This window comes from Ruegeria sp. P8 (assembly GCF_056534665.1).
Window position 1 is genome coordinate 109,924 of record NZ_JBQERC010000003.1, and the last position, 55,065, is coordinate 164,988.

Here is a 55,065-nt window from a genome sequence, read left to right on the forward strand (position 1 = left end):
GAGTCGCGCGCGGGGTGCTGAAGTCGTGAAACCGAACTTCGATGCCATTGGCGGTCTCAAACCAGTCGAAGTCCTGGAGATGCCGCGCTACTGTGTCGGCGCCGAAGGACCAGATCAACCCAGCCCCGTTCTGGGTTCTTACCAGCGCCGCGTGACCGTCATGGGCGATTGTCACGTCGATCACCGTGTCTTCAGGGAAATGCCGCAGCCACTGGCGTGGCGCCGTGTCTGGCGTCAGCACGTGCAACCGCGACTTGCCTGTCAGATGCAACAATACCGTAATCCCGGCTATGCCTCCAACGACCAACACCAATAGAATTTCCAGCGGCATTCCATCCTCCTGAGCGCAGAGTGCAAAGGAGGATGGAAACTGTCAAAGGTGGCGTGACGTCAGCTGTGTTGCAAAATCAAGGCTCTGATCGCAGCCATTCGAGAAGCAGGAATACTAGTCGGAGATCGCGTAGGTTACTGGATCTCCCTTTCCCTTCTTGCGTACATCTTTGGCGGTAGCAGCATCAGCGGCTATCCAGAAATCACCCGCCATCGCGGCAATTCCTTCAATTGATTTCATAAAAATATCCTCCGGGTTGAATGCCCGAAGGATATCGCGATTCACTGAACTCGCTGACTATAAGGCTATTTCCTCAGCTTTCTGCGCCAACAAGCGTCGACACGATCGCCTTCGCGCTGTCCGAATTCCATTCGGCGTCGCCGATCAACCGCGCGATTTCCTGACCTTCGGGATTCAGAATGACCGTGATGGGCAATGCGATGATACCGAATTCGCGCGCGGCAGCCGAGCTGAGGTCCTGGTGACGCGGCAGGTTGGATATGCCATTTTCTTCGAAGAACTTCTTGATCCCTGCTGGTGAGTTGCGGCCTGTGGCAAGGGTCAGAACCTGAAACTTGTCCCCCCCGAACTCGTCCTGCAACTCGGCGATCTGAGGCATTTCTTTGCGGCAGGGGGCGCACCAGGTGGCCCAGAAGTTCAGCAGAACATACTTGCCCTCATAATCGGCCAGCGTGCCGACACCCCCGTCATCTTCCAGCTGAAACTCGATCACTTTTGCCGGTTTGGGTTCTTCATGCAGGATAAGGCGCTTCAGACTGCCTTCCCGTAACGGGCCCAGTGTCGCGGCATCGGTTGCCAAAGCGGCATTTGCACCTAGCGCAAGGGCCATATAAAGGGGGATCAAACGAAATAGGCGCATATCAACTCCGGGTTTTCTTACATGACCGATCAATCCTCGAACCAGATGTGGGGCGGCCGCTTTGCCGCCGGTCCAGACGCGATCATGGAGGCGATCAACGCCTCGATCGGGTTCGATCAGCGGATGGCAGCCCAGGACATCGAAGGCTCGCGCGCCCATGCGGCCATGTTGGCTGCTACAGGCGTCATAAGTGATAGTGATGCTGAAGCCATTCGGGAAGGGCTGCTCACCGTTTTGTCAGAAATCCAGAGCGGCACGTTTCAGTTTTCAACTGCGTTGGAAGACATACACATGAATGTCGAGGCGCGGCTGAAAGAGATCATCGGCGAGCCTGCTGGCCGTTTGCACACAGGGCGTTCGCGCAATGATCAGGTGGCGACGGATTTCAAACTGTGGGTCCGGGATCAGCTAGACGCGGCTGAAACTGGTCTGCTGGCTCTGATTCGCGCGCTTTTGGCACAGGCCGAAGCAGGCGCCGATTGGGTCATGCCCGGCTTCACCCACCTGCAAACTGCGCAACCCGTAACATGGGGCCACCACATGATGGCCTATGTCGAGATGTTTGGCCGCGACCTGAGCCGAGTCCGCGACGCGCGTGCCCGAATGAACGAATCCCCGTTGGGGGCCGCCGCACTGGCGGGTACATCTTTCCCCATTGATCGCCATATGACGGCGCAGGCGTTGGGCTTTGATCGCCCCGCCGCCAACTCGCTGGATGCCGTCAGTGACCGCGATTTCGCGCTGGAGTTCCTGTCGACAGCCTCGATCTGCGCTGTGCACCTGTCGCGCTTTGCCGAGGAGCTGGTGATTTGGTCGTCGGCCCAGTTCCGTTTCGTGTCCCTGTCCGACCGGTTTTCGACCGGCTCGTCGATCATGCCGCAGAAAAAGAACCCGGATGCAGCCGAACTGATCCGCGCCAAGGTTGGGCGTATCTATGGGGCCAATACCGCGCTGATGATGGTGATGAAGGGCCTGCCGCTGACCTATTCAAAGGACATGCAGGAGGACAAGGAACAGGTCTTTGACGCCGCCGACAACTGGATGCTGGCACTGGCTGCGATGGAAGGGATGGTCAAGGACATGACCGCCAACCGCGACAGCCTTGCCGCCGCCGCCGGCTCGGGTTTCTCGACCGCTACGGATCTGGCCGACTGGCTGGTGCGGGTGCTGGGCCTGCCGTTCCGGGATGCGCATCACGTCACCGGATCACTGGTGGCCATGGCCGAAGGCAAGGATTGTGATCTGCCCGACCTGACGCTGGATGATATGCAATCGGTCCATGGTGATATCTCGGATGATGTCTACTCTGTCCTTGGCGTCGACAATTCGGTAAACTCGCGGCAGTCCTACGGTGGTACCGCCCCCGATCAGGTGCGGGCCCAGATCGAACGATGGAAGGCAATGGTATGACAACCGCGCTACGTGCGATCCTGATTGCGGTTTCCGGTCTGGTGCTGGCCGGGTGCGGGGCTGATGGCGAGCCTGATCAACCAACTGCCCCTCAACCCACGGTCGGTGCCACCATTGGGGTTGGATCAAGCGGCGCGTATGTTGGCGGGGGTGTCGGCCTAAGCCGCGGACCGCTGGGCATTTATCTTGGATTCTGATCCTTTTGAATGTTGCGCCCATGGTCCCGGCACCTCATGTTGGGTCCACGTATCGATTACCTGTCACACAAAGAAATGGTATTGAAATGAGAATTCTGGGATTGGTTTGTGCTCTTGCTGTTTTGGCGGCTTGCGAGCCTTCGTCAGCGCGACGTCCGGAACCTGCGGCCGAACCAAAACAATCGGGCACCGGCATTTCAATCTCGGGCTATGGCCGAGTTGGTGTTTCAACGCAAAACTAAACCGGGACTAAGGATACAGAATCCATTGATCCGAAGTCCTTTTATGGTCTAAGCGCGCAAGCATGGATCACTTTTTGTACCGCGACGGCGCGCTTTACGCCGAGGATGTCCCCGTCTCCGAAATCGCAGCCGCGGTTGGAACACCGTTCTACGTCTATTCCACGGCTACATTGCTGCGGCATTTCAAGCTGTTCGATGACGCGTTGGACGGCACCGATCATCTGGTCTGCTACGCGATGAAGGCGGCCAGCAATCAGGCGATCCTTAAGACATTGGCCCAAGCAGGTGCGGGGATGGACGTGGTCTCGGGCGGAGAATATCTGCGTGCGAAGGCGGCTGGTGTTCCCGGTGACAAGACCGTGTTCTCAGGTGTGGGGAAAACAGCGGACGAGATACGCATGGCGCTGAGCGGCGGCATTCGCCAGTTCAATGTCGAATCCGAGCCCGAAATGGAAGTGATCAACGCCATTGCGCTTGAGCTTGGCGTGATCGCGCCGATTACCGTCAGGGTGAACCCGGATGTTGATGCCAGGACGCATGCCAAGATTGCCACGGGCAAGTCCGAGAACAAGTTTGGCATTCCGATAGCCCGCGCCTCGGAAGTTTATGCTCACGCCGCCGACCTGCCGGGGCTGGAGGTGATCGGCATCGACGTTCACATCGGCTCGCAACTGACCGAACTTGAACCGTATGAGTTGGCCTACACAAAGTTGGCCGAGTTGACCGAGCGCCTCCGCTCTGAAGGTCACAACATTAGGCGCCTTGACCTGGGCGGTGGTTTGGGCATTCCATACACCCGGTCGAACGACGCACCGCCCTTGCCGATTGAATATGGTGCGCTGGTCAAGAAAACACTGGGCCATCTGGGCTGTGAGATCGAGATTGAGCCGGGCCGCCTGATCGCGGGCAATGCCGGGATCATGGTCAGCAAGGTCATCTATGTGAAATCAGGCGAAGGTCGCGACTTTTTGATCCTTGATGGGGCGATGAATGACCTGATCCGGCCTGCAATGTACGAAGCGTACCACGATATCGTAGCGGTGCAGGAACCGGCGGCTGGCGTGGAACAGCAAGCCTATGACATCGTAGGCCCGGTCTGCGAATCCGGGGATACCTTTGCCAAGCAGCGCAATATGCCACCGTTGAAATCGGGTGATCTGGTCGCATTTCGCAGCGCGGGTGCATACGGTGCGGTGATGTCCAGCGAATACAATACCCGTCCGTTGATCCCTGAAGTTCTGGTGAATGGCGATCAATTTGCAGTCATTCGTGAACGGCCAAGCTTTGACGAAATCATAAACCGCGATACCATACCATCGTGGCTTTGACGCGATAACCGCGCGGGCCCGTCCCGGAGGCCCGTCTTGACCAACAGTACGAACCTGCCCATTCCGCGCCTGTCCCTGTGGCTAACCCATCTTGGCATGGTGGCTGAACAGGTACTGCGCGCGTTCTGGCCTGCGTTCTCGATTGTTCTGGCTTTGCTCGCCGCTCTGATGCTGGGGCTGCAGGATCATCTGCCCGTTGAAATCGTCTGGGGTGCTGGTGCGCTCTCGTTGATCTCTTTTGGTGTAGCATCCGTCCACGGTGTCACGAAATTCAAGCTGCCGTCCCGCGCTGATGCGCTAGCGCGGCTGGATGAGGCTCTGCCCGGTCGACCTATTCAGGCTTTGCTGGATGATCAGGCAATCGGTACCAACGATGGTGACTCGGTTGCCTTGTGGCAGGCGCACAAAGCCCGCATGGCACAGCGTGCGGCCACTGCTGAGGCTGTGAAACCAGATCTTCGGCTTGCGTCGCGTGATCCGTATGCGCTGCGCTATGCCGCTCTGCTGGCATTTGTCGTGGCGCTGATCTTTGGTTCGTTGTGGCGCGTGGGTTCAGTGGCGGACATGGCGCCGGGTACAGCCGTCGCTGGACAGGGCCCAACTTGGGAAGGATGGGTGGAACCCCCCAGATACACAGGTTTGCCGACCTTATATCTTGCTGATCAGACGGGGGCGGCGCTTTCTGTTCCCAAGGGCAGTCGCATCACCTTGCGACTTTACGGTGAGGTCGGTGCACATAGTCTGACCGAAAGCAGTTCTGCCAGCGGAACCGAGGCGGCAACAGACCCGGAACAGGAGTTTGTTGCCGAACGCTCGGGTCAGTTGCGCATTGATGGACCGGCGGGGCGGGACTGGTCGGTGCAGGTCATTGACGACGCGGCTCCGCAGATTGCAGTTTCCGGCACCGCCGAGTCTGAAGCCGGCGGGCAGATGAAGCTGCCATTTTCCGCCAGCGATGATTACGGAGTGGTTTCGGGCTTGGCCCGGATCGAGCTGGATTTGGCGGCGATTGACCGTCGGTACGGACTGGCGGCCGAGCCAGAGCCGCGCGAGGTGATCGAAATTGAATTACCCATGCCGATCACCGGTGATCGGGCAGATTTCACCGAAGACCTGATCGAGGATTTCTCGCAGCATCCGTGGGCGCATTTGCCGGTCAGGATTACCTTGATGGCAACGGATGCAGCGGAGCAGCAAACGTCTTCGGATTCCTATGAGACGGCATTGCCAGCACGGCGCTTCTTTGATCCACTGGCGGCAGCCGTGATTGAGCAAAGGCGCGATCTGCTTTGGTCGCGATCCAATGCGCCTCGTGTCTCGCAATTGCTGAGGGCTGTGTCGCACCGCCCTGAGGATCTGTTTCGTTCTGACACAGCCTATCTGCGTCTGCGGGTTGTTCTGAGGCGATTGGAAACTTTTCATCGATACGGGTTGAAACCCAATCAACAGGAAGAGATTGCACAAGCCCTGTGGGACCTTGCCGTGGTGATCGAGGACGGGACGCTGGCGGATGCATTGGAACGGATGCGCCGCGCGCAGGAACGTCTGACCGAGGCGATGAAGAACGGGGCCAGCGACGAAGAAATAGCGGAGTTGATGCAGGAATTGCGCGAGGCGACGCAGGATTACCTTCAGCAACTACAACGTCTGGCACAGCAAGATGGAGAAGACGGCGAACGTCAGCCCGGCCAGAATAGTGAATCTTTGCAAATGACGCAGGATGACCTGCAGCGCATGATGGACCGCATTCAGGAACTGATGGAACAAGGTCGCATGGCCGAAGCCCAGCAGGCGCTGGAAGAATTCCAGCAGATGATGGAGAACATGCGTGTAACTCAGGGTCAGGGCCAAGGGCAGCAATCCGAAGGCCAGCAGGCCATGGAAGGTCTTGCCGAAACCCTGCGCGAACAGCAGGGTCTTAGCGATCAGGCCTTTCGTGATTTGCAGGAACAATTCAACCCCGGCGCGCAATCAGGTGAAAGCCAAGGGAACGAAGGCCGCAACGGCGGGCAAGGCCGGGGGCAAAGCCACGAAGGACAGGGCGGACAAGGTGAAGGTTCGGATCAGGCTGGAGACGGTGAGCAGGGGCAAGGCTCGCTCGCCGACCGACAGCAAGCGTTGAGAGACGAGTTGGGTCGTCAGCAACAAGGTCTCCCCGGTGTCGGCACACCCGAAGGTGACGCCGCGCGCGAAGCGCTGGATCGGGCCGGGCGTGCCATGGACGAGGCCGAGCAAGCTCTGCGTGGCGATGATCTCGCCGAAGCTATCGACCGTCAATCCGAAGCGATGGAAGCGTTGCGCGAAGGGATGCGGTCGCTGGGTGAAGCCATGGCGCAGGAACAGCAGAACCAACCGGGGCAGGGAACGCAGGACGGCGACATGCAGGCCAACAACCGCGATCCGCTGGGCCGAAACCCAGGCGCTGCCGGTTCGATTTCAACCGATGAAAACCTGTTGCAGGGCGAAGATGTCTATCGCCGGGCGCGAGAGTTGCTGGATGAAATCCGCCGCCGGACCGGTGAAACAGATCGTCCCCAGATCGAGCTGGAATACCTCAAGCGGTTGCTGGAGCGGTTCTAGCCCTTAGTTCTGCGCACCGGATCCTGCCTGAGTTTCGAGCCAGATGCGCGCCTGATCCACCAGCGACACATATGAGCTGAGCAACGGATCGGCCTGCGGTACAGCCTCGCTGATCTGGCGGGCATTCCCGTAGATCAGGTACAGAACCACGCCGATGATCAGCATTAGCGCAAAACCGCGCAAGAACCCACCGGACTTGCGGGGCGCCTGCGCCTCATCTTCTGCCGGGTCCGACCGCATGCTCGAGTTGATGGCATCGACATCCGGCAGTGCATCCTTTTGCCCGGCATCAACGGCGGTTTCCGAAGTTGCAGGGCGTTTGGGCCTGACCTTTGGCTCTGGTGGGGCTTCCAGGCCCAGATCGGGCTGGCTTTCCAGACCACCGCCTTCCTGCGCACGTAACTCCGCTTCTCGTGCGGCTTCTTCTTTCAGGATACTGGCGACTGATGGGGCAACATTTCCTGTAGATGCAGCAGGTTTTTCAACCTCTGGCGCTGATTTATCTGCGGGCTCGGCGTCCTTCTGGGCCTCGACCTCGGTGTCCGATGTATCTGCCTCAACAGGCTTGTCCTCGGGCGCGTTCGGTTCATCCGTCTGCTCGGATGGATGCTTGGCCTGAAACCAGGTCTGATCGCAGTTCGAACACTGCACGTCGCGGCCTTCCTCGGGGATGACCTCGTCAGGAACTTCGTACTGCGCAGTGCAATTCGGACATGTAAGACGCATGCTGCCTCCTCGGCCGGATGAAGGGCCGATAATAGTTTTTTCAGGGATGATATTCCGTTAAGACCCAACAGCAAAGGGCGTTTTCGGTTTCATGGGCCAAGTGTCACCAATTGGACTCGGTAGAGCCATTGAAACCGTCGCCCTGCTCGGGCAAGAAGAGCGGCAAAATATTGGGGGCACGTGTGATCGAGCTGGAAAATGTCAGCTATACCTACGGTGGCGGCGAGTTGCTGAGCGATGTCTCGGTTCAATTGCAGCCGGGGTCGTTCCATTTTCTGACCGGGCCATCGGGGGCGGGAAAGACGACATTGCTCAAGCTGTGTTACGGGGCACTGTTACCAACCTCGGGACGTCTCAGCGTGTTTGATCAGGATATCTCGGCCCTTGATCGGGATCAGCTGGCCGTGCTGCGTCGCCGTGTTGGCGTTGTTCATCAGGATTGCCAGTTCCTTGACCATATGACGCTTGCCGAGAATGTCGCCTTGCCACTGATGGTCTCTGGGCGCGGGGAATCGTCCGGGCAAGACAATCTGACCGAACTGCTCAGCTGGGTGGGGCTTGGTGCACGTCTCGAAGCGCGGCCACCGGAATTGTCCGGCGGTGAACGTCAACGGGCGGCTCTGGCGCGCGCCGTCATCCTGTCGCCCGATGTCATATTGGCTGATGAGCCCACGGGCAATGTCGATTGGGAGATGTCGCAACGTTTGTTGCACCTGCTGGTCGAGCTGAACCGTATGGGAAAGACCGTTCTGATTGCCACCCATGACCTGAGCCTGATCCGCGCGGCAAAAAGTCATGTTCAGGCCCGTGTTTTGCGGATTTCGCAGCGAAAGCTGCATCTGGCGGGGGCAGACCTGTGACTGGGGCTGATATCCGAAACCTGCTGCGCGGCGATACCCGTGCTGACCGCGTTGTTCCGCCAACCGGCTACACCGCGCATCTGACGCTGTTTGTCGCTGGTGCCATGGCATTTCTTGCTGTTTTTGCTTTGGCTTTGTCCCTCGCCTCTGGCCGCATCGCGGATCGGTGGGCCTCGGAACTGGCGGGCGCTGCGACCTTGCGCATCAACGCACCGGCCGAGCAGCTTGCTGCCCAGACAGAAGCGGCATTGACCGTCCTCAGCCAGACGCCAGGTGTCGCCTCCGCCCGTGCGCTTAGCACAGAAGAACAGGCCGCATTGCTGGCGCCTTGGTTCGGGCCGGACCTGCCGCTGGATACTTTGCCAATCCCGCAGCTGATCGAGATTATCGAGGGCGAACCGGGGCTGGATGCGATCGGGCTGCGATTGCGATTGGGGGCCGAGGTGCCCGGCGCGGTTCTGGATGATCACACGCGATGGCGCGAACCGCTGGTCGATGCAGCGATGTCCCTGCGTCGTCTGGGATGGATATCAATCCTGCTGATCGGTGGCGCGACCGCTGCGATGATTACCCTTGCAGCCAACGCCTCACTTGCGGCCAATGCGCAGATTATCGAGGTTCTGCGATTGGTTGGCGCGCAGGATGGTTTCATCGCAGGGGCTTTTGTACGGCGGTTTACCTATCGCGCGTTTTTCGGCGCTTCGGTTGGGACCCTGCTGGGAATGACTGGTGTCTTGCTTTTGCCCGAAGCTTCGGACGCGGGCGGGTTTCTGACCGGAGTTGGATTTCAGGGCAAAGACTGGGTATTGCCGGTTCTTATCCCCGTCCTTGGGGCAGCCGTTGCCTTTGTTGCCACATGGGCCGCGGCCCGACGCAAGTTGAAGGAGCTTTCCTGATGTTGATGGCAATTCAGTGGGTTCGTTCCCTCATCTTCATGATTGTGATCTATGCTTGGATGCTGATCCTTGGCATCGCGTTTCTACCTTATGCGCTGTTTTCCAAAAACGGTGCCCTGAAAGCGTGCAAAACCTACGCCAAAAGCACCATGTGGCTGGCCCGGTGGATGGTTGGTATCCGCTGTGAGGTGCGGGGCAATGCCCCAACGAATGAAGTGGTCATCGGAGCCAAACATCAGTCGTTCCTTGATATCATCATGATTTTCGACGCCATTCCGCACGGCAAGTTTATCATGAAACGCGAGCTGTTGTTCACACCGGTCATTGGCATGTATGCACGACGCCTTGGCTGTATCCCGGTCAATCGCGGCAAGCGCGGTGCGGCTGTGGCAAAAATGGTCAAGGACGTCTCAAAAGAGTTTTCCGAACCCGGTCAGCTGGTGATCTATCCGCAGGGCACGCGTGTGGCACCGGGAGTAAAGAAACCCTACAAGGTTGGTACAGCGGTCCTGTATGAAGGCCTTGGTTTTCCATGCGTTCCGGTTGCGACGAATGCTGGCGTGTTCTGGCCCCGTACAGGCGTGATGCGTAAACCCGGCCTTGCCATTGTAGATTTTCTGGAGCCGATCAAACCAGGTGTTGCCCGCGATGAGTTCCTCGCGCGGTTGGCGGAAGTCATCGAAACACGCTCGAACGAATTGATGCGCGAAGTGGGGTTTGATCCTGATGGAATTCATTGAAAAAATAGAAGATCTCGAGGCGTTGTACGGAACGCCGGGTGCTGCTTCGTTGCGAAAGGTCGTTCGACACTTAACTCCGCTCTATCGCAAGTGGATTGAAGCCGCGCGCCTTTGTGTTCTCAGTACAGTTGGTCCCGAGGGTGTGGACGGAAGCCCACGTGGGGACGACGGTGCTGTTGTGCGCGAATTGAACCCAAAAACACTGGCGCTGCCTGACTGGCGGGGAAACAACCGCCTGGACAGCTTGCGCAACATTGTTCGGGACCCGCGCGTTTCGCTGATGTTCTTTGTGCCGGGTTCTGACAATGTCGTTCGGGTTAACGGAACAGCCCGATTGACCGCAGACGCGGCATTGCGCAACCAGTTCGAAAAGGCTGGCAAGGTTCCGGCGACGGTTATCGTCGTGCAGATTGACGAGATTTACAGTCAGTGCGCGCGTGCACTGATGCGCGCCCGCACTTGGACTTGTGGCGACGAAAGCAAGGACCTTCCGACGATTGGGCAGCTTTTGTCGGAGGCGTCAGAGGGTGAAGAGGGCGGCGCGCAATATGACAAAGACTGGGCTGCACGCGCCGCCAAAACAATGTGGTAGGTAGCGGACGGTTGTTCAGTCAAGCTGCGGCGGCTCCGATTCTGGACACCTTTTTGATCCAGCGATCAACGCTGCCCGGTTTGGGATAGCTTGCGCCTGCAAAGTAAGTGAATCGCGTTGGTTTGAAGCCAACAAACCCGAGGATCTGGCCCCGAACCTGTCGAATAAGCGCTTGCCTGTACATCAGGCGCATGAACCAGCCCGGCGTATCTGAGGTCAGGATAACGCGTGCCGTGCGTCCGGTCAGCATCGGGGCTGGCAGGCCAGCCATCGTCGTGTTTCGGGTGTCGAATGTCCGCCCCGGTATGAACATCCGGTCAATCAATCCCTTGAGTTTTGCAGGCAGCCCGCCCCACCACATAGGTGTGGTCAGGACCAGATGGTCGCTCCATTCGAAGTCCTGCAACACTTGTTCCAGAACCGGTTCAAGCGGCTTGAAGTCGTGATAGTTGCCCTGACCGAAATCAAAATCGAATTGCAGGTCGCTCAGATGGACTATTCGGACATCATGTCCGTTTTTGCGGGCTGCCTCGCCATAGGTTTCTGCGAATGTGCGTGACAAGCTGCTTTCTGCCGGATGTCCATCGAGGATGAGGATTTTCTTGGGGTGCATCGGGGTTCTCCTAAAAATGACCGCGGTCAGTTTATAGAATCAAAAAATGACCGCGGTCAATATTAAATTTGACCACGGTCAAAAAATGTGCGATTGGGCGTTATGCAAAAAACGATCCAGAAACGTACCATCAAGACCCGCGCCAAGCTTCTATCAGCTGCGGAAGAGGTTATCCGACATGGCGGATATGAAGCATTGCGGGTGGATGAAGTTGTAAAGGCCGCGGGTGTTGCCAAGGGGACCTTCTTCGCGCATTTCCGCGACAAGGACGCGCTGATGGAAATCCTGATCGCGGACAAGCTGAATGCTTGCCTGGATCAGGCCCAATCCGGTACCCCACCCAAAACGGTACCAGAGATTATCGCTTCGCTGGAACCGGTCCACGAATTCATGACGTCCGAACGGTACGTGTTCGATCTGTTGATCAGATACTCGGGGGCAACGGCTATCGCAGATATTGGGCCGATTGCCTATTGTTTTGAACGGTATTTCCGGGTCGTGATGATGTGGCTTGAAACAGCAGAGGTACGCAAGGATGTACCATCCGAGCTGTTGGCAGAAGGCGTGCAGGCCTTTGCCATTCAGGCCATGTCCTTACAGTATTGCGCGCTGCATTCAGCGACAACGTTCACAGACAGGCTGGAAACCTATCTGGATGCATGGCTGACCCCGGCAAGCTGATCGCCGCCGGGGTCAGGGGTGTTAGCTGTGGATCGGGCCGTCTCCGCAGGCCAGGGCAGCCTCGCGCACCGCTTCGGAATACGTCGGATGCGCGTGGCAGGTGAGCGCCAGATCCTCGGCGGAAGCACCGAATTCCATCGCCACACAGACCTCGTGGATCAGATCACCCGCGCCCGGGCCGATGATATGGGCACCCAGGATGCGATCGGTTTCCTTGTCGGCCAGAATCTTGACGAACCCGTCAGCCGCAAAATTCGCCTTGGCGCGCCCATTGCCCATGAACATGAACTTGCCGACCTTATAGGCACGACCCTGTTCCTTGAGCGTCGCTTCGGTTTCACCAACATTCGCGACTTCTGGCCAGGTGTAGATCACGCCCGGAATCACGCCATAGTTCACATGACCGTGCTTTCCTGCAACCTGCTCGGCGGCGGCCATGCCTTCGTCTTCGGCCTTGTGTGCCAGCATCGGTCCTTCGGTCACGTCACCGATGGCGTAGATGCCCGGCACGTTGGTCTGCCAGTCCTTGCCCACCTTGATCTGGCCGCGCGGGGTCATCTCGATGCCCAAAGCGTCCAATCCCAGACCATCCGAATAGGGTTTCCGCCCGGTGGCCACCAGCACGGTATCGGCGTCGATCACATGTTCACTGTCGTCTTTGAGCAGCTTGTAGGTAACTTTGGCCTTGGTCTTGGTCGCTTCGGTTTTCTGCACCGCCGCGCCCATGACAAAGGTCAGGCCCTGTTTCTTGAGAATGCGCTGGAAGGTTTTTTGCACCTCAGGGTCCATGCCCGGCGTGATCTCCTTGAGGAACTCGATCACGGTAACTTCAGCGCCCAGGCGGCTGTAAACCGATCCCAGTTCCAGCCCGATCACACCCGCGCCGATCACCACCATTTTCTTCGGGATCTTGCCCAGAGACAGAGCACCGGTTGAGGTCACAACCACCTTCTCATCCACTTCGACACCGGGCAGCGAGGACGGTTCGGAGCCTGACGCAATGATGATGTTCTTGGTTTCATGGATTTCATCGCCGACCTGAACTTTGCCGGCCGCAGGGATCGAGCCCCAGCCTTTCAGCCAGTCGATCTTGTTCTTCTTGAACAGGAACTCGATGCCCTTGGTGTTGCCCTCGATCACCTCATCTTTATAGGCCTGCATCTGTTTCCAATCGACCGAAGGCGCTTTGCCCTTCAGGCCCATCTTGGCAAAGTTATGCTCGGCCTCGTGCAGTTGGTGGCTGGCATGCAGCAGCGCCTTCGAGGGGATGCAGCCCACGTTAAGGCAAGTACCACCCAGTGTTTCGCGCCCTTCGACCACGGCGGTTTTCAAACCCAGTTGAGCGCAGCGGATCGCGCAGACATAGCCGCCGGGTCCGGCGCCGATTACGATGACGTCATAATTTGCCATTACATTCTCCTAAATCGACCGGACGTTCCGGCGCTTCCACGACCCGATTTGGCGGGTCGGAAATAGTCGTTGTCAAACAGGTTCCAGCAGCTTGATCGAGATATGGGCAATTCCGCCCCGCTCGTGATGCATCGCCAATTCTTCGGAACCAAAGAAGGCTTTGGCCTTGTCCAGGTTTGTAACCTCGAACATCGCGATGGCGTGGTCTTTTTGGTTGGGGTCGCGCCAGACATGCAGGTCGCGGATACCCGCGGCCTTGCGCATCGGTTTGTCCTCGCGGAACACTTTCAGCCAGGCGTTGAAATCGGCCACGTCGGCTTGCCAAAGGACATGCGTTGCCATGCTTACAGGTCCATCAGCAGGCGGCGCGGATCTTCCAGCGCCTCTTTCACACGAACGAGGAAGGTAACGGCACCTTTGCCATCGACAATCCGGTGGTCATAAGACAGGGCCAGATACATCATCGGGCGGATCTTGATCTCACCATTGATGACCATCGGGCGGTCCTGGATCTTGTGCATGCCCAGAATACCCGACTGAGGGGGATTCAGGATCGGCGAGGACATTAGCGAGCCATAGACACCACCGTTCGAGATGGTGAAGGTGCCACCCTGCATCTCAGCCATGCTCAGCTTGCCGTCACGGGCGCGCTTGCCCTTTTCGGCGATGGCTTTTTCGATCGCGGCAAAGGACATGCTGTCAGCATCACGGATCACGGGAACGACCAGACCCTGCGGCGTACCAGCGGCAACGCCCATATGCACGAAGTTCTTGTAGACGATGTCGGTTCCATCAATCTCCGCATTGACCTCGGGCACTTCTTTCAGCGCGTGGCAGCAGGCCTTGGTGAAGAAGGACATAAAGCCCAGACGCACACCATGCTTCTTCTCGAACTGGTCTTTGTACTGATTGCGCAGGGCCATGACCTCGGTCATGTCCACCTCGTTGTAGGTGGTCAGGATCGCAGCGGTGTTTTGTGCGTCCTTGAGACGTTTGGCAATGGTTTGGCGCAGGCGGGTCATCCGCACGCGTTCTTCGCGGGCCTCGTCCTCGGCAGCCACAGGGGCGCGTGGGGCTTGGGCCATAGGGGCGGGCGCAGCCGCCGCAGGTACCGGGGCTGAAACTGCTGCGACGGCTTTGGACACGTCTTCCTTCATGATGCGACCGTCGCGGCCTGTTCCGGTGACCTGATCAGCTGACAGTCCGGCTTCGGCCATTGCTTTCTGGGCGGACGGTGCGTTTGCGACGTCTTTTCCGGTGCTTGTTGCTGCGGGCGCCGCCGCTGCTGCCTGGGCCGGCGCGGCTGCTGCACCAGCGGCAGCTCCGGAGATGACAGCCAGCTTGGCAGCCGCATCCACGGTCGATCCTTCTGGAGCAACGATTTCCGCAAGAACACCCGAAGTCGGTGCGGGAACTTCAACCGAGACTTTATCGGTTTCCAATTCGCACAGCATCTCGTCCTGCGCGACGTTGTCGCCAACCTTCTTGAACCAGGTCGAAACGGTTGCCTCCGTCACAGACTCACCAAGTGTCGGAACCATCACGTCAACCGACCCACCTGATGCGGCAGGTGCCGCTGCCGGGGCTGCGGCTGGCGCCGGGGCTGCGCCTTCGCCCGCCGCAATCGTTGCCAGCAAGGCGTCAACACCAACGGTTTCGCCTTCGGCTGCCACGATTTCACCCATTACACCCGCTGCGGGAGAAGGAACCTCGACGGTGACCTTGTCTGTCTCCAGCTCACACAGCATCTCATCCATGGCGACCGCATCACCGGGCTTTTTGAACCAGGTTGCAACTGTGGCTTCGGTGACCGATTCGCCAAGCGTGGGAACACGAACTTCAATCGTCATCGCTTACTTTCCTTCAATGCTCAGCGCTTCGTTAACCAGCGCTTCTTGTTGGGCTTTGTGTTGGCTGGCCAGCCCCGTTGCGGGCGAGGCCGATGTGGCGCGACCGGCATAGGTCGGGCGAGTGTGTTTAGCATCGATACGGGACAGGACCCATTCGATGTTGGGTTCGATAAAGGTCCACGCACCCTGGTTCTTGGGCTCTTCCTGACACCAGACCATCTCGGCATTCTTGAACCGTTCGAGTTCGTTGATCAGTGAATGTGCCGGGAACGGATAGAATTGTTCGATCCGCATCAGGTAGATGTCGTCGATGCCACGCGCATCGCGTTCCTCCAGCAGGTCGAAGTAGACTTTGCCGGAACACATGACGACGCGCTTGATCTTGTCATCGGCCACCAGCTTGGTGTCAGAGTTGCCCTTCTGCGCGTCATCCCACAGCACCCGGTGGAAGCTGGACCCAGTGGTGAAATCATCCGCCGTGCTGACGGCCAGCTTGTGACGCAGCAGTGACTTCGGTGTCACCAGGATCAGTGGCTTCCGGAAGGTCCGGTGCAACTGACGGCGCAGGATGTGGAAATAGTTCGCCGGTGTCGTGCAATTCGCCACGATCCAGTTGTCCTGACCGCACATTTGCAGGAACCGTTCCAGACGCGCTGACGAGTGTTCCGGGCCTTGCCCTTCGAACCCGTGTGGCAGCAATGTGACCAGACCGGACATCCGCAGCCACTTGCTTTCACCCGAGCTGATGAACTGGTCGAACATGATCTGCGCACCGTTGGCAAAGTCGCCGAACTGCGCCTCCCACAGAACCAGAGCGTTCGGTTCTGCCAGCGAATAGCCGTATTCGAAACCCAGCACCGCGTATTCGGACAGCATCGAGTCGATAACATCGTATTGGGATTGCCCGGCACGGATGTTGTTGAGCGGGTAATACCGTTCTTCGGTTTCCTGATGAACAAACCCAGAGTGACGCTGGCTGAACGTGCCCCGCGTTGCATCCTGCCCGGCCAGACGCACGGGATATCCTTCGGTCAGCAACGATCCAAACGCCAGTGCCTCACCCGTGGCCCAGTCAAATCCTGCACCGGTCTCGAACATCTGCTTCTTATGTTCCAGCAACCGCCCAACGGTTTTGTGCATTGCGAAATCGTCAGGAGCTTTGGTCAGCGCGGCTCCGATTTCCGCCAGTGTCTCTGCCGAGATCGCTGTTTCACCCCGGACATAATCATCCTTGTTCTTGTCAAGATGCGACCAGCGCCCATCCAGCCAGTCGGCCTTGTTGGGTTTGTAGTCTTTCCCGGCCTCGAACTCGTCGTTCAGGTGGGCCTGAAAGGCGGCCTTCATATCTTCGATCTCACCCTCGGGGATCAGCCCGTCCTTGACCAGCCGCTCGGTATACAAGGAAAGCGTTGTCTTATGGGTCTTGATCTTCTTGTACATGATCGGGTTGGTGAACATGGGCTCATCGCCCTCGTTATGGCCAAACCGGCGATAACAGAAGATGTCCAGAACCACGTCTTTATGGAACTTCTGGCGGAACTCGGTCGCCACCTTCGCGGCGTGAACCACCGCCTCGGGGTCGTCGCCGTTCACATGGAAGATCGGGGCCTCGACCATCAGTGCGATATCGGTGGGATAGGGGCTCGAGCGGCTGAAATGCGGCGCGGTAGTGAACCCGATCTGGTTGTTGACCACGATGTGCATGGTGCCGCCGGTTCTGTGCCCTTTCAGGCCGGATAGGCCAAAGCCCTCGGCCACAACACCTTGACCGGCAAAGGCCGCGTCACCGTGCAGCAAAATGGCCATGACCCTTGTGCGATCTGTATCGCCCAGTTGGTCCTGCTTGGCGCGGACCTTACCCAGAACCACCGGGTTTACCGCCTCAAGGTGAGAGGGGTTGGCGGTCAGTGACAGGTGCACACTGTTGCCATCGAATTCGCGATCGCTGGAGGCGCCGAGGTGATATTTCACGTCGCCAGAGCCATCCACGTCTTCGGGCTTGAAGCTACCGCCCTGGAATTCGTTGAAAATCGCGCGATAAGGCTTGCCCATCACGTTGGCCAGAATGTTCAGGCGACCCCGGTGCGGCATCCCGATGACGATGTCACTAAGGCCAAGCGCTCCACCGCGCTTGATGATCTGTTCCATCGCCGGGATAAGCGCCTCGCCACCGTCCAGACCGAACCGCTTGGTACCCATGTACTTGACGTGCAGGAACTTCTCGAAACCCTCGGCCTCGACCATTTTGTTCAGGATCGCCTTGCGGCCTTCCTTGGTGAACTGGATTTCCTTGCCATAGCCCTCGATCCGCTCTTTCAGCCAGGCGGCCTCTTCCGGGTTCGAGATATGCATGTATTGCAGCGCAAAGGTGCCGCAGTATGTGCGTTTCACGATTTCAACGATCTGCCGCATCGAAGCGACCTGCAGTCCCAGCACGTTGTCGATAAAGATCGGGCGATCCATGTCGGCATCGGTGAAACCGTAAGTCTTCGGGTCCAGCTCAGGATGGGTGCTGGCAGCGCGCATACCCAGCGGGTCCAGATCCGCGGCCAGATGGCCCCGGATGCGGTAGGCCCGGATCAGCATCAGTGCTCGCAAACTGTCCAGCACGGCGCGTTTGATCTGATCGTCGCTGACCTCAGCCCCTTTTTCAGCCGCCTTGTCCTTGATCTTCTTGCCCGCCGCTTTGGCGTCAATCTCGGCCCATTCACCAGTCAGCGCACCAGTCAGGTCGTCTGCTGGCATCGGCGGCCAGTCGGTGCGCGCCCAGGACGGACCTTCGGCTTCGCGTTGAACATCGGGGGCATCATCGCCCATGGCATCAAAGAACGCGCCCCATGCGGCATCCACCGCACCGGGGTTCTTTGTGTATTGCGCATAAAGCTGCTCCAGATATTCGGCATTATGCCCCTGCATGAAGCTTGAGGCATGAAAGGCGGAATTGGGCGAATGTTCGGTCATAGGGCTACCTCTGTTGGGTTGGGACCGTATTGATTGGTGCCTGGCTGGCTGGGGCGTGTCAGCCACCATAGAACCAGGAGGGGCGACACGACCAGTACCAGTAGTGTCGGAAGAACGATGAGCAACGTGGCGCGGGTAAACAGGATATCCAGCCTGCCACCATGCTGGAAATGAGAGGCCAGGCCGATACCGAAAACGAGCACGGCTCCGGCGCCAAGGATCAACAGGATCGGCAGCAGAGCATACAGCCCGCTGCGACCGGTATCATGCATCCGCCGGAAAGCAACTGCCAGATGGGGAAAGAAGACGATCAGGCTGACGATGCCCTGCACCGGTTGCGAGGACGTGGTCGACACGGATTTCGAGGTTTCGGTTTCCGTCACCGCGACCTGCGTGAAGAACTGCCAGTCGATGATCCCGGCAATGATGTTCCAGATCACGATGAACAGGAAAAAGAACCAGTATTCGGGCCGCGAAGCACGGCCCGAGAAAGTGAAGAACTTGGAGAAGCAGGTGCGTATGGCGTCGGAGAAGGTCATTCTTAGTTCTCTGACTGTTTCGTGACATAAGTTGAGAAAACAGAGGACACATCAATGTCAATGCCCGACACGGCGGAAATGCGCTCGGTGTTCAGGACCGCACCGTTCAGAACCCGTTTTAGGCCGTTTCTTTCATATGATTGCGATCGAAGACGATGCACTGGAGGCAAGGTCGCAGGATCACGTCCTGTGTCCCCAAGCAAACGCTCAAATGTCACTGGCGATTCTTCATTTTTGAGCGCAATCACGCAACTTAGATGGCCGTAGGTGTCATGCACATAACTGTCGATGCGCAAAACGCTTCCGGTTTGAAGTTTAACAAACCAACGATCTTTTTGTTGTGTGCTTTCGACAATCTTTAGATTACGAGTCCCGGCGGCATTCTTGAGTGCAAGTTCCCATGTTCTTGTTATGCGCGGATTGGCAACGTCACCATAGCCAAACTGTTCTGCAAGTAACGTTGCGGCAAAAGACTTTATTGCGCGTTCGTCAAGTTCCGCTGGGACCACCGGAGACCAGCCAATCTCGATTAGGGTATCGGTCACTGTCGCTAGATCAATTGCGGACTGGCAAGCCGCAACGGTATCAGAAGCGAAGCTCGAGCTGTCGGCAACAGCAGGGGCAGTAGTGGCTGCCGAGATGGCAGCCACAAGGCCAAAAAGGATTTTTGTGCCCCAGTTCACAATTTACCCAATCGCTTCCAGCACGGCCTCACCCAGCTGCGCCGGGCTTTCGGCCACGACGATACCGGCCGAGCGCATGGCTTCGATCTTGTCCTCGGCACCGCCTTTGCCACCGGCGACAATCGCGCCCGCGTGGCCCATGCGGCGGCCCGGAGGGGCCGTGCGGCCTGCGATGAAGCCTGCAACCGGCTTCTTGCGGCCTTTCTTGGCCTCATCGGCCAGGAACTGCGCGGCTTCTTCCTCGGCCGAGCCGCCGATCTCGCCAATCATGATGATCGACGTGGTCTCGTCATCTGCCAGGAACCATTCCAGCACGTCGATATGTTCAGTCCCTTTGATCGGGTCGCCGCCAATGCCCACACAGGTGGACTGGCCCAGTCCTACGTCCGTTGTCTGTTTCACGGCTTCATAAGTAAGCGTACCCGAGCGGGAAACGACACCCACGCTCCCGCGTTTGTGAATATGGCCGGGCATGATACCGATCTTGCAGGCGTCAGGCGTGATGACACCGGGGCAGTTCGGGCCAATCAGGCGCGACTTGCTGCCTTCCAGCGCGCGTTTCACCTTCATCATGTCCAGAACCGGGATACCTTCGGTGATGCAGACAATCACTTCCATCTCGGCATCAATCGCTTCGAGGATCGAATCCGCCGCGAATGGGGGCGGTACGTAGATCACCGATGCGTTGGCTTCGGTCACGTGCTTGGCCTCGTGGACCGAGTTGAACACGGGCAGGCCCAAATGCTCCATCCCGCCTTTGCCGGGGGTTACGCCGCCAACCATCTTGGTGCCATAGGCAATGGCCTGTTCGCTGTGGAATGTACCTTGCGAGCCGGTAAAGCCCTGACAGATCACTTTGGTGTTTTCGTCGATGAGGACTGCCATTTTGTCCCTTTCTCTAGGCGGTGTTGGATTGATAGGGTTCTGCCGCTGGAAGAACCTGCGGCGCATAGGTGATTTTCTGAAGCGTGGCGCGACCAAGGGCCAGATCGGCCATCGTGCGCAGGCCGCTGCTGATTTCGGCGATACCGCGCCTGATTTTTTGGCGGACCAGCGGCCAGCCCGTAGGGCGTGCGCGGTGGGCACCCATCTGGATTTCGCCCGGCGCATCGTTGCCTTGCTCGACCATGGCAGGGATCACCTGATAGACATTGACCCGACGCGCCGCGGGCGAGGCTGACGGGTTGAACAACAGGCCATCCAGTGCGATGTCATAAGGCTTTTGCGCCAGAAAATGTTCTGCTGCTTTTCGGGTCAACGCATATGCGGCACCGCCAGGGTGGCGCGAGCGCATCAGGCACAGCTCCCGACCCAGATGGGGTAAACGCTTGCGCCCAAGTGCGAGGTAAAACTTTGTACTGCGCCAGCGTTCGAACCGCACGATATCGGCATCCTCTGGCCACCAGGATGCATCGTTCAACCAATCCGCCAGTTCTGGCGACAGGAAAACATCATCCTCAAGTATCAAAGCCTGCTCCGCGCCAGAGGCGACAACGGCCTCCCACGCTTTGGCGTGACTGAGGGTGCAGGCCATGTCCTTGGTATGGAAATAACCCCAGGGTCCCTCAGACCGGCATTCACGCAGGAATTCCTCACGGGTGGCGGCGTCGCAATCAACAGCGTTGATGCGCGTTGCCGACAGGCCTGCCTTTTGCAGCTCCTGCGCCATCAAACGCGCCCGCCCGGTGGCGCGTTCTAGGCCTATGAGGAAGATAGGGATGGTCATGGGGTTACGATTCCAGTGAGATCAGGCAGCCTGCACCAACAGCGATCCGGTCCGCGAGCCGGTAAAGCCCTGACAGATCACTTTGGTATTTTCGTCGATGAGGACTGCCATTTTAGTGGCTCCTTCGCTTGCTATCTTATCTGTTGAAGTTCGATGGACGAGTATTGCTGTCCAGCGGGTTGTTTCGGAGGTTGCCCGGAGACGATGTAGACATTTCGCCCTGCAATGGGTTTGTCGGCTATCAGCGTAGTTCTCGAAGAGCTTCTGGTCGTCTGATAAGTAGATGAACCATCGATGTGCTTTGCAGCCATCCGCTTTTGTATTTCTTCTACGTCAGTGGAAGTTAGGTTTTTCGACGCTATATAGCAGTAGTCATACTCGACCCTGCCCCTGGTTCCAAAATCAGAAGTTCTGGTTCCGGTGACTGCATAGATCCAATTCGGCTCACTGAAGAACCGAGTTCCTCCCTCGGACGTGTTAGAAATACGTTCAAGGTCTGAGTTCTCCAGCGTTTGAGTTGCTTGAGAAGGATTACCCAAGCTGGCCATGCAGACCGTTTCAAACAGCACACTCGCTTCTTCAATTGCACTGCTTCGTGTTACCGGCGCGTTCGTGCAACCAGCTAAAAGAATTGCGGTTGCCAAGGAGATCTTCTGGAAATTCATTCAATCGGCCTTTGAAAGTGATACTCATCCCGAGGACAGAGGAAGGTTTGCATTTCTGCAAATCTTCCTCCCACTCTGCTCAACCCTTAACCGCCTTCACGATCTTCTCGGCACCGTCTTTCAGGTTGTCCGCCGCGATCACGTCCAGACCCGAATTGTTGATGATCTCTTTGCCTTTCTCGACATTGGTGCCTTCCAGACGCACGACCAGCGGAACTTGCAGCCCGACCTCTTTCACCGCAGCCACCACGCCCTCTGCGATAACATCACAGCGCATGATGCCGCCGAAGATATTGACCAGAATGCCTTTGACCTGCGGGTCCGAGGTGATGATCTTGAACGCCTCGGTCACCTTCTCTTTGGTCGCACCGCCGCCCACGTCGAGGAAGTTGGCAGGCTCGGCCCCATAAAGCTTGATGATGTCCATCGTGGCCATCGCCAGACCGGCACCGTTCACCATGCAACCAATCTCACCGTCCAGTGCGATGTAGTTCAGGTCGTATTTGCTGGCTTCCAGTTCCTTGGGGTCTTCCTCGGTCGTGTCGCGCAGTTCAGCGATATCCGGGTGGCGGTAGACCGCGTTGCCATCAAAGCCAACTTTGGCATCCAGCACTTTCAGGTCGCCGCTGTCGGATACGATCAGCGGGTTGATCTCGAGCATCTCCATGTCCTTCTCGACGAAGGCTTTGTAGAGGATGCCCATAAGCCTGACACATTGCTTGACCTGCGCGCCCTCCAGACCCAGCGAAAACGCGATGCGGCGACCATGGTAGGGTTGGTAGCCGGTGGCCGGGTCAACCGAGAAGGACAGGATTTTCTCGGGCGTCGCGGCGGCGACTTCTTCGATGTCCATACCGCCTTCGGTCGAGCAGACAAACGAGATACGGCTGGTCTGACGATCTACCAGCAGAGCCAGGTACAGTTCACGCTCGATGCCGGAACCGGCTTCGATATAGATGCGGTTGACCTGCTTGCCTGCCGGACCCGTCTGATGGGTGACCAGAGTGCGCCCCAGCATCTTCTTGGCTTCTTCGGCCGCTTCCTCGACCGATTTCGTCAGCCGGACACCGCCTTTTTCACCAGCATCGGCTTCTTTGAACGAGCCTTTGCCGCGGCCACCCGCGTGAATCTGCGCCTTGACGACCCAAAGCGGCCCATCCAGTTCACCGGCTGCGGTTTTGGCTTCCTCGGCGCGCAATACGGCGCGACCATCGGAGACCGGAGCGCCGTAGCTGCGAAGAAGAGCCTTGGCCTGATATTCGTGAATGTTCATCGAAATTGTCCCGTCTGACTGCGTTTAACCGTTATAGGCGTGTCTAGCGGGTAAATTTAAAGGGTTTTTTGACCTGTGACGGGAAATTGCCGAAGATTTTCAACATTTGTGATCACGGGTTTTTAGGGTGTGATCACAAAAACTCGAGTATCATCAATTGATTCGATAATCCTGCACAGTTTTTTGAAATCACATTCGAAAAAAGGGATTTGCGACGTTTGCGCCAACATATGCGGCCGGGTTCCGCGGTGGCAAATGAAAACCGGCCCATAATTGGGCCGGTCTCAAATTCAGATTGTCTGGCAGTTTTACGCCAGTGAACTGTCGATGCCTTTGCATGCCTCGATCAGGCCTTTCACGGCGTTGACCGAATTGTCGAAACCGGCTTGCTCGTCTTCGTTCAGCTTGATGTTTACGATGCGCTCGACGCCACCAGCGCCGATGACTGTCGGCACCCCGACATAAAGGCCGTTAACGCCTAATTCACCGCTGCAGTACGCCGCACAAGGCAGAACACGCTTCTGGTCCTTCAGATAGGCTTCGGCCATTTCGATAGCCGAAGTGGCGGGCGCGTAATAAGCCGACCCGGTTTTCAGCAGGCCTACGATTTCCGCGCCACCATCACGGGTGCGCTGTACGATGGCATCCAGCTTTTCTTGCGAGGTCCAGCCCATTTCAACCAGATCAGGCAGCGGGATACCGGCAACGGTCGAATAACGAACCGACGGCACCATGGTGTCGCCATGTCCGCCCAACACGAACGCGGTTACATCGCGCATCGAGACGTTGAACTCTTCCGACAGGAAATGCGCGAAACGTGCTGAATCCAGCACGCCAGCCATGCCGCAGACTTTGTTGTGCGGCAGGCCCGAGAATTCGCGCAGCGCCCAGACCATGGCGTCCAGCGGGTTGGTGATGCAGATCACGAACGCATCGGGCGCATGCGCTGCGATCCCTTCGCCGACCGACTTCATGACTTTCAGGTTGATGCCCAGCAGGTCATCGCGGCTCATGCCCGGTTTGCGGGCTACGCCTGCGGTCACGATGCAGACATCCGCGCCAGCGATATCGGCATAGTCGCTGGTACCTTTCATCGAAGCGTCAAAGCCTTCGGACGGGCCGGATTCGGCGATGTCGAGCGCCTTGCCCTGTGGCAATCCGTCAGCAATGTCAAACAGGACAACGTCACCCAGTTCTTTGACAGCTGCAAGATGCGCAAGCGTGCCGCCGATGTTCCCCGCGCCGATCAGCGCAATCTTGGGTCTGGCCATTTGGAATATCTCCGGTCGGTTTTGAAATCGCGGCTGTGCTAGTCGCTAAAACGGCATTAGGCAAGAGTTCTGCGACGTGGCATACAACCGCATACCGTTTGCGAGACCCCATATGGTTGCGCTAAAGGGCCTTTGAGACAAGCCAAAACCGGGACCGGTGCATGTTTGAATTAAACCTGATGTTTTTTGCAGTGGCGATCCCGGCGGTGATATTTGCGGGTATCTCAAAGGGCGGTTTCGGCTCGGGCGTGGCTTTTGCGTCATCATCGATTCTGGCCTTGATCCTAACACCCGGGCAGGCCCTTGCCCTGATGCTGCCGATTCTGATGGTGATCGATGTGGCCACTTTGGGCCCTTATTGGAAGCGGTGGAGCTGGAGGGATGCGCGCCTGCTGATCCTGGGTGCTGTACCCGGTGTGGCAATGGGGGCATGGCTTTACCGCTCAACGGATGATGACCTGCTGCGCCTGCTGATCGGCGGCATTTCGGTCGGGTTCGTGATCTGGCACATCGCACAGTCAAAAGGCTGGGTGCGCGGGTTTGCCAGACGGTTGCCACCCTCCGCTGGCCTGTTTGCAGGGCTGGTCGCGGGATTCACCAGCTTCGTCAGCCATGCCGGAGGCCCTCCAGCTGCCGTTTACCTGTTGTCCCAACGGCTGACAAAGACCGAGTTTCAAGCCAGTACGGTATTGGTTTTCTGGGTGATTAATATCGCGAAGTTTGTGCCCTACGCTTATCTGGGCATGTTCACGTGGCAGACGGCATGGGCCGATATGCTGTTAACACCGTTTGCTGTTCTCGGTGCGTGGCTGGGCGTCCGCGCACATTTCATGTTGTCCGAACGCCTGTTCTTTGGAATTGCCTATGTGCTGCTAACCCTCACAGGCAGTAAACTGATCTGGGACGCACTTACATGATCAGGCGTTCGGGGGCAGCGCTTCGGCTACAGCCTCAAAAGCTTGCCCCGAAGCGACGAGGCAGGTGACCCCGTTGGGCAAGGTCACCGTGATGGTCCAACTGCCGCTTTGAGTTGAAGCAAAAAGCTCCATGACTGCGCCTTGCTGGGCCAGACCAAAGCCCCTGCGCGTTTCGCCATAAGTGTCGGTCAACCTTTTCAGCACATCCTCTCGCGGTGCGCAGTTTTGCCCCTGGGCCTGTACCTGTTGTGCCGCCAGAACCATGATCCCAAGTCCCATCGTCATCTTGAACATTGTCTTTCGCATCCCGAATCCTTTCGGTTCTCTCTGCCGGTCAGGGTGCGGCGCAGGGGCCGAAATTCAGTTAAGGCAAAGCACGTTGCGTCCAGTTTGCTGCGGTGCGGCAATTTTTGGCTTGAACTTTCCGGTAAAAAATGCCCCATTCCGCGCAACTTTATTACAATGGGAGTGGTCCATGGATCCTCGTCAGCGCCCCTATCGTTCGGTTCTCTATATCCCCGGGTCCCGGGATCGGGCTTTGGAAAAGGCTCGCACTCTGCCGGTAGATGCAATCATCTTTGATCTGGAAGATGCGGTCGCAGCCGACGAAAAGGACAATGCGCGCGAAACGCTCAGGGCGGCTTTGGGTGCCGGAGGGTACGGGGCGCGGGTCAAGATCGTACGGATCAACGGGTTGGACACTGAATGGGGCCGTGCGGATGCCGAGGCTGTGCGTGATATGGACGCCGACGTGGTCCTGTTGCCTAAGGTGAATTCGGCGGCTGACGTGGATGCGCTGGCAGCAATCACCGGAGATCTGCCGATCTGGGCCATGATGGAAACCCCGCGTGGAATGCTGAACGCGGCAGAAATAGCCGGGCATCCGCTGATGGCTGGATTCGTAATGGGAACAAATGATCTGGCGAAAGAGCTGCAAACCCGCTTCCGCCCAGATCGCCTTCCGATGATGACCTCGTTAGGGCTGTGCTTGCTGGCCGCCAAGGCCGAAGGGCTGATCATCATCGACGGCGTTTACAACGCTTTCAAGGATGTCGAAGGTCTGGCTTTCGAATGTGCGCAAGGCCGCGATATGGGCTTTGATGGTAAAACGCTGATCCACCCGGCCCAGGTCGAAGTGGCAAATACCGCCTTCGCGCCATCGGAGGATGAGATCGATTTAGCTCGCCGCCAGATCTCGGCTTTTGAAGAGACCGAAGCCCTTGGCCAAGGGGTCGCCGTTGTTGATGGCAAGATTGTTGAAAATCTGCACGTTGTAACTGCCCGCGAAATTCTGGCAAAAGCAGAGGCGATATTAGCTTTGCAAGCGGGGTAGGCCAGCATGGGCTTTGTTCTTCTGATCTTGGGTGTGGCGCTGTGGTGGGGGGCGCATCTGTTCAAACGTGTGGCACCTGAACGCCGCGCCGCAATGGGTGACGCGGGTAAAGGCGCTGTTGCCCTGGCTTTGGTCGCGTCGATCCTACTGATGATCTTCGGGTATCGCATGACCGACTTCATCCATGTTTGGGCGCCGCCAACCTTTCTGGTTCACGTCAACAACCTGTTGGTTTTGATCGCGATTTATATGATGAGCCCTGCGGGCACAAAAGGCCGGCTGCTGAACAAGCTGCGCCACCCGATGCTGGGCGGGTTCAAGCTGTGGGCTTTTGCGCACCTGTTGGTGAACGGCGATCTGGCCTCGATCATTCTGTTTGGTGGCCTTCTGGCCTGGGCGGTGGTCGAAGTCATTGTAATCAACAAGTCTGAACCCGAGTGGACCCCGGCAGAGCCTGGCACTTACGGCAAGGATGCGATGTTCTTCGTGGCTTCGATCGTTCTGATGGGAATTATCGGATACATCCACGGGCTGGTTGGCCCATCTCCGTTCGGCTCATAAGGATTTGATTTGATGTCGAAACTTTATCGCTTGCTGACCGAAGAAGACACTTCGGCCTTCTGTCACAAGGTGTCCGACGCCCTGTCAAAGGGATGGGAGCTGTATGGCGACCCGGCTTACGCCTTTGATGCCAACGGCAACGTAATGCGTTGTGCGCAGGCCGTGACCAAAGAGGTCGAGGCCGATTATTCCCCCGACATGAAACTGGGACAGCAGTAATGGCGAAAACTAATCCGGGCCGATTTTTCGAGGACTATTCTGTAGGGCAGGTGTTGCAGCATGCAGTACCTCGCACCGTGACCGAGGGAGAGCGCGGCTTGTATCACGCGCTTTATCCCGCACGTCATGCGCTTTACTCTTCGGATGAATTTGCCCGGGACTGTGGGTTGCCGGAAAGCCCGATTGATGATCTGGCCGCGTTCCACATCGTGTTCGGCAAAACCGTGCCTGACATTTCCTTGAACGCAGTTGCCAATCTTGGCTATGCCGAAGGCCGTTGGCTGAAGCCCGTTTATACTGGCGATACGCTGCGATCCGTATCAGAGGTTATTGGCCTGAAGCAGAATTCCAACGGAAAAACCGGTGTTGTCTGGGTTCGTACACGCGGGCTGAACCAGTTGAACGAGGTGGTTCTTGAATACGTGCGCTGGGTCATGGTGCGCAAGGCAAACGTAGATGCACCCGCGCCCGAGACAGTTGTTCCTGATTTGAAGGCGGCCCTTGATCCGCAGGACCTGATCGTGCCGGAAGGGCTTGATTTTTCAAACTACAATTTTGGCCTTGCGGGCGAGGTGCATCGCTGGGGCGATTATGAGATCGGTGAAACCATCGATCATGTGGACGGTGTCACCGTCGAAGAGGCCGAACATATGCTTGCCACACGTCTGTGGCAGAACACCGCCAAGGTGCATTACGACCTGACGTTCCGTCCGGAAGGCAGGCTCATTTATGGTGGGCATGTAATCTCGATGGCGCGGACTTTGTCCTTCAATGGCCTTGCAAATGCGCAGATGATTGTCGGCTTGAATGGTGGCGCCCATGCTAACCCTTGTTTTGCGGGTGATACGATCAAGGCATGGTCCGAAGTTCTGGACAAAGCGGAAACTGGGGTTCCCGGCATAGGCGCAGTACGATTGCGTCTGGTCGCGACCAAGGGAGGTGATCCGTTCAAGCTGAAGAACGAAGAAGGGCGGTACCTGCCAGACGTTCTGCTGGATCTCGACTATTGGGCATTGATGCCCAAATAAGCGATCTGACGGATATGTGACGCCACGGCTTGCAAGGCGTGATAGGTTTGCACAATGAACCTGCTACGCGCGATATTGGCCAGCGTTATTCTGGCACCGGCGGCTCAGGCCTGCGATCTGGCCTTGGCTTTGGCCGTGGATGTTTCTGGTTCGGTCGATAGCAGCGAATACCGCATCCAGATGGATGGGTTGGCCGCCGGTTTGCGCGACCCGATCGTGTCCGAGGCACTGGTGCGGGGGCAGGCGCGGCTGATGCTGGTGCAATGGACCGGCTCATCGCGCCAGCGGATCACTATTCCCTGGACCCATATCGATAGCTTTGCCACGCTGGATCAGTTTGCAGGCCAGGTTGCTGCCGATCCGCGCATCTGGCGGAATTTTTCGACGGCTATCGGCGAGGCGCTTCAAATGACCCTGAGTTCATTCGATTCGGTTTCCGACTGCCGACGGCATCTGATTGACCTGTCAGGGGACGGTGTGTCCAATGAAGGGATTGAACCGACGCGGGTTCATGCGGCCCTGCGCGCCGAGGGGATCGTTGTCAACGCGCTGGCTATTGAGGAAAGCGAACCGGACCTGACGGCGTATTTCTTTGAGAATGTCATCGTGGGCGAAGGTGCCTTTGTTGTTTCCGCCACCGGGTTCGCGGATTACCCGGAACGAATTCGCCGAAAACTGCTGCGCGAAGTGACGCGGCAAACGGCAGACCTGAAATGACGGTTTGAGAGATTCGTGATCACATCTCTTCGGCCTTGAAAACGCTAACATTGACAGCGCGGAATGTAATATGTGATCACGAGATTATTTTGTGTGATCACATAATTGATTTATCCGTGTAATTGAGCGCAATTTGATGGTTTTTGCACTCGCAGCACGTGACAGTGTCGCAAAAACCAGTAAAACGTTCGGTAGCCAACCGAAAAGGAGCCGCCATGGCCGATGTAAATCGGGGCAATCGCCCACTTTCGCCGCATCTGTCGATTTATCGCCCGCAGTTGACGTCGATCACGTCCATCCTGACGCGCATCACCGGTAACGCCCTTCTGCTCGCAGCTCTGTTGATCGTCTGGTGGTTTCTGGCCGCAGCAACTTCGCCCGAGGCGTTTGCCGTAGCGAATGGGGTAATAACCTCGATGCTTGGAGACCTTGTGATGGCGCTGTCCGTTTGGGGGCTTTGGTATCACACGTTGGCCGGTGTGCGGCATCTGATCTGGGACAATGCGGTTGGTCTGGATATTCCGACGGCGACCAAACTGGGTTGGGCTGTTGTCATCGGATCGGTCGTTTTGACCCTTCTGACCCTTGTCCTCGTCGCGTGATTGGAGGCCTGACATGCGTTATCTGACCGACCGCAAACGCGCCGCTGGACTTGGCTCGGCGAAATCCGGCACTGCCCATTTCTGGGCGATGAAAGTCAGCTCGGTTGCTTTGCTGATCCTTGTGCCGTTGTTTGTATTTACATTTGGTCCGATCCTGGGCCAGCCATTCGAGGTCGTTCTCGACTACTACTCGCGACCTTTCCCTGCCATCGTAGCAGCACTGACGCTGGCGGTTGGCTTCAAACACTTCGCGGACGGTGCGCAGGTGATGCTTGAAGACTATGTTCACGGCACGCTTGAAAAGGTCCTGATCATTCTGTTGACTTGCCTGTCCTACGGCGCAGCAGCGGCTGGTATCTTCGCCATCGCGCGCATTGCCCTCTAATTCCCGGAGCTGAAAGAAATGGCTGCATACGAATACGAAACGCATGAATATGACGTGGTCGTTGTCGGCGCCGGTGGGGCCGGTTTGCGGGCGACGCTGGGTATGGCGGAACAGGGTCTGCGCACGGCCTGTGTGACCAAGGTTTTCCCAACCCGTTCGCACACCGTGGCGGCTCAGGGCGGAATCGCCGCGTCGTTGTCAAACATGGGCCCCGACCATTGGCAGTGGCATATGTACGACACTGTGAAAGGCTCGGATTGGCTGGGCGACACTGATGCGATGGAATACCTCGCGCGGGAAGCGCCCAAGGCTGTTTACGAACTGGAGCACTATGGCGTTCCGTTCAGCCGAACCGAAGAGGGTAAGATCTATCAACGCCCGTTTGGTGGTCACACCACTGAATTCGGCGAAGGCCCGGCGGTACAGCGCACCTGTGCCGCTGCGGACAGGACCGGCCACGCGATCCTTCATACGCTCTATGGCCAGTCGCTGAAGAACAATGCTGAGTTTTATATCGAGTACTTCGCTATCGACCTGATCATGTCCGATGACGGTCAGTGTCAGGGTGTTGTCTGCTGGAAGCTGGACGATGGCACGATGCATGTCTTCAATGCCAAGATAGTTGTGCTGGCGACCGGCGGGTATGGCCGCGCCTATTTCAGCGCGACCTCGGCCCATACCTGCACCGGTGACGGTGGCGGTATGGTGGCCCGCGCGGGCTTGGCGCTGCAGGATATGGAATTCGTCCAGTTCCACCCGACCGGCATCTACGGTTCGGGCTGCCTGATCACCGAAGGTGCGCGTGGTGAGGGTGGTTACCTGACCAACTCGGAAGGTGAACGGTTCATGGAGCGGTATGCGCCCCAGTACAAGGACCTTGCACCGCGCGATTACGTCTCGCGTTCGATGACCTTGGAAATCCGCGAAGGTCGTGGTGTCGGTGCGGAAGGGGATCATATTCACCTGAACCTCAGCCACCTGCCAGCCGAGGCTTTGGCAGAACGTCTTCCCGGCATTTCGGAAAGCGCCAAAATCTTTGCCGGCGTGGATGTCACCAAAGAACCGATCCCGGTTCTGCCAACCGTGCACTACAACATGGGCGGCATCCCCACAAACTATTGGGGTGAAGTTCTGAACCCAACAGCCGAGAACCCGACAGCTGTGGTGCCGGGCCTGATGGCAGTGGGCGAGGCCGGTTGCGCCTCGGTCCACGGCGCGAACCGCTTGGGCTCAAACTCGCTGATTGACCTTGTGGTCTTTGGCCGCGCTGCGGCGATCCGGGCAGGCAAAGTCGTGGATGCGGAAGCTGCGAACCCGGTTCTGAACCAGGCATCGGTCGACAAGGCCTTTGACCGGTTCGACGCGGTGCGCAATGCCAGTGGTTCCATCCCGACCGCCGAGTTGCGGCTTGAGATGCAGAAAACCATGCAAGCGGATGCTGCCGTGTTCCGTACCGCCAAGACCATGGCCGAAGGCGTCGAGAAGATGACGGCAATCGCTGCCAAGATGGACGATCTGAAAGTCACCGACCGGTCGCTGGTTTGGAACAGTGACCTGATGGAAACGCTGGAATTGACCAACCTGATGCCCAACGCGCTGGCCACGATCGTCGGCGCAGAGGCGCGCAAGGAATCCCGTGGTGCCCACGCGCACGAAGATTTCTCTGCGCGTGATGATGAAAATTGGCGTGTTCATACGGTTAGCCGGGTCGAAGGCAACCAGGTCGAGCTTAGCTATCGTCCCGTGATCGTCGATCCGCTGACGACCGAAGACGAAGGTGGCATCAGCCTGAAGAAAATCGCGCCCAAGGCACGTACGTTCTAAAAGGCTCGGACAGCAGGCAATGGTGAGCAAGCGCCAAATACCCACGAAGACCGCAACGGCCATTGGCCAAGGGTCGGTCCGTGTCCGGTGTTTGTCATGACGGTCGAGGTCCTGCAATCCGGTTCAGGCGATCCCAAGATCATCCTGATCGGGCTGAACCGCTGTGCGACGACCTCGTTTCACAGGCTGTTTCAGAAAAGCGGGATACCGTCGGTTCATTGGGAAGATGACCAGGGCCGAAACCTTGCGCACCGCATGTTGACCAACATTGCCATGGGGCGACGACCATTGGACGGGTTCGGAGCGGTGCGGGCCTTCACTGACATCGCCTTTGTCAGTTCGCGCTTCATGTTGGAAGGGGCGCGTTTCTTCCGTGAATTGCATGCAGCTTACCCGAATGCCTATTTCTTGCTGAACACGAGGGACAGGGATGACTGGATTGCTTCGCGCGCCAGCCATTCCGGTGGCGGGTATCTGGATCGGTGCTGCAAAGCCAATGGGCAGAGTGCGGATGAAGTGAAACACGGCTGGGCGCATATGTATGATGTGCACCATGCCGAGGTCGAAGCCTATTTCGACGGCAACCCGCGATTCCTGCGCTTTGATATCGACTGTGATGATCCGCAGTGCGTTGCGGACTGGCTCGCGCCGGATTTTGACGTGAACATCGCCCATTGGGGGCATTATAACCGAGGGGCGTCCCAGCGCGCCCGGACAGGCTGAAAGGCGGCCTTGTGCTGAATGGAGAATTGACATGGTTCAACTGACCCTGCCCAAAAATTCCCGGATTACGACCGGCAAGACCTGGCCCAAGCCGGATGGCGCGACCAATGTGCGCAAGTTCCAGATCTATCGCTGGAACCCGGATGATGGTCAGAACCCCCGTGTCGATACCTACTTTGTCGATATGGACACGTGCGGGCCGATGGTTTTGGACGCGCTGATCAAGATCAAGAACGAAATCGACCCGACCCTGACATTTCGCCGATCATGCCGTGAAGGCATCTGCGGCTCGTGCGCGATGAATATCGACGGGATCAACACGCTGGCCTGTATCTATGGCATGGATGAGATCAAGGGCGACGTGAAAATCTATCCGCTGCCGCATATGCCTGTGGTCAAAGATCTGATCCCTGATCTGACCCATTTTTATGCCCAGCATGCGTCGATCATGCCGTGGCTGGAAACCAAGACCAACCGCCCTGCAAAGGAATGGAAGCAGTCGATCGAAGACCGGAAAAAGCTGGACGGTCTCTATGAGTGTGTGATGTGCGCCAGCTGCTCGACCTCGTGCCCGAGCTATTGGTGGAACGGCGATCGGTATCTTGGCCCCGCTGCTCTGCTGCACGCATACCGCTGGATCATCGACAGCCGGGATGAGGCCACGGGTGAGCGCCTGGACGAGTTGGAAGATCCGTTCAAGCTCTATCGCTGCCACACCATCATGAATTGCGCCAAGACCTGCCCCAAAGGTCTGAACCCGGCCAAGGCGATTGCCGAGATTAAAAAGATGATGGTCGAACGCGCGGTATAATCACCTGCACCGAATTGCGGTAAACGCATGTCGATCTTGCAAAATAAGGCGATGTAGCCTCGGCTGCATTGCCTTATTTTTCGCTCAGGGAGGAGTGATGAGTTCGAGACAGGATCACTCCAATGAATGCAAACACATCCAAACAAAAAATCGACGCTAAAGAGGCGCTGAAACTGCTGGAGCAGGCATGGGCCTACTACACGCCGGAACCGGTTAAAGCCGACAAAGAGCCCGAGCTGTTCGAATACGCAAACGCGGCCTGATCCAATACGACAGCCCTTGAAAAACTTCGGTCAATCGGCAAAGCAGAGGAATGCCTGTTCTTCTGCTTTTGTTGGCCGCCGGAGTGTTCGCCTATTTTTTCTGGCGCTCGCGCCATTCCACGCTGACACGGGATTGTCGTTGGCGACAGGACAGACGCCATGGCATCTGGCGGTGTAGCTTTTGTGGAGCGGCAGTCGCTGCGCCGGACCAACCTATGCGCTGTCTTAAGGCAAGTGATGGTTGAGAATAGGGCTTTTCGCGAGCCAGAGAATCCGCCACTCTGCACGCCATGACCGGTTCCGAGAATACTGCCCGCCCCCCAGAAGATGCCGAAGCCCGTCGTTCGGTCGCCCCTGTCATTTGTTATCCGAACGATGCCTTGCCGCGACCAGATTTGCCCTGGATCAGATCTGTACGCCAACGGGCAGTCAAAACCGGCGAAGTCCTGGTTTCTCCGCGTGAGGCGCGCTGTTTCGATGTACCTGCCGGGCATTTCTTTCGCATCACATCGGTTCAAGGCCCGCAGGTTGGCGATTTGAACCTGTGGAATCGCAATGATTTGTCCGAGCGCTTTTATTCCGGAAAAACGCGGGCTCTGCATGGCACGCACCTGACCACCGGAGAGCGGATGTGGTCCAGTTTCCCACATCTGCGGCCGATGGCCACGATCATAGCGGATACACTGGAATGGTACGGGATCGATACCCATGGGGGGTCGGTTCATGACGTGATTGGCACGCGTTGTGATCCATATACGGGCAATTTGCTGTCCGGCACGCAGTATCATCATTGCTGCCATTCCAACCTGACTCGCGCGTTGGCGGATCATCTGAATATCCCGATGGATGAGGCCGAACCCGCGGTGCACGACGTTCTGAACGTCTTCATGTGTACTGGTTTCACTCGGGATACTGGTCAGTATTTCATGAAAGCATCGCCCGTTCGCCCCGGCGACTATCTGGAATTCTTTGCCGAAATCGATCTGCTTGGCAATCTCAGCGCCTGTCCGGGTGGGGATTGCTCGTCCGAGCATTCCTCGGACACCGCCGCGTGTTATCCCTTGTTGGTCGAAACATTTGCCGCGACGGTCACAGACCTGGATGGTTGGGAAAGCCCGGCGCGCAATGGCTATGATCGCACGCACGGGCGTTAGGATCGGCGGGCACCCACCTTACCGCTAGTTGCCCGGGAATGCGGCCTGTAGCGCGATTTCCACCATGTCTCCAAAGCTGCTTTCACGTTCCGAGGATGGCAGAGCTTCTCCCGTCAGAAGGTGATCGGAAACGGTGAGAACTGCCAGAGCACGACATTTGTGGCGCGCTGCCAGGATATAGAGCTCGGCCGCCTCCATTTCGACGCCGAGAATCCCGTGACGCACCATCTGTTCGTTCAGGTCCGGGCGCTCATCATAGAAAACGTCCGAAGAATAAATCCCACCGACATGGGTAGGGGTTCCTTTGGCAGCCGCCACCTTCGCGGCCGCCTGCAACAAACTCCAATCGGCGCAGGGCGCAAAATTCAGTTCTTTCATGATACCGCGTGACGGCGTACTCAGCGTCGTCGAGGTCATTGCCAGAATGACGTCTCGAATTTTGACACTGTCCTGCATTCCGCCACACGACCCAATTCGGATCAGGGTTTTTGCACCGTAATCGCGAATTAACTCGTTTACGTAAATGGAGAGCGAGGGCATTCCCATGCCGCTACCCTGTATCGTTACAGGATTTCCCTTCCAATTTCCGGTAAACCCAAGCATTCCCCGGACGTTGTTGACCTGTTTCACATCGTCCAAAAACGTCTCGGCTGCCCATTTCGCCCGATAAGGATCTCCGGGTAATAGGACAGTGTCTGCAATTTCGCCTTTTTCAGCGCCGATATGAATTGTCATTGTTTCGCTCCGCCCTGATCAGATTTCTAGATCGGAAATATCGGCGCCCGCCTGCAACGCGTCAAGCACCCATTTCGGTTTGCGGCCACGACCTGTCCAGGTTTGTTCCGGATTGCCAGGATTGCGGTATTTTTCTTTTGTTTTCTTTTGCTTGGATGCGCGGGGTGCATCGCCTGAAAGTTCGGACAGCGAATACCCGAATTCTGCGGCAGCCTTTTCTGCGGCTTTCAAAGCCTCACGGCGCTCGCGTTTTTCCGCTCCTACCAAGGCTTTTTCGACATCGTCGCGCAATGCCAAAAGGTCTTTGCGCGACATCTGTTCAAGATTGAACCCCATCATTCATCTCCAAAGGATATATTTTACGGTACACTTGAGCGCGCACCGTAATTCTAGCGAATGGTTTATTCCATCCCAAATATCCAAAGCGAAGAAACGGGGAATTAAGGTTCTAAAACCTCAGTTACTCGGCTGCGAGGTTTTTGGGGTCAACCAGCGTTACAATATCGCTCATGATCGCATTAAGTTCAAAGTTTTTGGGGGTGTAAACCTTGGCTACACCCATGGCTTTCAATTTTGCGGCATCTTCATCCGGAATAATTCCGCCGACAACCACGGGAATGTGAGACAGGCCAGCCTTTTGCAGCCGATCCATTACATCTTCGACCAAAGGCAGATGGCTACCGGACAGGATCGACAACCCGATGACATGTGCGTCATCATCGCGGGCTGAGGTGACAATTTCTTCCGGGGTCAGCCGGATACCCTCATAGCTGATATCCATGCCGCAGTCGCGGGCACGGAACGCGATTTGTTCGGCGCCGTTGGAATGGCCGTCCAACCCCGGTTTTCCAACCAGGAATTTCAGGCGCCGTCCCAGTTTGTCGCTGACGGCATCAACCGCCGCGCGCAGGTCCTCCAACCCTTCGGTCTTGTTCGAGACCGAACCGGAAACGCCGGTCGGGCCACGATAAGTGCCGAAAACCTTGCGCATCTCTTCGGCCCACTCCCCGGTTGTCACACCCGCCTTGGCAGCGGCAATGGACGGCTCCATGACGTTCGCTCCTGTCTGAGCCGCCTGGCGCAACGCGGACAAGGTCGCTGTAACAGCCGCTTCGTCGCGCTCAGCCCGCCACGCGTTCAGGCGGTCGATCTGTTCCTGTTCTACCGCAGGATCAACGACCATGATGCCGCCATCTTCGGTCTGAAGGGGCGAAGCCTCGCCTTCCATCCATTTGTTCACGCCGACGACCACAGTTTCGTTGCGTTCGATCCGGTTCAGACGTTCAGCGTTGGAATCCACAAGGCGGGATTTCATATACTCGATTGATGCAACCGCACCGCCCATCGCATCCAGATTCGCAAGCTCTGCCCGCGCGCCTGCTTTCAATTCTTCGACCTTGCCATCAACGGCAGGGTTGCCATCGAACAGGTCATCGAATTCCAACAGGTCAGTTTCATAGGCCAGAATCTGCTGCATCCGCATGGACCATTGCTGGTCCCAGGGGCGTGGCAGGCCAAGCGCCTCGTTCCAGGCAGGCAACTGCACCGCACGGGCGCGTGCATTCTTCGACAGGGTTACGGCCAGCATCTCGATCAGGATGCGGTAGACATTGTTCTCAGGTTGTTGCTCGGTCAGCCCCAGAGAGTTCACCTGCACACCATAGCGGAAGCGGCGGAACTTTGGGTTCTCGACACCATATCGCTGTTGCAGGATTTCGTCCCAAAGATCGACAAATGCGCGCATTTTGCACATTTCAGTGACAAAGCGGATACCAGCATTCACAAAAAAGGAAATCCGGCCGCAAAGCGCGGGGAAATCCTCGGCAGGTACTCGTGGGCGCAATTCGTCCAGCACGGCGATGGCTGTTGCCAGCGCATAAGCAAGTTCTTGTTCCGGTGTCGCGCCAGCCTCTTGCAAATGATAGGAACACACATTCATCGGGTTCCACTTGGGGACATTGGAATAGCAATACTCGGCCACGTCCGCGATCATCTTCAGCGACGGTTTTGGCGGACAGACATAAGTGCCCCGGCTCAGATACTCCTTGATCAGGTCGTTCTGGACTGTGCCCTGCAACTTGGAAATGTCAGCGCCTTGTTCCTCGGCTGCGGCGATGTAAAGGGCAAGCAACCAAGGGGCGGTCGCGTTGATCGTCATTGACGTGTTCATCTGTTCCAGCGGAATCTGATCGAACAAAACCCGCATATCGCCCAGATGGCAGACGGGCACCCCGACCTTGCCAACTTCGCCACGTGCCAACGTGTGGTCACTGTCATATCCGGTCTGGGTGGGCAGATCGAAGGCTACCGAAAGACCGGTTTGCCCTTTGGCGAGGTTGCCACGATATAGCGCGTTCGAGGCCTTGGCGGTAGAATGACCGGCATAGGTCCGGATGAGCCAGGGGCGATCTTTCTGCATCTGCGTCATGAAGGGGCCTCGCGTTTCGGTGGGCAATAAAATTACGTCTACGGGTTCTAAAGCGCAATTTTCGGGACATGTCAATTCGCTGCGTTGCGGCATCCTGCAATTGTTCAGATTGTGAGTAGCTGCGTTTGGTGGCAAGGTGCGGCCATGACGCAAACCGTGGAACTTCCGCTTTGGCTTTTTGTGCTGATCGTGGTCTTTGCCATGGTTACTTTCGCTTCACATTTCCTGTTCCCGTCAGTCCGGTGGTTCTTCCGCCGCCGGTTGGAACGTGCCGTGGCGCGTTTGAACCAGCGCCTGCAACGTCCGATCCAACCGTTCAAGCTGGCCCGCCGGCACGACATGATTCAACGGCTGATTTATGATCCACAGGTCGGAAAAGCGGTCCAGCATCACGCCCTTGAAACCGGAATACCCGAAGCCGTTGCGTCCGAGCAGGCACGCCGCTATGCCCGCGAGATCGTACCGTCCTTTTCTGCCTTCGCCTATTTCAGTTTTGCGATCCGGCTGGCCCGGCTGCTAAGCAACACATTCTACGAAGTGCGGCTTAGCTACGAAGACGAAGACGCGGTCAGGACTATCGACCCTGATGCAACCGTTGTTTTTGTGATGAACCACAGAAGCAATATGGACTACGTGTTGGTTACATATCTGGCGGCCCCGCATTCTGCTTTATCCTATGCAGTAGGGGAATGGGCGCGGGTTTGGCCGCTGAGCCGGTTGATCCGGGCAATGGGGGCTTACTTTATCCGGCGCAAGTCGGGTAGCGAGCTCTACCGGCAGGTTCTGTCCACCTATGTGCGCCATGCGACCGAAGCCGGTGTGACGCAAGCCATGTTTCCAGAAGGTGGCTTAAGCCTGACAGGAGCGCTCGCCCGCCCAAAGCTTGGGTTGCTCAAATACATAATGGATGGGACGACGTCGCAGGGGCGTGATGTCGTATTTGTTCCCGTCGCTTTGAATTATGACCGTGTGCTTGAAGACACCATTCTGACCCGCGCGGCGTTGGGAACAGAACGTCGTTTCCGGGCGCGGATCGGGGTCATCACGCGTTGGATTCTCAAACAGATCTGGCGACGAGTGATCGGGCGCTACAAGCGGTTTGGGCTGGCATCGGTCCGGTACGGGCTGCCGATTTCTCTGAAAGAGTTCCGGGCCGAGGGTAGTGACGACATGATGACCGATCTGGCGCGTACATTGATGCAGCGTATCCAGAACGCGATCCCGTTGGTCCCGGCCCCTGCGGCCTGTTTGCTGATACGTGACAATGGGCCGATGGCGGAACAGGAACTGCGGTCCTCTATTCAGGCGATGATGGAACGCGACGGTAAGCAGACCCAAGACAATGCATTGGCCATATCAAGCGCATTGGACCAGTTGATTGAACGACGGATACTCAAGCGGCAGGGGCATATTCTTTCTGCATCTGGGCAACGCGGTGATCTGCTGGAGTATTATGCAGCATCTGTACCGGTGGCAGCGCGCCTCCTTGATTCTGCGGATGCAAAATAATTTCTGCAACTGCTGGGTCATAAAATTACAAATTTGCATCAAAAACGGTTGCAATATTTCGCGATGGCCAATATTTCATCTGATAAAGCGCGCGATTCTGCGTCGCGGCAAAAGTATTGAAAAAGGAGGCCAGCATGGCTTTGGACACCGAAACCGGTATCGCGTCGTATGAGGCACCCGAAAAAGACCTCTATGAAATGGGTGAGATCCCTCCGATGGGATATGTCCCGAAACAAATGTACGCCTGGGCCATCCGAAAGGAACGCCATGGCGAGCCAAACACTGCGATGCAGCAGGAAGTGGTCGATGTACCCACGCTGGACAGCAATGAGGTGCTTGTTCTGGTGATGGCTGCAGGCGTTAATTACAACGGTGTCTGGGCTGCACTGGGCCAGCCGATCAGCCCCTTTGATGGCCATAAGGCACCGTACCATGTCGCGGGTTCTGATGCATCGGGTATCGTCTGGGCCGTTGGTGACAAGGTCAAGCGGTGGAAGGTTGGCGACGAAGTTGTCATCCACTGCAACCAGGACGATGGCGACGACGAAGAATGCAACGGCGGCGACCCAATGTATTCGACCAGCCAGCGGATCTGGGGCTATGAAACACCTGACGGCTCATTCAGCCAGTTCACACGCGTGCAGGCTCAGCAGTTGATGCCGCGCCCCAAGCACCTGACTTGGGAAGAAGCGGCGTGCTACACGCTGACACTCGCGACAGCTTATCGTATGCTGTTTGGTCACGAACCGCATGACCTGAAACCGGGTCAGAACGTTCTGGTCTGGGGTGCCTCGGGCGGTCTGGGGTCTTATGCTATCCAGTTGATCAATACGGCCGGGGCAAACGCGATCGGGGTGATCTCGGACGAAAGCAAGCGTGATTTCGTCATGGGTCTGGGCGCAAAGGGGGTTTTGAACCGCCGCGACTTTAATTGCTGGGGTCAACTGCCCACGGTCAATACGCCCGAATACGCCGAGTGGTTCAAAGAGGCCCGCAAATTCGGCAAGGCAATCTGGGACATCACCGGCAAGGGCAACAATGTCGACATGGTGTTCGAGCATCCGGGCGAGAGCACCTTCCCGGTCTCGACTTTCGTGGTGAAAAAAGGCGGCATGGTTGTGATTTGTGCGGGGACGTCCGGGTTCAACTGCACATTCGATGTGCGTTACATGTGGATGCACCAGAAACGCCTGCAGGGTTCGCATTTTGCCCATCTGAAACAGGCGGCGGCGGCGAACAAGCTGATGGTCGAGCGCCGCCTGGATCCCTGTATGTCCGAGGTGTTTGCCTGGAACGACCTACCGGAAGCACATATGAAAATGCTGCGGAATGAACACAAGCCGGGCAACATGTCTGTGCTTGTTCAGGCGCCGCGTACCGGGCTGCGCACCCTCGAAGAAGTTTTGGACGCAGGCTGATAAAGTTCAGGACGTTAGACAAAAACCACCCGCGAATCGCACTGCCGGTTCGCGGGTGGTTTGCTGTTTGCAGACCTTTTTCATGGTTTCAAATGCTTGCGATTCTTACTCCCGCTATTTTTGGGGAGTAGAAACCGGTGAATAGGTCGAAAAAGATCATACATGTTATGGTTGTGTTAACGCTTCGTTAACTGTTTCAGAGAGACCCTGATGGCGCAAAATGAGTGGATATTGGACGTACTATCGGACCTCAATGCGTTCGCCGTTGCGAATGGGTTGAGCGCGCTTGCAGAACAGCTTGATGATACAAGACTGATTGCCGCGGCCGAGATTGCGTCCCTGAAGAACGAGGCACGGGCGCCCGCGGATGGGAACGAAAACCGATTTGGGTCAAATCCTACAGGATTTGGAAAACACCAGCACGCTTGAAGAGCTCAGCATCGTTGCCGAGTGTCTGCGAGACACTTTGAAGGTCGCACATCTGACATATCATTGGGTTGACGGCGCGGGGGACCAATACGGCTATACGACCTACTCAGACGCCTGGGACGAACGATACAGGGAAAAAAACTATCATCGTATCGACCCTGTAATTCTGGGGTGTTTCCAGCGATTTCACCCAGTTGACTGGAAGTCTCTGGACTGGTCCAGCAAGGTGGCCAAATCATTCCTTCAAGATGCCCACGACCATGGGGTCGGCAATCAGGGATACTCGATCCCGATCCGAGGGCCAAACGGTCAGTTCGCTCTTTTTACCGTTAACCACAGCTGCGACGATCAAACCTGGCAGACCTTCATCTCGACCTACGGGCGTGAGTTGATTCTTGTTGCGCACTACATCAACCGCAAAGCGCTGGAGTTTGAAAAGGACAGGCAACCGGATGCCACGCGCGGCCTGTCGCCCCGTGAGATCGACGCCATTACCCTTTTGGCACTGGGTTACAGCCGTGCTCAGGTGGCGCATTCCCTGTCGATTTCGGAACACACGCTACGCGTTTACATTGAAAGCGCCCGGTCGAAACTCGGAGCCCTTAACACGACCCACGCAATCGCAACGGCACTCAGCCGGGGATTAATAGTCGTTTAAGGCCAGAGCGTCCTCAAAACGCAATATTAACCACGACTCTGTACCCCCTTCGTTCCTGCACAGGACGACAAGGGGAAAAGTCATGTTGCGTTATCTATATGCCGATGAGTTACACAGATTTCCGACTCTGGCTGAGGGGATGTTCAAGGATCGCGCAGATCAGTTCAAAACCCGGTTGGGGTGGGATGTCCATGTCAACAAAAAAGGAGAAGAGCGGGATGAGTACGACGACTTCAACCCGCTTTATGTCATCTGGGAAGAACCGGATGGCAGCCATGGCGGGTCGATGCGGGTATTGCCGACAACAGGCCGGGTAATGATCAATGAGGTGTTTGGGCATCTCAACGGCGGCAAGCCGATTTGCAGCCCGCTGATCTGGGAGGTGACCCGGTTCTGCCTGTCCCGCACAGCCAGCCCGCACACTGCCGGGGCCATCATGCTAAGCGGGGGCGAGATGATGGAAGGCTTTGGCCTGACGCATATTGCCGGTGTTTTTGATGCCCGTATGATCCGGATCTATCGTCTGATCGGGTCGTCCCCCAAGGTTCTTGGAACCCAAGGCAAAGGGCGTGACCAGATCTCGGTTGGGTTGTGGCCCTATTCAGCGGATGATTGCAACCGCGTGGCTGAACGGGCAGGGATCCCGCGTGAGCTTTCGCGCATGTGGTTCAAGGCGGCTTTCGGGCGATCCAAACTGCACCGATTTGCCTTGTCTGCCTAAGGACCGGAAAACGCAATTCCGCATCTGGTGATGGTTGGCGCGGCCCTGTAGGGTCGCGCCATGTCTTTGCCCAACGTGACCTTCTCAGATGATCAGGCCGCCGCGTATGACAGCATCGCCGAGATGCTGCGCTCAGCCGGTGTCGACCTGGAGGACGATGCCCTTCTCAAACTGCCGGGGGCAGGGAAGTCTGGCGTGATGGCTGTCATCGGCAAGGCCGGGTCCGGCAAAACGTTGCTACTGGCCGAACTTTACAAAGCGCTGGCGGAGACCGGCGTTCAGGTCGTGTCTGGCGATTACGAAAGCCGGAAATCCAGAGACAAGCGCAGCCTTGCCATTCTGGCCCCCACAAACAAAGCCGCAAGTGTTCTGCGCCTTCGCGGTGTTCCGGCAACTACTATTCACCGCATCCTTTATACGCCGGTTTATGACCCGGAATACGAGCGTATCGCCGAGTGGCTGGCCGGAAATGATGAGCGTCCCGAGATCGAAGGTCTGACAGACGAAGCTTTGGACCGTGCTGCTGCGTTTTATCATAACAACAAATCGATACCCGGAGCGCTGGCCGCAGCCGGATTGCGCGGTTCAGATTTCATTACCGGTTGGAAACGCCGTGAGGAACCGCTGGATATCGGGTTTGTCGATGAGGCGTCGATGCTGGATGATCGTCAGTTCGAGGACCTGAAAGAGATATTCCCGACCCTTCTACTGTTCGGTGATCCCGCACAGCTGGCTCCGGTCAATCAGTCCGGCAGCATGGTGTTTGAAGCCTTGCCCGAACCGCGAAAGCTGACGCTTCAGCGTGTGCATCGGCAGGATGCAGATAACCCGATCCTGGATCTGGCGCACGCTCTTGCCGATCCGTCGATGGGATTTGAAGAATTTGAACGTCTGGTCGAAGACACTGCCCGGCGGGATGACAGGGTCGTTTGGGGGCAGCGGGTCGAAGTTGATCTGATGGCGCGCAGCCCGGTTCTGGTCTGGCGCAACGCCACGCGCATTCGTTTGATACAGGCGTTCAGGCAGGTTCATGGTGCACCGGATACGGAGCTTTTGGAAGGCGAGCCGCTGATCTGCGACGGGATCGAGTTGCCGTTGAAGCACCGCAAGAAGCGGTTGGATCTTGAGGCGCGCGGCCTGATCAAAGGGGCCCAGGTTGTCTATCTTGGTCCCGGTCGCAAACCGGGGTTTTCTCGCTTGCATGTGATGGGGGCCGAAGACCCTCAGGTCAGCGCCGCGTCGATTGTCCAGATCGAAAAACCGGATGAGGAAGAGCCCTTCATTCCTTTTGCTGCCCGTATGGGGGCGACGTTTTTGCACGGGGCTGCGGTGACGATACATAAGGCACAAGGATCACAGTGGGACACGGTTCAGGTGTTTGCCCCTGACATTTACGCCGCGGCCCGTATGGGCCGTTCCGAGGCCGGGCAACCTTTGTGGAAGCGTTTGGCTTATGTTGCGATCACCCGCGCACAAGAGCGTTTGATCTGGGTGGTTCGCAATCGATTGTCAAAACCCACCCACCCGTTGCAGATAGATGATTTGCGCGCGGTCCCCGCAGTTTCACTCACACTGGAGACAGAAGAGACATGGGTTCCATAATCGTAACTGGTGCAAGCTCTGGCATCGGTCGGGCCACCGCCGAGCTTTTTCTGGTACAGGGCTGGACGGTCGGGCTGCTGGCGCGCAGCGCGGACAAGCTGAATGCCCTCGCGCAGGAATACCCGGCGGCCATAGCATTGCCCGCAGATGTGACCGACCCGGACGCAGTCAAACAGGCGTTCCACGCCTTCACGGAGCGGGCAGGGCGACTTGATGTTCTGTTTAACAACGCTGGTATTTTTGCCCGCGGCGGCACAGTCGACGAAATCGCGCTGGACGATTGGTATCAAACCGTCAACGTCAACCTGAACGGTATGTTTCTATGCGCGCGCGAGGCCTTTGGGATCATGCGTCATCAAAGCCCGCAGGGCGGGCGGATCATCAATAACGGCTCGATTGCTGCGCATGTTCCGCGCCCGAATTCTGTACATTATTCGGCGACCAAACATGCCATTACCGGGCTGACGCGCAGCCTTTCACTGGATGGGCGATCCTTTGGAATTGCATGTGGTCAGATCGATATCGGCAATGCACGCACGCAGATGGTTCAGGATCTGGTGGATGCGGCGCAGGCGGCAGGCCAGACGCCGGACCCGACCATGGCGGTCGAGGATGCCGCGCGGTCTGTTCTGCATATGGCCACCTTGCCGCCCGAAGCGAATGTGCAGTTCATGACGGTCATGGCCACGACCATGCCCTATATCGGCAGGGGGTGAGTGTCAGTTTTCCCGCAACAGACGGAACGCTGTCGACGCGCCCCAACCTGCGGCAATCGCGATAACCAATGACATCAGCCCGTACCAAACGGGTTGCTGACGGGACATGTTGTACAGAAACCGCTCCAACCCGACTTTGCGGACATCGATTGTGGTTTCGTATTGTGATACGACCTCTCCTCCGCGGGTCAGGAAGATCCGGGCGGAATAATCCCCTTCGGTGAGGTCCGCGGGCATGTCGATTGACGTCCGGAACAAGGTTTGTTCGTCGACGGCCACAGTGTTCTCGCGGATGGAATACAGGTGTTCGGATTCACGGATACGGATTACGGCATCTGCAAAATCCTGAGCACCACGGATGTGCATTGCCGCTCCCACCGACCGGATCGCGCGTTCAATCGAAATGCGGTGACGCAGGTCTTCGGTATCGGTCAGAATTTGATCCAACGGTTCGCTGGTGGCAACCGCGTAAAAGCTTGGTGCCAGGTCGACCAGAACGCTATCGGTGTTAACCCATATTCCCAGCTTTCGCTCTTTGCGGCGAACCGTAACGGGCTCGGACGGGCCTGCAACTGCGACGATAACCGCGACCGGTGGGCCTGGGGGAATAGGGGTTTCCCGTTTGATGGCCCCGAAAATGAGGATCTCGGACCCGTCAAAGTCGGCAGTGATCGCAACACGATCCTGGCTAAGGCCCAGGACAACCTGCTCTTCATCGGCAGCGGCTGGCAGGCTGAACAGGCACAAAGCGGCAAAGACATAGCGCAGCATTCTCAATGCCCCCCGCTGTTGCCAAGCGAATAAAGCTCGGATGGTTCAAGAAGCAAATCAAGGGCCAGCTTGCCGCAGACGACCAGAACCAGCGCCGCCAACAGAACGCGCAGCTGTTCAGCCGGCATGCGCGATCCGATTACGGTTCCGATCTGAGCGCCAACGACGCCTCCGACCAGCAGCAAAACCGCCAGGACGATGTCCACTGTATAGTTGGTGGTCGCGTGCAGCATTGTTGTAAATGCAGTTACAAAGATGATCTGAAACAACGATGTGCCGACAACGACTTTGGTAGGCATCCCCAGCAGGTAGATCATCGCCGGGACCATGATGAAACCGCCACCGACACCCATGATCGCGGACAAGACACCGACGCTTAGACCAACCACAGCCGGTGGAATGACCGAGATATAAAGACCTGATGTGCGAAAGCGCATCTTGAAGGGCATTGAATGAACCCAGCCACGTTGGCGGCGCTTGGCTGGCGCTGCCCCGCCTTTTTTGGCTTTGCGCAGCGCCCTCAGGCTTTCGATGAACATCAGACTGCCAATGATACCAAGGAAGACCACGTAACAAAGGGTTACTAGAAGGTCGACCTGGCCCAGGCTTTTTAGGTAGTTAAAGACAACAACACCCAACGCAGCCCCGATCAGACCGCCTGTTAACAATACCGTACCCATCTTGAGGTCTACGGTCTTTCGTCGAAAATGGGCCAGCACCCCGGAAAAGGACGAGGCAACAATCTGATTGGCCTCGGTTGCAACGGCGACAGCCGGTGGTATGCCAATGAAGAACAGCAGCGGCGTCATGAGGAACCCGCCGCCGACCCCGAACATCCCCGACAGAATTCCAACCATTCCACCCAGACCAAGGAGTAGAAATGCATTTACCGAGACTTCGGCTATGGGCAGGTAAATATGCATGATACCGTCACTTTGCGCTGGGTCTTGGCTTGCCTTCTATCACACTCGAGTTCAAGAGCGGTAATTGTCGCGTTGCGCGGATCAATCAACATCATACCCCTCCCGGTTCTGCCAGAGAAAAGATCTCCGTTGGCGGCAACAGAAGGTCAAATCCGATCTTTCCGGCAACGCTCATGACCAGCAGCGCCAATAGAATGCGCAGTTGTTCAGCTTTCAAACGTGCGCCGATCTGCGTCCCCAGTTGTGCGCCCAGAACGCCACCAAGCAAAAGGAACAGAGCAAGGACAAGGTCGACGCTGAAATTTGTTGACGCATGTATCATGGTTGTAAAACCGGCGACGAAAATGATCTGGAACAGGGACGTCCCGATAACCACTTTGGTCGGAATTCCAAGAACATAGATCATCGCGGGTACCATGATGAACCCGCCGCCGACACCCATGATCGCCGACAGGATGCCAACACCAAACCCAACCAGTGCAGGCGGTACGACCGAGATGTACAGGCTTGATGCCCTAAACCGCATCTTGAAGGGCAGTGAGTGAACCCATGTGCGCTGGCGTCGCTTGGGGGCAGGTTGAGTACCGGACTTTCTGGCTTTTCGGATGGCGGAAAGGCTTTCGATGAACATGAGGGTCCCGATGGCCCCCAGAAACACGACGTAGCAAATCTGTACAGCCAGATCGACCTGACCGAGGTGTTTGAGAAAATTGAAAACCAGCATACCCAGGGCCGCGCCAAACAACCCTCCGGTCAGTAGAACGCTTCCCATTTTTAGGTCCACGGTCTTGCGCCTGAGATGCGCCAGCAATCCCGAAATAGAAGAGGCGACAACCTGATTGGCCGATGTGGCCACGGCAACCGCCGGGGGAATGCCGATAAAAAACAGCAGCGGAGTGATCAAAAATCCTCCGCCGACCCCGAACATGCCGGATAAAACACCGACGACCCCACCGATCCCCAACAGCAGGAATGGGCTGACAGAAACTTCGGCTATGGGAAGGTATACGTGCATACCCTCTTAGAACGGTTGCGGCATGCAAAATCAACTCTGCATGCCGCCTTGCAGCGAACAGGACCGAAATTCATTTCGGAACTGGCCTTATCAGCGCTCCTTGATGTAGGGCTCTCCGCCTGCACGCGGTGGTACGGCCTTGCCAACAAACCCCGCCAGAATAACGACTGTCAGAATATAGGGCAGGGCATCCATCACCTGGACCGGAATCACTATGCCGCCAAGATCGATGTTCTGGAACCGAAGTGCTACGGCCTGAAGCAGGCCAAACAGCAAACAGGCCCACATGGCGTGCCACGGGCGCCATTTGGCAAAAATCAGGGCAGCCAGTGCAATAAAGCCGCGACCAGCCGTCATTTCCTTGACGAACCCAGCCTGCAAAGCCGTTGCCAGGTAAGCACCTGCAATACCACAAAGTACACCACAGATCGCGACGGCTGCGAAACGCAGGCCAACCACGGACACGCCTGCTGTGTCGACCGCTGCCGGGTTTTCACCCACAGCTCGCAGGCGCAGGCCGAACCGTGTGCGGAAGAGCACCCACCATGTCGCTGGGACCATCAGGAATGCGACATAGACAAGGATGGAATGGCCTGAGAGCAGTTCGGAATAGATCGGGCCGACAATCGGAACCCCTCCGAGCGCGTCGGAAAATGGAAAATTGATAGGCTCGAACCGGCCGCCACCAAAGAGCGAGGGCGTGCGACCGCCCTGCTGGAACCAGCTTTGGGCGACAAGCACCGTCAGGCCCGAGGCAAGAAAGTTGATGGCGACACCCGAGATCAGCTGGTTGCCCCGGAAGGTTATCGATGCCAACCCGTGCAGTCCTGACAGCACCAGTGACGATCCGATACCAGCCAGCAGGCCCAGCCAGACTGACCCTGTAACCGCCGCGACAGCCGCAGAAAAGAACGCGGCTACCAGCATCTTACCTTCCAGCCCGATGTCGAAAATGCCAGCCCGTTCCGAATACAGACCGGCCAAACAGGCCAGCAAAAGCGGCGTGGAAAGGCGGATGGTCGAATCCAGAACCTGGATGAGGGTTACAAAGAAGTCCATTACTCTGCCCTCTTCCGCATACCAAGGAACAGTTTCTCAAGCGGCATCCGTACCATGTTGTCCAGTGCCCCAGTGAACAGGATCACCAGCGCCTGAATGACCACGATCAGTTCGCGGGGGATCGATGCCCACAGTGCCAGCTCGGCCCCGCCCTGATACAGGAACCCGAACAAAAGCGCGGCCAGCAATACGCCGAAAGGATGTGATCGCCCCATAAGGGCCACTGCAATCCCGATGAACCCAGCACCCTCGGTCGAGTTCAGGACAAGGCGCTCCGCCTCGCCCATAACGTTGTTGATGGCCATCAGACCTGCCAGCGCACCCGAGATCAGCATCGCAACAATGGTAATGCGAACCGGCGAGATGCCGGCATAGACCGCGCCGGTTTCTGAGTGGCCGTAAGCACGGATTTCATAGCCCAGCCGGGTCCGCCAGATCAGCGCCCAGACGACGACACAGGCCAGCAAAGCGATGAAGAACGTAATGTTTACCGGAGCCCCCCGGAACACCACGTTCTCTGCGGTTGAGAACATTGACTGGAATGTTGGCAGATGGACGGATTCGGGGAACCGTGCGGTTGCCGGGTCCTGCGACCCTTGCGGGCGCATGACATTGACCAGCATGTAGTTCAGAAAGGCAGCGGCAATAAAATTGAACATGATCGTGGTGATCACGATATGGCTGCCGCGCTTGGCCTGAAGATAGGCCGGGATAGCGGCCCAAAACGCGCCGAACAGCATTGATGCGGCGCAGGCCGCAAGCAATGCAATGCTCCAATGCGGCCAGTCGACGTAAAGGCAAACCATGGCCACCCCAAGACCGCCCAGCATCGCCTGACCTTCGCCACCGATGTTGAACAAGCGGGCGTGGAATGCGACGGCGACCGCAAGACCGGTAAACATGAAATTCGTCGCGTAATAGAGCGTATAGCCCCAGCCATAGGTTGACCCCAACGCGCCCGAAACCATCAGCTTTACAGCTTCGACGGGGTTTTCTCCGATGGCGAGGATGACCAGCGCCGACAGGATAGCGGCCAGCATCAGACTGATCAGCGGGATCAGAACGACATCGGCCCATTTAGGCATTTTTTCCATCCTACGCGGCCTCTCCTGCAACACCGGCCATCAGCAGGCCAAGTTCTTTTTCATCTGTTTCATTGGGCAGCCGTTCACCCATGATATGCCCGTCGAACATCACTGCGATCCGGTCGGACAGCGAGAATATCTCTTCCAACTCAACCGAAACCAGCAGGATCGCCTTGCCTTGATCGCGCAGGGCTACGATCTGCTTGTGAATGAATTCGATCGCGCCGATGTCAACGCCGCGCGTCGGCTGGCCGACCAGCAGCAGGTCAGGGTTTCGCTCGATTTCGCGGGCAACGACGATTTTCTGCTGGTTTCCACCCGAAAAGCTCTTGGCTGCAAGCCAAGGATCCGGTGGCCGGACATCGAATTTCTCGATCTTGGCTTCGGTATCAGCACGCAACGCGGCATTGTCCATGAACAGGCCCCGCTGATAAGCGGGGTCCCGGTGATAGCCAAAGGCCACGTTTTCCCACGCGTGGAAATCCATAATCAGGCCTTCACGCTGCCGATCTTCCGGCACATGCGCTATATGCTGTGCACGACGCGCCTGACCGTCAGATCCGGCTCCGCTTAGGGCCAGCGGTTCGCCGTTCAGCTTGATCGAGCCTTGTCCCGGACGCATCCCGCCCAGAACCTCCAGCAGTTCCGACTGCCCATTGCCCGCCACACCGGCAATACCGACGATCTCACCGGCACGCACGGTCAGGTCGATACCTTTTACCCGTTCAACTCCGGCGGAATCAAAAACACTCAGCTTTTCGATCTCAAGAATGGGTTTGCCCGGTGTCGCAGGCACCTTGTCGACTTGCAGCAAAACCTTGCGGCCTACCATCAGCTCGGCCAGTTCTTCCGGGCTGGTGTCCGAAGTTTTCACCGTAGCTGTCATCTGCCCACGGCGCATGACCGAAACGGTATCGGTGTTTTCCATGATTTCGCGCAGTTTGTGGGTGATCACAATGATCGTTTTCCCTTCGGCCCGCAGACGATCCAGGATACGGAACAGCTGGTCAGCTTCAGCCGGGGTCAGAACACCAGTCGGTTCATCCAGAATCAGAATCTCGGCCTTGCGATACAAAGCCTTCAAAATCTCGACGCGCTGCTGCATCCCCACACCGATCTCATCAATGCGTTTGTCGGGGTCAACGAACAGTTCGTATTCTTCTTCCAGTTCTTTCAGCTCTTTGCGGGCCTTGGCCAGAGACGGAGCCAGAAGGCCGCCATCTTCAGCACCCAGAACGATGTTTTCCAGAACCGTGAAATTCTCCACCAGCTTGAAATGCTGAAACACCATCCCAATGCCCGAGGCGATAGCCGCCTGGCTGTCAGGGATTTCGGTCTTTGTTCCGTTGATCCAAATTTCACCTTTGTCGGCTTTGTAAAAGCCGTAGAGGATGCTCATCAGCGTGGACTTGCCCGCACCGTTTTCACCGATGATCCCATGGATCGTACCGGGGGCGACGCTGATTGAGATGTCTTTGTTGGCCTGAACCGGCCCAAAGGATTTGGAAATCCCTTTGAGCTCAATGGCGGGGACGGTCATGTCTTACCCTCAACTGCCGAAAAGCCCATCCGGCAGGTGGCACGGATGGCAGAGTGGATGGCAGGGCGGAAGAGTTCCTTCCGCCCCGCGCGGTATCAGAACTGCAGTGCGGGGCAGCTGTCGTTCTCGTAATAGCTGACAACGGTGATATCGCCGTTGATGATGGCTTTACGGGCTTCTTCCACCGCATCGTTCATTTGGGCCGAAACAAGTTCTTTGTTGTTATCGTCCATGGCGACACCAACACCTTCCTCGGCCAGACCCATTGTGAACACGCCGGTTTCTACGGCGTCACCTGCTTTCATCGCGTCATACACCGCGACGTCCACACGCTTCAGCATCGACGTCAGGACCTTGCCCGGATGCAGGTGGTTCTGGTTGCTGTCCACGCCGATCGACAGGATGCCTTCGTCAGCTGCCGTTTGCAGAACGCCTACACCTGTACCACCAGCCGCGGCATAGATCACGTCAGCACCCTGGCTGATCTGTGCTTTTGTAAGTTCCGAACCTTTTACAGGATCGTTCCACGCCGCAGGGGTAGTGCCGGTCATGTTGGCGACAACATTGATGTCCGGGTTCACGGCTTTGGCGCCTTGTGCGTATCCGCAGCCAAAGTGGCGGATCAGCGGAATGTCCATACCGCCGATGAAGCCAACGGTGCCCGATTTCGATGCCATCGCTGCCATCATGCCAACCAGGTACGATCCTTCATGCTCGGCAAAGCCGATCTGGCGGATGTTGGGGATGTCCAGCCAGTTCACGTCGACGGCCACGAATTTGGTTTCAGGATAATCACCTGCAACGGCCGACAATGGATCAGCCATACCAAAGCCCATGGTGATGATCGGGTTGGCACCTGATTCTGCGAAACGGCGCAGAGCCTGTTCGCGCTGTGCTTCCGACTGGATCTCGATCTCGCGGTATTCGCCGCCGGTCTCATCGGCCCAACGCTGCGCGCCATTATATGCGGCTTCGTTGAAAGATTTGTCGAACTTGCCGCCCAGGTCAAAGATCAGCGCCGGTTCAGCGAAAGCTGCACCTGCGGTCAGAGCGACAGCAGCGGCAGCACCCATCAAGGATTTCATCAGGGTCATTTAAGTCTCCCATTTTTTTTGTTGGCACGAGGTAAGATTAGCCCCGTTTACCCACTTTTAGCGAGCATAAGTGTTGTGATGGCGGGAATTAAGGACGTTTGCAACCGTCATGGTCAATTGATTTCTGACCAAATGGTCTAAAAAATCTTTGGTTGCCGTTAGGGCAGTCGGCGTTCCATCACAAGAGCATCGATATTTGGGCCTGTTTTTCTGGAATAATACCCCTTGCGCCGACCGCACTGGCGATACCCGCATCGCCCGTACAGCGCGATTGCTGCAACATTGTCGGCAGCCACGTCCAGAAATGCGCGGTTTGCCTGCAAAGTGACTGCCCGGTCGTGCCAGATGCGCATGGTCTGAAACCCGAGACCTTGTCTTTGAAACGCGGGGTGAGTCGCAATCGTCAGCAACTCTGCCTCACCCGCGATCACCTGAAACAGGGCAAAGCAACGGGCATCCCCAACGCAGTCAGTGAACCGGTTCTCCAAAAGGCTGGCGAATTCATCGGCAGTCCAGGGGCGTGACTGGGTGAATGCCGCTGCATGTGTCGCTGCCATCTCGTAAGGCGTCATTGGTCCAGTAACACAGGCGGCACATCTCGGGACGGGGCTGCGTCCGCAGGTCTGACATATAGCGGGGCCGGAGGTGCACTGACCTTGCGCCATCGTCTTGCGGCATGTCTGGCAACGGCTTGTACCTGCAATGCGGGATCGGAGCAGACATACAAAGGCCCATGCTGTTCGGCCTCGTCCCTGGGCAAAAGGCAAGGGCCGGTTCCGGGAAGTTGTACATACACCTGTTCGCGCGGCGCAGGGATGGCTGGTAGCTGTCCCTCTTCTGCCAGTTCAATCAGAGCATCGAATCCAGAAACGCCCACCGCCGGGACGCCAAGGCCCAAGGCAAGGCCCCGGGCGGCAGAGACCGAGATGCGTATACCCGTGAAATTGCCGGGCCCAATCCCAACACCGATAGCGTCCAGATCGGCCCATACGCAACCGGCCTCGGTCAGCACTTCTTGCAGCAAGGGCATCAATCGTTCGGCTTGACCCCGCGACATGCCTTCGACACGGGATACTGCGATCACACCGCCACGCAACAAAGCGGCCGCGCAATGCGCGGCCGATGTATCAAATGCCAGGATCGTCGGGTCAGACGGCAACTGGGCGAACCTCAGTCACTTCGGGGATGTAATGGCGCAGCAGGTTTTCGATACCCATCTTCAGTGTCAGGGTTGATGACGGGCACCCCGCGCAGGCACCTTGCATGTGCAGGTAGACGATGCCGCGATCAAAACCATGAAAGGTGATGTCGCCACCATCCTGTGCCACGGCCGGGCGCACGCGGCTGTCCAGCAGGTCTTTGATCTGGTTGACGATTTCTGCATCTTCTCCGGTATGTTCGGCATGACCCGAGGCCGCTGCCGCGTCGGCACCCATGACGGGCTGGCCGGATTGATAATGCTCCATCACTGCGCCAAGAATTGCAGGTTTGATGTGATCCCATTGAACATCGTCGGATTTGGTCACCGTGACAAAGTCGTTTCCAAAGAACACACCGGTCACGCCGTTTACGGCAAAGATTCGTTTGGCCAATGGGGACTTGTCACCAGCCTCGGCTGTCGGGAAATCCGCGGTTCCAGCCTCAAGAACCGTTTGGCCGGGCAGAAATTTCAACGTGGCCGGGTTTGGGGTGGATTCGGTCTGGATGAACATGAGGCAGCTCCGTCTGAGGTGTTTCTGATATGCGCTCAGGGGTCGGAGAAGTCAATATTTGGAACGATTCTAAATTGTGACCGCGTAACGAATCGCGTCATCCAGCCGGTCATCCCCCCAAAACAGCTCTGTTCCTGCCACGAAAGTCGGTGCGCCGAACAGGTCAAGTGCTTTTGCGCGCGCGGATTGCTCGAACAGCGCAGCCTTGATGCTCGGATCTTTTGCGCGATTTATCACTGCCGCAGGCAGACCCGCCATCTTCAGGCAATCCTCAAGCACGTCTTCGTCAGAGATGTCCCTCCCGCCCCCGAATTCAGCACTGAAGACAGCCTTTGCGAAGGAAGCCCGTTCTTCGCGATGCGCAAGGGCCAGAGCCAGGCGCGCTGCGGTGAGGGAGTTTTGCGGGAACGGGTCAGGCCGAACCAACGGCAGCCCTCGTGCGCCGCAAAGACGTTCCATGTCGCGCCACATATAGCGCCCTTTGGCCGGATACAGGTTGAACGGTGACGTGCGCCATCCCTGATCCGCGAAAATCGGACCCAACAGAAAAGGCTGCCAGTCGACCGGGACGCCTTTGTCCTGCGCAGCCTGTTCGATCCGCATCGCGCTGAGATAGGAATAGGTCGAGGCGAAGTCGAACCAGAACTGCAACGTCTTCG

At 57.2% G+C, this 55,065-nt stretch carries 59 protein-coding genes (2 of these 59 cut by a window edge); 28 read left to right on the forward strand and 31 right to left on the reverse strand.

The genetic code is table 11. The annotated features are described in order from the left end of the window. The 3 genes from ACR0BZ_RS06880 to ACR0BZ_RS06890 form a co-directional block, all read right to left on the reverse strand. A protein-coding gene (locus ACR0BZ_RS06880) for a hypothetical protein (RefSeq protein ID WP_480558783.1) crosses the window boundary here: on the reverse strand, positions 1 to 331 show its 5' portion. 56 nt of this gene lie to the left of the window's left edge; the window shows 331 of its 387 coding nt (coding positions 1-331); its start codon is at positions 329 to 331; the stop codon falls past the left edge of the window. A gap of 114 nt (positions 332 to 445) precedes the next feature. Further along, complete coding sequence (locus ACR0BZ_RS06885; protein ID WP_480558785.1) at positions 446 to 571, reverse strand: hypothetical protein; 126 nt, start codon at positions 569 to 571, stop codon at positions 446 to 448. Positions 572 to 644: 73 nt separating this feature from the next. Then, entirely contained in the window at positions 645 to 1,211 is a 567-nt protein-coding gene (locus tag ACR0BZ_RS06890; RefSeq protein WP_480558787.1) for a TlpA disulfide reductase family protein, read from the reverse strand. A gap of 21 nt (positions 1,212 to 1,232) precedes the next feature. Here ACR0BZ_RS06890 and argH point away from each other — a divergent pair, with 21 nt between their 5' ends. The 4 genes from argH (at position 1,233) to ACR0BZ_RS06910 (ending at position 6,968) form a co-directional block, all read left to right on the forward strand. Next, positions 1,233 to 2,621 carry an argininosuccinate lyase gene (argH, locus tag ACR0BZ_RS06895; RefSeq protein ID WP_480558789.1) on the forward strand — a complete coding sequence of 463 codons (1,389 nt, stop codon included), beginning with the start codon at positions 1,233 to 1,235 and terminating at the stop codon, positions 2,619 to 2,621. Next, positions 2,618 to 2,818 (forward strand): argininosuccinate lyase, encoded by a 201-nt coding sequence (locus ACR0BZ_RS06900; protein ID WP_480919826.1) that lies wholly within the window; start codon positions 2,618 to 2,620, stop codon positions 2,816 to 2,818. The genes argH and ACR0BZ_RS06900 overlap by 4 nt, the downstream gene beginning before the upstream one ends. 304 nt (positions 2,819 to 3,122) lie before the next feature. Further along, positions 3,123 to 4,388, forward strand: a complete 1,266-nt coding sequence (lysA, locus tag ACR0BZ_RS06905; protein ID WP_480919827.1) for a diaminopimelate decarboxylase — start codon at positions 3,123 to 3,125, stop codon at positions 4,386 to 4,388. A gap of 96 nt (positions 4,389 to 4,484) precedes the next feature. Continuing rightward, positions 4,485 to 6,968, forward strand: coding sequence for a TIGR02302 family protein (locus ACR0BZ_RS06910; RefSeq protein WP_480919906.1), 2,484 nt, complete (start codon positions 4,485 to 4,487; stop codon positions 6,966 to 6,968). 3 nt (positions 6,969 to 6,971) lie between these two features. On the opposite strand, the gene ACR0BZ_RS06915 is transcribed toward ACR0BZ_RS06910, so the two are convergent. Next, on the reverse strand, positions 6,972 to 7,694 hold the full coding sequence (locus ACR0BZ_RS06915; protein WP_480919828.1) for a zinc-ribbon domain-containing protein: 723 nt from the start codon (positions 7,692 to 7,694) through the stop codon (positions 6,972 to 6,974). Between the two features lie 182 nt (positions 7,695 to 7,876). Here ACR0BZ_RS06915 and ACR0BZ_RS06920 point away from each other — a divergent pair, with 182 nt between their 5' ends. From ACR0BZ_RS06920 to ACR0BZ_RS06935, 4 genes are read left to right on the forward strand one after another with little or no spacing between them, the layout of a single operon-like run. Next, positions 7,877 to 8,554 carry a cell division ATP-binding protein FtsE gene (locus tag ACR0BZ_RS06920; protein WP_209506709.1) on the forward strand — a complete coding sequence of 226 codons (678 nt, stop codon included), beginning with the start codon at positions 7,877 to 7,879 and terminating at the stop codon, positions 8,552 to 8,554. Continuing rightward, entirely contained in the window at positions 8,551 to 9,450 is a 900-nt protein-coding gene (locus ACR0BZ_RS06925) for a cell division protein FtsX (protein WP_480486639.1), read from the forward strand. The genes ACR0BZ_RS06920 and ACR0BZ_RS06925 overlap by 4 nt, the downstream gene beginning before the upstream one ends. Continuing rightward, positions 9,450 to 10,190, forward strand: a complete 741-nt coding sequence (locus ACR0BZ_RS06930; RefSeq protein WP_480486641.1) for a lysophospholipid acyltransferase family protein — start codon at positions 9,450 to 9,452, stop codon at positions 10,188 to 10,190. Before ACR0BZ_RS06925 ends, ACR0BZ_RS06930 begins: the two co-directional genes overlap by 1 nt. After that, positions 10,177 to 10,782 (forward strand): pyridoxamine 5'-phosphate oxidase family protein, encoded by a 606-nt coding sequence (locus tag ACR0BZ_RS06935; RefSeq protein WP_480919829.1) that lies wholly within the window; start codon positions 10,177 to 10,179, stop codon positions 10,780 to 10,782. Before ACR0BZ_RS06930 ends, ACR0BZ_RS06935 begins: the two co-directional genes overlap by 14 nt. 19 nt (positions 10,783 to 10,801) lie before the next feature. Here the strand turns inward: ACR0BZ_RS06935 and ACR0BZ_RS06940 are convergent, their stop codons facing one another. Further along, a complete protein-coding gene (locus tag ACR0BZ_RS06940) occupies positions 10,802 to 11,395 on the reverse strand; it encodes an NAD(P)H-dependent oxidoreductase (RefSeq protein WP_480773337.1) in 594 nt (197 codons plus the stop codon). A gap of 102 nt (positions 11,396 to 11,497) precedes the next feature. On the opposite strand from ACR0BZ_RS06940, the gene ACR0BZ_RS06945 reads away from it, so the two are divergent. Further along, positions 11,498 to 12,076, forward strand: a complete 579-nt coding sequence (locus ACR0BZ_RS06945) for a TetR/AcrR family transcriptional regulator (protein ID WP_480483131.1) — start codon at positions 11,498 to 11,500, stop codon at positions 12,074 to 12,076. 21 nt (positions 12,077 to 12,097) lie between these two features. Here ACR0BZ_RS06945 and lpdA read toward each other — a convergent pair whose 3' ends face one another. The 11 genes from lpdA to mdh all read right to left on the reverse strand — a co-directional run bounded on the left by lpdA (position 12,098) and on the right by mdh (position 24,454). Then, positions 12,098 to 13,486, reverse strand: coding sequence for a dihydrolipoyl dehydrogenase (lpdA, locus tag ACR0BZ_RS06950; protein WP_480919830.1), 1,389 nt, complete (start codon positions 13,484 to 13,486; stop codon positions 12,098 to 12,100). Between the two features lie 72 nt (positions 13,487 to 13,558). After that, positions 13,559 to 13,828 carry a hypothetical protein gene (locus ACR0BZ_RS06955; protein WP_480773334.1) on the reverse strand — a complete coding sequence of 90 codons (270 nt, stop codon included), beginning with the start codon at positions 13,826 to 13,828 and terminating at the stop codon, positions 13,559 to 13,561. Between the two features lie 2 nt (positions 13,829 to 13,830). Continuing rightward, positions 13,831 to 15,336 (reverse strand): 2-oxoglutarate dehydrogenase complex dihydrolipoyllysine-residue succinyltransferase, encoded by a 1,506-nt coding sequence (gene odhB, locus ACR0BZ_RS06960; protein ID WP_480919831.1) that lies wholly within the window; start codon positions 15,334 to 15,336, stop codon positions 13,831 to 13,833. A 3-nt stretch (positions 15,337 to 15,339) separates the two neighbouring features. Continuing rightward, on the reverse strand, positions 15,340 to 18,297 hold the full coding sequence (locus ACR0BZ_RS06965) for a 2-oxoglutarate dehydrogenase E1 component (RefSeq protein WP_480919832.1): 2,958 nt from the start codon (positions 18,295 to 18,297) through the stop codon (positions 15,340 to 15,342). After that, positions 18,294 to 18,836: a DUF805 domain-containing protein gene (locus ACR0BZ_RS06970; RefSeq protein ID WP_480483139.1), complete on the reverse strand. Its 543-nt coding sequence runs from the start codon at positions 18,834 to 18,836 to the stop codon at positions 18,294 to 18,296. Before ACR0BZ_RS06970 ends, ACR0BZ_RS06965 begins: the two co-directional genes overlap by 4 nt. 2 nt (positions 18,837 to 18,838) lie before the next feature. Next, positions 18,839 to 19,486 carry a hypothetical protein gene (locus ACR0BZ_RS06975; protein WP_480545894.1) on the reverse strand — a complete coding sequence of 216 codons (648 nt, stop codon included), beginning with the start codon at positions 19,484 to 19,486 and terminating at the stop codon, positions 18,839 to 18,841. A gap of 36 nt (positions 19,487 to 19,522) precedes the next feature. Beyond that, positions 19,523 to 20,404 (reverse strand): succinate--CoA ligase subunit alpha, encoded by an 882-nt coding sequence (gene sucD / locus ACR0BZ_RS06980; RefSeq protein ID WP_209506539.1) that lies wholly within the window; start codon positions 20,402 to 20,404, stop codon positions 19,523 to 19,525. 13 nt (positions 20,405 to 20,417) lie between these two features. Continuing rightward, complete coding sequence (locus ACR0BZ_RS06985) at positions 20,418 to 21,245, reverse strand: glycosyltransferase family 25 protein (RefSeq protein ID WP_480919833.1); 828 nt, start codon at positions 21,243 to 21,245, stop codon at positions 20,418 to 20,420. A gap of 131 nt (positions 21,246 to 21,376) precedes the next feature. Continuing rightward, positions 21,377 to 21,910 carry a hypothetical protein gene (locus tag ACR0BZ_RS06990; protein WP_480919834.1) on the reverse strand — a complete coding sequence of 178 codons (534 nt, stop codon included), beginning with the start codon at positions 21,908 to 21,910 and terminating at the stop codon, positions 21,377 to 21,379. A gap of 79 nt (positions 21,911 to 21,989) precedes the next feature. Further along, positions 21,990 to 23,183 (reverse strand): ADP-forming succinate--CoA ligase subunit beta, encoded by a 1,194-nt coding sequence (sucC, locus tag ACR0BZ_RS06995; protein WP_267363198.1) that lies wholly within the window; start codon positions 23,181 to 23,183, stop codon positions 21,990 to 21,992. Between the two features lie 308 nt (positions 23,184 to 23,491). After that, positions 23,492 to 24,454, reverse strand: coding sequence for a malate dehydrogenase (mdh, locus tag ACR0BZ_RS07000; protein WP_267363196.1), 963 nt, complete (start codon positions 24,452 to 24,454; stop codon positions 23,492 to 23,494). Between the two features lie 161 nt (positions 24,455 to 24,615). Between mdh and ACR0BZ_RS07005 the strand changes: the two genes are divergently transcribed. After that, the gene (locus tag ACR0BZ_RS07005; RefSeq protein ID WP_267363195.1) at positions 24,616 to 25,371 is read left to right on the forward strand and encodes a sulfite exporter TauE/SafE family protein; all 756 of its coding nucleotides are present in this window, start codon (positions 24,616 to 24,618) and stop codon (positions 25,369 to 25,371) included. Here ACR0BZ_RS07005 and ACR0BZ_RS07010 read toward each other — a convergent pair whose 3' ends face one another. Beyond that, positions 25,372 to 25,665: a hypothetical protein gene (locus ACR0BZ_RS07010; RefSeq protein ID WP_480832294.1), complete on the reverse strand. Its 294-nt coding sequence runs from the start codon at positions 25,663 to 25,665 to the stop codon at positions 25,372 to 25,374. Positions 25,666 to 25,846: 181 nt separating this feature from the next. Between ACR0BZ_RS07010 and ACR0BZ_RS07015 the strand changes: the two genes are divergently transcribed. The 12 genes from ACR0BZ_RS07015 (at position 25,847) to ACR0BZ_RS07070 (ending at position 34,991) form a co-directional block, all read left to right on the forward strand. Continuing rightward, on the forward strand, positions 25,847 to 26,704 hold the full coding sequence (locus ACR0BZ_RS07015; RefSeq protein WP_480919835.1) for an HpcH/HpaI aldolase/citrate lyase family protein: 858 nt from the start codon (positions 25,847 to 25,849) through the stop codon (positions 26,702 to 26,704). Between the two features lie 6 nt (positions 26,705 to 26,710). After that, the gene (locus ACR0BZ_RS07020) at positions 26,711 to 27,265 is read left to right on the forward strand and encodes an NnrU family protein (RefSeq protein WP_209506524.1); all 555 of its coding nucleotides are present in this window, start codon (positions 26,711 to 26,713) and stop codon (positions 27,263 to 27,265) included. Between the two features lie 12 nt (positions 27,266 to 27,277). After that, complete coding sequence (locus tag ACR0BZ_RS07025) at positions 27,278 to 27,484, forward strand: DUF1737 domain-containing protein (RefSeq protein ID WP_209506521.1); 207 nt, start codon at positions 27,278 to 27,280, stop codon at positions 27,482 to 27,484. Continuing rightward, a complete protein-coding gene (locus tag ACR0BZ_RS07030) occupies positions 27,484 to 28,512 on the forward strand; it encodes a MaoC family dehydratase (protein ID WP_209506519.1) in 1,029 nt (342 codons plus the stop codon). Before ACR0BZ_RS07025 ends, ACR0BZ_RS07030 begins: the two co-directional genes overlap by 1 nt. A 54-nt stretch (positions 28,513 to 28,566) precedes the next feature. Continuing rightward, positions 28,567 to 29,229, forward strand: coding sequence for a DUF1194 domain-containing protein (locus ACR0BZ_RS07035; protein WP_209506517.1), 663 nt, complete (start codon positions 28,567 to 28,569; stop codon positions 29,227 to 29,229). A 215-nt stretch (positions 29,230 to 29,444) separates the two neighbouring features. Next, positions 29,445 to 29,831: a succinate dehydrogenase, cytochrome b556 subunit gene (gene sdhC, locus ACR0BZ_RS07040; protein ID WP_209506515.1), complete on the forward strand. Its 387-nt coding sequence runs from the start codon at positions 29,445 to 29,447 to the stop codon at positions 29,829 to 29,831. Positions 29,832 to 29,844: 13 nt separating this feature from the next. Next, on the forward strand, positions 29,845 to 30,216 hold the full coding sequence (sdhD, locus tag ACR0BZ_RS07045) for a succinate dehydrogenase, hydrophobic membrane anchor protein (RefSeq protein WP_267363812.1): 372 nt from the start codon (positions 29,845 to 29,847) through the stop codon (positions 30,214 to 30,216). Positions 30,217 to 30,234: 18 nt separating this feature from the next. Next, positions 30,235 to 32,040, forward strand: coding sequence for a succinate dehydrogenase flavoprotein subunit (sdhA, locus tag ACR0BZ_RS07050; protein WP_480919836.1), 1,806 nt, complete (start codon positions 30,235 to 30,237; stop codon positions 32,038 to 32,040). Positions 32,041 to 32,136: 96 nt separating this feature from the next. Further along, the gene (locus tag ACR0BZ_RS07055) at positions 32,137 to 32,763 is read left to right on the forward strand and encodes a sulfotransferase (RefSeq protein ID WP_480919837.1); all 627 of its coding nucleotides are present in this window, start codon (positions 32,137 to 32,139) and stop codon (positions 32,761 to 32,763) included. Between the two features lie 31 nt (positions 32,764 to 32,794). Continuing rightward, positions 32,795 to 33,574: a succinate dehydrogenase iron-sulfur subunit gene (locus tag ACR0BZ_RS07060; protein WP_152456842.1), complete on the forward strand. Its 780-nt coding sequence runs from the start codon at positions 32,795 to 32,797 to the stop codon at positions 33,572 to 33,574. 122 nt (positions 33,575 to 33,696) lie between these two features. Next, on the forward strand, positions 33,697 to 33,837 hold the full coding sequence (locus ACR0BZ_RS07065) for a hypothetical protein (protein WP_267363816.1): 141 nt from the start codon (positions 33,697 to 33,699) through the stop codon (positions 33,835 to 33,837). A gap of 290 nt (positions 33,838 to 34,127) precedes the next feature. Further along, complete coding sequence (locus ACR0BZ_RS07070) at positions 34,128 to 34,991, forward strand: urea carboxylase-associated family protein (protein WP_480899250.1); 864 nt, start codon at positions 34,128 to 34,130, stop codon at positions 34,989 to 34,991. A 24-nt stretch (positions 34,992 to 35,015) separates the two neighbouring features. On the opposite strand, the gene deoD is transcribed toward ACR0BZ_RS07070, so the two are convergent. From deoD to ACR0BZ_RS07085, 3 genes are all read right to left on the reverse strand, one after another. Beyond that, positions 35,016 to 35,726, reverse strand: a complete 711-nt coding sequence (gene deoD, locus ACR0BZ_RS07075; protein ID WP_480486656.1) for a purine-nucleoside phosphorylase — start codon at positions 35,724 to 35,726, stop codon at positions 35,016 to 35,018. Between the two features lie 18 nt (positions 35,727 to 35,744). Beyond that, positions 35,745 to 36,062 carry an H-NS histone family protein gene (locus ACR0BZ_RS07080; RefSeq protein WP_480919838.1) on the reverse strand — a complete coding sequence of 106 codons (318 nt, stop codon included), beginning with the start codon at positions 36,060 to 36,062 and terminating at the stop codon, positions 35,745 to 35,747. Between the two features lie 124 nt (positions 36,063 to 36,186). Continuing rightward, positions 36,187 to 38,247: a methylmalonyl-CoA mutase family protein gene (locus ACR0BZ_RS07085; protein ID WP_480897945.1), complete on the reverse strand. Its 2,061-nt coding sequence runs from the start codon at positions 38,245 to 38,247 to the stop codon at positions 36,187 to 36,189. A gap of 51 nt (positions 38,248 to 38,298) precedes the next feature. Here ACR0BZ_RS07085 and ACR0BZ_RS07090 point away from each other — a divergent pair, with 51 nt between their 5' ends. The 6 genes from ACR0BZ_RS07090 to ACR0BZ_RS07115 all read left to right on the forward strand — a co-directional run bounded on the left by ACR0BZ_RS07090 (position 38,299) and on the right by ACR0BZ_RS07115 (position 45,207). Next, positions 38,299 to 39,663, forward strand: coding sequence for a 1-acyl-sn-glycerol-3-phosphate acyltransferase (locus tag ACR0BZ_RS07090; protein ID WP_480899254.1), 1,365 nt, complete (start codon positions 38,299 to 38,301; stop codon positions 39,661 to 39,663). A gap of 134 nt (positions 39,664 to 39,797) precedes the next feature. Next, the gene (ccrA, locus tag ACR0BZ_RS07095; RefSeq protein WP_480475116.1) at positions 39,798 to 41,081 is read left to right on the forward strand and encodes a crotonyl-CoA carboxylase/reductase; all 1,284 of its coding nucleotides are present in this window, start codon (positions 39,798 to 39,800) and stop codon (positions 41,079 to 41,081) included. 367 nt (positions 41,082 to 41,448) lie between these two features. Further along, positions 41,449 to 42,168, forward strand: coding sequence for a helix-turn-helix transcriptional regulator (locus ACR0BZ_RS07100; protein ID WP_209506490.1), 720 nt, complete (start codon positions 41,449 to 41,451; stop codon positions 42,166 to 42,168). A gap of 82 nt (positions 42,169 to 42,250) precedes the next feature. Further along, positions 42,251 to 42,889, forward strand: a complete 639-nt coding sequence (locus ACR0BZ_RS07105; protein ID WP_480483174.1) for an acyl-homoserine-lactone synthase — start codon at positions 42,251 to 42,253, stop codon at positions 42,887 to 42,889. Between the two features lie 60 nt (positions 42,890 to 42,949). Next, a complete protein-coding gene (locus ACR0BZ_RS07110; protein WP_480506746.1) occupies positions 42,950 to 44,491 on the forward strand; it encodes an ATP-dependent DNA helicase in 1,542 nt (513 codons plus the stop codon). Continuing rightward, entirely contained in the window at positions 44,479 to 45,207 is a 729-nt protein-coding gene (locus ACR0BZ_RS07115; protein WP_480919839.1) for an SDR family oxidoreductase, read from the forward strand. Before ACR0BZ_RS07110 ends, ACR0BZ_RS07115 begins: the two co-directional genes overlap by 13 nt. 3 nt (positions 45,208 to 45,210) lie before the next feature. Here ACR0BZ_RS07115 and ACR0BZ_RS07120 read toward each other — a convergent pair whose 3' ends face one another. The 11 genes from ACR0BZ_RS07120 to ACR0BZ_RS07170 all read right to left on the reverse strand — a co-directional run. Then, entirely contained in the window at positions 45,211 to 45,978 is a 768-nt protein-coding gene (locus ACR0BZ_RS07120; protein WP_480585601.1) for a TIGR02186 family protein, read from the reverse strand. A gap of 2 nt (positions 45,979 to 45,980) precedes the next feature. Further along, the gene (locus ACR0BZ_RS07125) at positions 45,981 to 46,901 is read right to left on the reverse strand and encodes a sulfite exporter TauE/SafE family protein (protein WP_209506479.1); all 921 of its coding nucleotides are present in this window, start codon (positions 46,899 to 46,901) and stop codon (positions 45,981 to 45,983) included. A 91-nt stretch (positions 46,902 to 46,992) separates the two neighbouring features. Continuing rightward, positions 46,993 to 47,916, reverse strand: coding sequence for a sulfite exporter TauE/SafE family protein (locus ACR0BZ_RS07130; protein WP_480919840.1), 924 nt, complete (start codon positions 47,914 to 47,916; stop codon positions 46,993 to 46,995). A 90-nt stretch (positions 47,917 to 48,006) separates the two neighbouring features. After that, a complete protein-coding gene (locus ACR0BZ_RS07135; protein WP_267363835.1) occupies positions 48,007 to 48,975 on the reverse strand; it encodes an ABC transporter permease in 969 nt (322 codons plus the stop codon). Then, on the reverse strand, positions 48,975 to 50,069 hold the full coding sequence (locus ACR0BZ_RS07140) for an ABC transporter permease (RefSeq protein ID WP_267363837.1): 1,095 nt from the start codon (positions 50,067 to 50,069) through the stop codon (positions 48,975 to 48,977). Before ACR0BZ_RS07140 ends, ACR0BZ_RS07135 begins: the two co-directional genes overlap by 1 nt. 1 nt (position 50,070) lies before the next feature. Then, entirely contained in the window at positions 50,071 to 51,600 is a 1,530-nt protein-coding gene (locus ACR0BZ_RS07145) for an ABC transporter ATP-binding protein (RefSeq protein WP_480919841.1), read from the reverse strand. Between the two features lie 95 nt (positions 51,601 to 51,695). Next, positions 51,696 to 52,694, reverse strand: a complete 999-nt coding sequence (locus ACR0BZ_RS07150) for a BMP family lipoprotein (RefSeq protein WP_480483186.1) — start codon at positions 52,692 to 52,694, stop codon at positions 51,696 to 51,698. A 158-nt stretch (positions 52,695 to 52,852) separates the two neighbouring features. Continuing rightward, positions 52,853 to 53,266 carry a GNAT family N-acetyltransferase gene (locus tag ACR0BZ_RS07155; RefSeq protein WP_480919842.1) on the reverse strand — a complete coding sequence of 138 codons (414 nt, stop codon included), beginning with the start codon at positions 53,264 to 53,266 and terminating at the stop codon, positions 52,853 to 52,855. Next, positions 53,263 to 53,853, reverse strand: coding sequence for a tRNA (adenosine(37)-N6)-threonylcarbamoyltransferase complex dimerization subunit type 1 TsaB (gene tsaB, locus ACR0BZ_RS07160; RefSeq protein WP_480483190.1), 591 nt, complete (start codon positions 53,851 to 53,853; stop codon positions 53,263 to 53,265). The genes ACR0BZ_RS07155 and tsaB overlap by 4 nt, the downstream gene beginning before the upstream one ends. Further along, positions 53,843 to 54,406, reverse strand: coding sequence for a NifU family protein (locus ACR0BZ_RS07165; RefSeq protein ID WP_267366253.1), 564 nt, complete (start codon positions 54,404 to 54,406; stop codon positions 53,843 to 53,845). Before ACR0BZ_RS07165 ends, tsaB begins: the two co-directional genes overlap by 11 nt. 69 nt (positions 54,407 to 54,475) lie before the next feature. After that, positions 54,476 to 55,065 carry the 3' portion of a DsbA family protein gene (locus ACR0BZ_RS07170; protein WP_480486674.1) on the reverse strand. The gene runs 4 nt beyond the window's last position, so only the last 590 of its 594 coding nucleotides appear in the window; its start codon lies beyond the right edge, outside the window; its stop codon occupies positions 54,476 to 54,478.

Bases quoted from the DNA above. Each gene is read 5' to 3' on its own strand.
- ACR0BZ_RS06885 (WP_480558785.1), bottom strand. From the start codon at position 571: ATGAAATCAATTGAAGGAATTGCCGCGATGGCGGGTGATTTCTGGATA.
- ACR0BZ_RS06890 (WP_480558787.1), bottom strand. From the start codon at position 1,211: ATGCGCCTATTTCGTTTGATCCCCCTTTATATGGCCCTTGCGCTAGGT.
- argH (WP_480558789.1), top strand. From the start codon at position 1,233: ATGACCGATCAATCCTCGAACCAGATGTGGGGCGGCCGCTTTGCCGCC.
- ACR0BZ_RS06900 (WP_480919826.1), top strand. From the start codon at position 2,618: ATGACAACCGCGCTACGTGCGATCCTGATTGCGGTTTCCGGTCTGGTG.
- lysA (WP_480919827.1), top strand. From the start codon at position 3,123: ATGGATCACTTTTTGTACCGCGACGGCGCGCTTTACGCCGAGGATGTC.
- ACR0BZ_RS06910 (WP_480919906.1), top strand. From the start codon at position 4,485: ATGGTGGCTGAACAGGTACTGCGCGCGTTCTGGCCTGCGTTCTCGATT.
- ACR0BZ_RS06915 (WP_480919828.1), bottom strand. From the start codon at position 7,694: ATGCGTCTTACATGTCCGAATTGCACTGCGCAGTACGAAGTTCCTGAC.
- ACR0BZ_RS06930 (WP_480486641.1), top strand. From the start codon at position 9,450: ATGTTGATGGCAATTCAGTGGGTTCGTTCCCTCATCTTCATGATTGTG.
- ACR0BZ_RS06935 (WP_480919829.1), top strand. From the start codon at position 10,177: ATGGAATTCATTGAAAAAATAGAAGATCTCGAGGCGTTGTACGGAACG.
- ACR0BZ_RS06940 (WP_480773337.1), bottom strand. From the start codon at position 11,395: ATGCACCCCAAGAAAATCCTCATCCTCGATGGACATCCGGCAGAAAGC.
- ACR0BZ_RS06945 (WP_480483131.1), top strand. From the start codon at position 11,498: ATGCAAAAAACGATCCAGAAACGTACCATCAAGACCCGCGCCAAGCTT.
- lpdA (WP_480919830.1), bottom strand. From the start codon at position 13,486: ATGGCAAATTATGACGTCATCGTAATCGGCGCCGGACCCGGCGGCTAT.
- ACR0BZ_RS06955 (WP_480773334.1), bottom strand. From the start codon at position 13,828: ATGGCAACGCATGTCCTTTGGCAAGCCGACGTGGCCGATTTCAACGCC.
- odhB (WP_480919831.1), bottom strand. From the start codon at position 15,336: ATGACGATTGAAGTTCGTGTTCCCACGCTTGGCGAATCGGTCACCGAA.
- ACR0BZ_RS06965 (WP_480919832.1), bottom strand. From the start codon at position 18,297: ATGACCGAACATTCGCCCAATTCCGCCTTTCATGCCTCAAGCTTCATG.
- ACR0BZ_RS06970 (WP_480483139.1), bottom strand. From the start codon at position 18,836: ATGACCTTCTCCGACGCCATACGCACCTGCTTCTCCAAGTTCTTCACT.
- sucD (WP_209506539.1), bottom strand. From the start codon at position 20,404: ATGGCAGTCCTCATCGACGAAAACACCAAAGTGATCTGTCAGGGCTTT.
- ACR0BZ_RS06985 (WP_480919833.1), bottom strand. From the start codon at position 21,245: ATGACCATCCCTATCTTCCTCATAGGCCTAGAACGCGCCACCGGGCGG.
- ACR0BZ_RS06990 (WP_480919834.1), bottom strand. From the start codon at position 21,910: ATGAATTTCCAGAAGATCTCCTTGGCAACCGCAATTCTTTTAGCTGGT.
- sucC (WP_267363198.1), bottom strand. From the start codon at position 23,183: ATGAACATTCACGAATATCAGGCCAAGGCTCTTCTTCGCAGCTACGGC.
- mdh (WP_267363196.1), bottom strand. From the start codon at position 24,454: ATGGCCAGACCCAAGATTGCGCTGATCGGCGCGGGGAACATCGGCGGC.
- ACR0BZ_RS07005 (WP_267363195.1), top strand. From the start codon at position 24,616: ATGTTTGAATTAAACCTGATGTTTTTTGCAGTGGCGATCCCGGCGGTG.
- ACR0BZ_RS07010 (WP_480832294.1), bottom strand. From the start codon at position 25,665: ATGTTCAAGATGACGATGGGACTTGGGATCATGGTTCTGGCGGCACAA.
- ACR0BZ_RS07015 (WP_480919835.1), top strand. From the start codon at position 25,847: ATGGATCCTCGTCAGCGCCCCTATCGTTCGGTTCTCTATATCCCCGGG.
- ACR0BZ_RS07020 (WP_209506524.1), top strand. From the start codon at position 26,711: ATGGGCTTTGTTCTTCTGATCTTGGGTGTGGCGCTGTGGTGGGGGGCG.
- ACR0BZ_RS07025 (WP_209506521.1), top strand. From the start codon at position 27,278: ATGTCGAAACTTTATCGCTTGCTGACCGAAGAAGACACTTCGGCCTTC.
- ACR0BZ_RS07030 (WP_209506519.1), top strand. From the start codon at position 27,484: ATGGCGAAAACTAATCCGGGCCGATTTTTCGAGGACTATTCTGTAGGG.
- ACR0BZ_RS07035 (WP_209506517.1), top strand. From the start codon at position 28,567: ATGAACCTGCTACGCGCGATATTGGCCAGCGTTATTCTGGCACCGGCG.
- sdhC (WP_209506515.1), top strand. From the start codon at position 29,445: ATGGCCGATGTAAATCGGGGCAATCGCCCACTTTCGCCGCATCTGTCG.
- sdhD (WP_267363812.1), top strand. From the start codon at position 29,845: ATGCGTTATCTGACCGACCGCAAACGCGCCGCTGGACTTGGCTCGGCG.
- sdhA (WP_480919836.1), top strand. From the start codon at position 30,235: ATGGCTGCATACGAATACGAAACGCATGAATATGACGTGGTCGTTGTC.
- ACR0BZ_RS07055 (WP_480919837.1), top strand. From the start codon at position 32,137: ATGACGGTCGAGGTCCTGCAATCCGGTTCAGGCGATCCCAAGATCATC.
- ACR0BZ_RS07060 (WP_152456842.1), top strand. From the start codon at position 32,795: ATGGTTCAACTGACCCTGCCCAAAAATTCCCGGATTACGACCGGCAAG.
- ACR0BZ_RS07065 (WP_267363816.1), top strand. From the start codon at position 33,697: ATGAATGCAAACACATCCAAACAAAAAATCGACGCTAAAGAGGCGCTG.
- ACR0BZ_RS07070 (WP_480899250.1), top strand. From the start codon at position 34,128: ATGACCGGTTCCGAGAATACTGCCCGCCCCCCAGAAGATGCCGAAGCC.
- deoD (WP_480486656.1), bottom strand. From the start codon at position 35,726: ATGACAATTCATATCGGCGCTGAAAAAGGCGAAATTGCAGACACTGTC.
- ACR0BZ_RS07080 (WP_480919838.1), bottom strand. From the start codon at position 36,062: ATGGGGTTCAATCTTGAACAGATGTCGCGCAAAGACCTTTTGGCATTG.
- ACR0BZ_RS07085 (WP_480897945.1), bottom strand. From the start codon at position 38,247: ATGCCGCAACGCAGCGAATTGACATGTCCCGAAAATTGCGCTTTAGAA.
- ACR0BZ_RS07090 (WP_480899254.1), top strand. From the start codon at position 38,299: ATGACGCAAACCGTGGAACTTCCGCTTTGGCTTTTTGTGCTGATCGTG.
- ccrA (WP_480475116.1), top strand. From the start codon at position 39,798: ATGGCTTTGGACACCGAAACCGGTATCGCGTCGTATGAGGCACCCGAA.
- ACR0BZ_RS07100 (WP_209506490.1), top strand. From the start codon at position 41,449: ATGGGAACGAAAACCGATTTGGGTCAAATCCTACAGGATTTGGAAAAC.
- ACR0BZ_RS07105 (WP_480483174.1), top strand. From the start codon at position 42,251: ATGTTGCGTTATCTATATGCCGATGAGTTACACAGATTTCCGACTCTG.
- ACR0BZ_RS07110 (WP_480506746.1), top strand. From the start codon at position 42,950: ATGTCTTTGCCCAACGTGACCTTCTCAGATGATCAGGCCGCCGCGTAT.
- ACR0BZ_RS07115 (WP_480919839.1), top strand. From the start codon at position 44,479: ATGGGTTCCATAATCGTAACTGGTGCAAGCTCTGGCATCGGTCGGGCC.
- ACR0BZ_RS07120 (WP_480585601.1), bottom strand. From the start codon at position 45,978: ATGCTGCGCTATGTCTTTGCCGCTTTGTGCCTGTTCAGCCTGCCAGCC.
- ACR0BZ_RS07125 (WP_209506479.1), bottom strand. From the start codon at position 46,901: ATGCATATTTACCTGCCCATAGCCGAAGTCTCGGTAAATGCATTTCTA.
- ACR0BZ_RS07130 (WP_480919840.1), bottom strand. From the start codon at position 47,916: ATGCACGTATACCTTCCCATAGCCGAAGTTTCTGTCAGCCCATTCCTG.
- ACR0BZ_RS07135 (WP_267363835.1), bottom strand. From the start codon at position 48,975: ATGGACTTCTTTGTAACCCTCATCCAGGTTCTGGATTCGACCATCCGC.
- ACR0BZ_RS07140 (WP_267363837.1), bottom strand. From the start codon at position 50,069: ATGGAAAAAATGCCTAAATGGGCCGATGTCGTTCTGATCCCGCTGATC.
- ACR0BZ_RS07145 (WP_480919841.1), bottom strand. From the start codon at position 51,600: ATGACCGTCCCCGCCATTGAGCTCAAAGGGATTTCCAAATCCTTTGGG.
- ACR0BZ_RS07150 (WP_480483186.1), bottom strand. From the start codon at position 52,694: ATGACCCTGATGAAATCCTTGATGGGTGCTGCCGCTGCTGTCGCTCTG.
- ACR0BZ_RS07155 (WP_480919842.1), bottom strand. From the start codon at position 53,266: ATGACGCCTTACGAGATGGCAGCGACACATGCAGCGGCATTCACCCAG.
- ACR0BZ_RS07165 (WP_267366253.1), bottom strand. From the start codon at position 54,406: ATGTTCATCCAGACCGAATCCACCCCAAACCCGGCCACGTTGAAATTT.